This window comes from [Clostridium] aerotolerans DSM 5434, assembly GCF_000687555.1.
Taxonomy (GTDB): domain Bacteria; phylum Bacillota; class Clostridia; order Lachnospirales; family Lachnospiraceae; genus Lacrimispora; species Lacrimispora aerotolerans.
The window spans coordinates 1-57,671 of sequence record NZ_JHWJ01000011.1 but is presented as its reverse complement, the minus strand read 5'-3'; the positions used below and the strand labels follow the sequence as shown (position 1 = coordinate 57,671).

At 44.4% G+C, this 57,671-nt stretch carries 53 protein-coding genes (1 of these 53 running past the window's edge); 39 read left to right on the top strand and 14 right to left on the bottom strand.

Going from position 1 to position 57,671, the window contains the following annotated elements; all coding sequences use genetic code 11:
• The 4 genes from T546_RS0114845 to T546_RS0114830 form a co-directional block, all read left to right on the top strand.
• On the top strand, window positions 1-347 hold the end of the coding sequence (locus T546_RS0114845) for an FAD-dependent oxidoreductase (protein WP_026892292.1). The gene continues 1,237 nt to the left of window position 1, outside the view; only the last 347 of its 1,584 coding nucleotides appear in the window; its start codon lies beyond the left edge, outside the window; the stop codon is at window positions 345-347.
• A complete protein-coding gene (locus T546_RS0114840) occupies window positions 344-670 on the top strand; it encodes a (2Fe-2S)-binding protein (RefSeq protein WP_026892291.1) in 327 nt (108 codons plus the stop codon). The genes T546_RS0114845 and T546_RS0114840 overlap by 4 nt, the downstream gene beginning before the upstream one ends.
• 4 nt (window positions 671-674) lie before the next feature.
• A complete protein-coding gene (locus tag T546_RS0114835) occupies window positions 675-1,802 on the top strand; it encodes an NAD(P)/FAD-dependent oxidoreductase (protein ID WP_026892290.1) in 1,128 nt (375 codons plus the stop codon).
• Window positions 1,803-1,897: 95 nt separating this feature from the next.
• Window positions 1,898-3,235 (top strand): APC family permease, encoded by a 1,338-nt coding sequence (locus tag T546_RS0114830; protein WP_026892289.1) that lies wholly within the window; start codon window positions 1,898-1,900, stop codon window positions 3,233-3,235.
• An 83-nt stretch (window positions 3,236-3,318) separates the two neighbouring features.
• Here the strand turns inward: T546_RS0114830 and T546_RS0114825 are convergent, their stop codons facing one another.
• Complete coding sequence (locus T546_RS0114825) at window positions 3,319-4,011, bottom strand: aspartate/glutamate racemase family protein (RefSeq protein ID WP_026892288.1); 693 nt, start codon at window positions 4,009-4,011, stop codon at window positions 3,319-3,321.
• A 174-nt stretch (window positions 4,012-4,185) separates the two neighbouring features.
• On the opposite strand from T546_RS0114825, the gene T546_RS0114820 reads away from it, so the two are divergent.
• The gene (locus T546_RS0114820; RefSeq protein WP_026892287.1) at window positions 4,186-5,625 is read left to right on the top strand and encodes a DUF1266 domain-containing protein; all 1,440 of its coding nucleotides are present in this window, start codon (window positions 4,186-4,188) and stop codon (window positions 5,623-5,625) included.
• Between the two features lie 3 nt (window positions 5,626-5,628).
• The gene (locus T546_RS23675) at window positions 5,629-6,486 is read left to right on the top strand and encodes a metallophosphoesterase family protein (RefSeq protein WP_051629873.1); all 858 of its coding nucleotides are present in this window, start codon (window positions 5,629-5,631) and stop codon (window positions 6,484-6,486) included.
• A 5-nt stretch (window positions 6,487-6,491) separates the two neighbouring features.
• Here T546_RS23675 and T546_RS0114810 read toward each other — a convergent pair whose 3' ends face one another.
• Window positions 6,492-7,613 (bottom strand): PucR family transcriptional regulator, encoded by a 1,122-nt coding sequence (locus T546_RS0114810; protein WP_026892286.1) that lies wholly within the window; start codon window positions 7,611-7,613, stop codon window positions 6,492-6,494.
• Window positions 7,614-7,772: 159 nt separating this feature from the next.
• Here T546_RS0114810 and T546_RS0114805 point away from each other — a divergent pair, with 159 nt between their 5' ends.
• The 6 genes from T546_RS0114805 (at window position 7,773) to T546_RS0114780 (ending at window position 13,420) form a co-directional block, all read left to right on the top strand.
• Window positions 7,773-8,381 (top strand): cytidylate kinase-like family protein, encoded by a 609-nt coding sequence (locus T546_RS0114805; RefSeq protein ID WP_026892285.1) that lies wholly within the window; start codon window positions 7,773-7,775, stop codon window positions 8,379-8,381.
• A gap of 116 nt (window positions 8,382-8,497) precedes the next feature.
• The gene (locus tag T546_RS0114800) at window positions 8,498-9,220 is read left to right on the top strand and encodes an amino acid ABC transporter ATP-binding protein (protein ID WP_026892284.1); all 723 of its coding nucleotides are present in this window, start codon (window positions 8,498-8,500) and stop codon (window positions 9,218-9,220) included.
• Window positions 9,221-9,232: 12 nt separating this feature from the next.
• Window positions 9,233-9,928, top strand: coding sequence for an amino acid ABC transporter permease (locus tag T546_RS0114795; RefSeq protein WP_026892283.1), 696 nt, complete (start codon window positions 9,233-9,235; stop codon window positions 9,926-9,928).
• A 29-nt stretch (window positions 9,929-9,957) separates the two neighbouring features.
• On the top strand, window positions 9,958-10,836 hold the full coding sequence (locus tag T546_RS0114790) for a substrate-binding periplasmic protein (protein WP_026892282.1): 879 nt from the start codon (window positions 9,958-9,960) through the stop codon (window positions 10,834-10,836).
• A 66-nt stretch (window positions 10,837-10,902) separates the two neighbouring features.
• Window positions 10,903-12,033: an iron-containing alcohol dehydrogenase gene (locus tag T546_RS0114785; RefSeq protein ID WP_026892281.1), complete on the top strand. Its 1,131-nt coding sequence runs from the start codon at window positions 10,903-10,905 to the stop codon at window positions 12,031-12,033.
• Window positions 12,034-12,070: 37 nt separating this feature from the next.
• Window positions 12,071-13,420, top strand: a complete 1,350-nt coding sequence (locus tag T546_RS0114780; RefSeq protein ID WP_026892280.1) for an aspartate aminotransferase family protein — start codon at window positions 12,071-12,073, stop codon at window positions 13,418-13,420.
• Window positions 13,421-13,686: 266 nt separating this feature from the next.
• Here T546_RS0114780 and T546_RS0114775 read toward each other — a convergent pair whose 3' ends face one another.
• Window positions 13,687-14,217: a MarR family winged helix-turn-helix transcriptional regulator gene (locus T546_RS0114775; protein ID WP_026892279.1), complete on the bottom strand. Its 531-nt coding sequence runs from the start codon at window positions 14,215-14,217 to the stop codon at window positions 13,687-13,689.
• A gap of 179 nt (window positions 14,218-14,396) precedes the next feature.
• On the opposite strand from T546_RS0114775, the gene T546_RS0114770 reads away from it, so the two are divergent.
• The gene (locus tag T546_RS0114770) at window positions 14,397-15,299 is read left to right on the top strand and encodes an EamA family transporter (RefSeq protein WP_026892278.1); all 903 of its coding nucleotides are present in this window, start codon (window positions 14,397-14,399) and stop codon (window positions 15,297-15,299) included.
• Between the two features lie 115 nt (window positions 15,300-15,414).
• On the opposite strand, the gene T546_RS0114765 is transcribed toward T546_RS0114770, so the two are convergent.
• Both T546_RS0114765 and T546_RS0114760 read right to left on the bottom strand, forming a co-directional pair.
• Window positions 15,415-17,214 carry an ABC transporter ATP-binding protein gene (locus T546_RS0114765; protein ID WP_034599462.1) on the bottom strand — a complete coding sequence of 600 codons (1,800 nt, stop codon included), beginning with the start codon at window positions 17,212-17,214 and terminating at the stop codon, window positions 15,415-15,417.
• Entirely contained in the window at window positions 17,207-18,958 is a 1,752-nt protein-coding gene (locus T546_RS0114760; RefSeq protein ID WP_026892276.1) for an ABC transporter ATP-binding protein, read from the bottom strand. Before T546_RS0114760 ends, T546_RS0114765 begins: the two co-directional genes overlap by 8 nt.
• A 157-nt stretch (window positions 18,959-19,115) precedes the next feature.
• Here T546_RS0114760 and T546_RS0114755 point away from each other — a divergent pair, with 157 nt between their 5' ends.
• The 5 genes from T546_RS0114755 (at window position 19,116) to T546_RS0114730 (ending at window position 23,679) form a co-directional block, all read left to right on the top strand.
• The gene (locus T546_RS0114755; protein WP_026892275.1) at window positions 19,116-19,943 is read left to right on the top strand and encodes a MerR family transcriptional regulator; all 828 of its coding nucleotides are present in this window, start codon (window positions 19,116-19,118) and stop codon (window positions 19,941-19,943) included.
• Window positions 19,944-20,013: 70 nt separating this feature from the next.
• Window positions 20,014-20,625, top strand: a complete 612-nt coding sequence (locus tag T546_RS0114750) for an NUDIX hydrolase (RefSeq protein ID WP_026892274.1) — start codon at window positions 20,014-20,016, stop codon at window positions 20,623-20,625.
• A 39-nt stretch (window positions 20,626-20,664) separates the two neighbouring features.
• Complete coding sequence (locus tag T546_RS0114745) at window positions 20,665-21,510, top strand: MBL fold metallo-hydrolase (protein ID WP_026892273.1); 846 nt, start codon at window positions 20,665-20,667, stop codon at window positions 21,508-21,510.
• A gap of 20 nt (window positions 21,511-21,530) precedes the next feature.
• Window positions 21,531-22,580, top strand: coding sequence for a [FeFe] hydrogenase H-cluster radical SAM maturase HydE (gene hydE, locus T546_RS0114740; protein ID WP_026892272.1), 1,050 nt, complete (start codon window positions 21,531-21,533; stop codon window positions 22,578-22,580).
• A gap of 274 nt (window positions 22,581-22,854) precedes the next feature.
• Complete coding sequence (locus T546_RS0114730; protein WP_026892271.1) at window positions 22,855-23,679, top strand: YitT family protein; 825 nt, start codon at window positions 22,855-22,857, stop codon at window positions 23,677-23,679.
• Between the two features lie 157 nt (window positions 23,680-23,836).
• Here the strand turns inward: T546_RS0114730 and T546_RS0114725 are convergent, their stop codons facing one another.
• Window positions 23,837-24,439: a hypothetical protein gene (locus T546_RS0114725; RefSeq protein ID WP_026892270.1), complete on the bottom strand. Its 603-nt coding sequence runs from the start codon at window positions 24,437-24,439 to the stop codon at window positions 23,837-23,839.
• Between the two features lie 88 nt (window positions 24,440-24,527).
• On the opposite strand from T546_RS0114725, the gene T546_RS0114720 reads away from it, so the two are divergent.
• Both T546_RS0114720 and T546_RS0114715 read left to right on the top strand, forming a co-directional pair.
• Window positions 24,528-25,394 (top strand): EFR1 family ferrodoxin, encoded by an 867-nt coding sequence (locus T546_RS0114720; protein ID WP_026892269.1) that lies wholly within the window; start codon window positions 24,528-24,530, stop codon window positions 25,392-25,394.
• 20 nt (window positions 25,395-25,414) lie between these two features.
• Window positions 25,415-25,942 carry a nitroreductase family protein gene (locus T546_RS0114715; RefSeq protein ID WP_242842243.1) on the top strand — a complete coding sequence of 176 codons (528 nt, stop codon included), beginning with the start codon at window positions 25,415-25,417 and terminating at the stop codon, window positions 25,940-25,942.
• Here T546_RS0114715 and T546_RS0114710 read toward each other — a convergent pair.
• The 3 genes from T546_RS0114710 to T546_RS0114700 are packed head-to-tail and all read right to left on the bottom strand — an operon-like array spanning window position 25,939 to window position 29,246.
• Entirely contained in the window at window positions 25,939-27,306 is a 1,368-nt protein-coding gene (locus T546_RS0114710) for a sensor histidine kinase (RefSeq protein WP_026892267.1), read from the bottom strand. The two genes, T546_RS0114715 and T546_RS0114710, sit on opposite strands and share 4 nt — an antisense overlap.
• A gap of 4 nt (window positions 27,307-27,310) precedes the next feature.
• Window positions 27,311-27,997 (bottom strand): response regulator transcription factor, encoded by a 687-nt coding sequence (locus T546_RS0114705; RefSeq protein WP_026892266.1) that lies wholly within the window; start codon window positions 27,995-27,997, stop codon window positions 27,311-27,313.
• Window positions 27,998-28,007: 10 nt separating this feature from the next.
• A complete protein-coding gene (locus T546_RS0114700) occupies window positions 28,008-29,246 on the bottom strand; it encodes a hypothetical protein (protein ID WP_026892265.1) in 1,239 nt (412 codons plus the stop codon).
• A 329-nt stretch (window positions 29,247-29,575) separates the two neighbouring features.
• On the opposite strand from T546_RS0114700, the gene T546_RS0114695 reads away from it, so the two are divergent.
• Window positions 29,576-31,489 carry a BglG family transcription antiterminator gene (locus T546_RS0114695; protein ID WP_026892264.1) on the top strand — a complete coding sequence of 638 codons (1,914 nt, stop codon included), beginning with the start codon at window positions 29,576-29,578 and terminating at the stop codon, window positions 31,487-31,489.
• A gap of 1 nt (window position 31,490) precedes the next feature.
• Here T546_RS0114695 and T546_RS0114690 read toward each other — a convergent pair whose 3' ends face one another.
• Window positions 31,491-32,960: a family 1 glycosylhydrolase gene (locus T546_RS0114690; RefSeq protein ID WP_026892263.1), complete on the bottom strand. Its 1,470-nt coding sequence runs from the start codon at window positions 32,958-32,960 to the stop codon at window positions 31,491-31,493.
• A 28-nt stretch (window positions 32,961-32,988) separates the two neighbouring features.
• Here T546_RS0114690 and T546_RS25575 point away from each other — a divergent pair, with 28 nt between their 5' ends.
• From T546_RS25575 to T546_RS0114630, 13 genes are all read left to right on the top strand, one after another.
• Entirely contained in the window at window positions 32,989-33,294 is a 306-nt protein-coding gene (locus tag T546_RS25575) for a hypothetical protein (RefSeq protein ID WP_166429823.1), read from the top strand.
• Complete coding sequence (locus tag T546_RS0114685; protein WP_026892262.1) at window positions 33,218-34,528, top strand: PTS sugar transporter subunit IIC; 1,311 nt, start codon at window positions 33,218-33,220, stop codon at window positions 34,526-34,528. The genes T546_RS25575 and T546_RS0114685 overlap by 77 nt, the downstream gene beginning before the upstream one ends.
• Window positions 34,529-34,557: 29 nt before the next feature.
• Entirely contained in the window at window positions 34,558-34,743 is a 186-nt protein-coding gene (locus T546_RS0114680; RefSeq protein ID WP_156951346.1) for a hypothetical protein, read from the top strand.
• 19 nt (window positions 34,744-34,762) lie between these two features.
• Complete coding sequence (locus T546_RS0114675; protein ID WP_026892260.1) at window positions 34,763-35,071, top strand: PTS lactose/cellobiose transporter subunit IIA; 309 nt, start codon at window positions 34,763-34,765, stop codon at window positions 35,069-35,071.
• Window positions 35,072-35,088: 17 nt separating this feature from the next.
• Window positions 35,089-35,391: a PTS sugar transporter subunit IIB gene (locus T546_RS0114670; protein ID WP_026892259.1), complete on the top strand. Its 303-nt coding sequence runs from the start codon at window positions 35,089-35,091 to the stop codon at window positions 35,389-35,391.
• 33 nt (window positions 35,392-35,424) lie between these two features.
• Window positions 35,425-36,354: an AEC family transporter gene (locus tag T546_RS0114665; RefSeq protein WP_026892258.1), complete on the top strand. Its 930-nt coding sequence runs from the start codon at window positions 35,425-35,427 to the stop codon at window positions 36,352-36,354.
• A 10-nt stretch (window positions 36,355-36,364) separates the two neighbouring features.
• Window positions 36,365-36,571 carry a hypothetical protein gene (locus T546_RS0114660; RefSeq protein WP_026892257.1) on the top strand — a complete coding sequence of 69 codons (207 nt, stop codon included), beginning with the start codon at window positions 36,365-36,367 and terminating at the stop codon, window positions 36,569-36,571.
• A 220-nt stretch (window positions 36,572-36,791) separates the two neighbouring features.
• Window positions 36,792-38,258 (top strand): sensor domain-containing diguanylate cyclase, encoded by a 1,467-nt coding sequence (locus tag T546_RS0114655; protein ID WP_084326431.1) that lies wholly within the window; start codon window positions 36,792-36,794, stop codon window positions 38,256-38,258.
• A 47-nt stretch (window positions 38,259-38,305) separates the two neighbouring features.
• A complete protein-coding gene (locus T546_RS0114650; protein WP_026892255.1) occupies window positions 38,306-38,857 on the top strand; it encodes a GNAT family N-acetyltransferase in 552 nt (183 codons plus the stop codon).
• Between the two features lie 16 nt (window positions 38,858-38,873).
• A complete protein-coding gene (locus T546_RS0114645; RefSeq protein WP_026892254.1) occupies window positions 38,874-40,040 on the top strand; it encodes a GGDEF domain-containing protein in 1,167 nt (388 codons plus the stop codon).
• A gap of 195 nt (window positions 40,041-40,235) precedes the next feature.
• On the top strand, window positions 40,236-40,811 hold the full coding sequence (locus T546_RS0114640; RefSeq protein ID WP_026892253.1) for an ArsR/SmtB family transcription factor: 576 nt from the start codon (window positions 40,236-40,238) through the stop codon (window positions 40,809-40,811).
• A complete protein-coding gene (locus T546_RS0114635; RefSeq protein ID WP_026892252.1) occupies window positions 40,804-42,021 on the top strand; it encodes an MFS transporter in 1,218 nt (405 codons plus the stop codon). The genes T546_RS0114640 and T546_RS0114635 overlap by 8 nt, the downstream gene beginning before the upstream one ends.
• A gap of 87 nt (window positions 42,022-42,108) precedes the next feature.
• Window positions 42,109-42,873 carry a DODA-type extradiol aromatic ring-opening family dioxygenase gene (locus T546_RS0114630; protein WP_026892251.1) on the top strand — a complete coding sequence of 255 codons (765 nt, stop codon included), beginning with the start codon at window positions 42,109-42,111 and terminating at the stop codon, window positions 42,871-42,873.
• An 83-nt stretch (window positions 42,874-42,956) separates the two neighbouring features.
• Here the strand turns inward: T546_RS0114630 and T546_RS0114625 are convergent, their stop codons facing one another.
• On the bottom strand, window positions 42,957-43,616 hold the full coding sequence (locus T546_RS0114625) for a LysE family translocator (RefSeq protein WP_034599456.1): 660 nt from the start codon (window positions 43,614-43,616) through the stop codon (window positions 42,957-42,959).
• Between the two features lie 92 nt (window positions 43,617-43,708).
• On the bottom strand, window positions 43,709-44,839 hold the full coding sequence (locus T546_RS0114620; protein WP_026892249.1) for a tyrosine-type recombinase/integrase: 1,131 nt from the start codon (window positions 44,837-44,839) through the stop codon (window positions 43,709-43,711).
• Window positions 44,840-45,215: 376 nt separating this feature from the next.
• Between T546_RS0114620 and mgtA the strand changes: the two genes are divergently transcribed.
• The 5 genes from mgtA (at window position 45,216) to T546_RS0114590 (ending at window position 56,479) form a co-directional block, all read left to right on the top strand.
• Window positions 45,216-47,861, top strand: a complete 2,646-nt coding sequence (gene mgtA / locus T546_RS0114610) for a magnesium-translocating P-type ATPase (RefSeq protein ID WP_026892248.1) — start codon at window positions 45,216-45,218, stop codon at window positions 47,859-47,861.
• 68 nt (window positions 47,862-47,929) lie between these two features.
• Complete coding sequence (locus tag T546_RS0114605; protein WP_026892247.1) at window positions 47,930-48,154, top strand: FeoA family protein; 225 nt, start codon at window positions 47,930-47,932, stop codon at window positions 48,152-48,154.
• 79 nt (window positions 48,155-48,233) lie between these two features.
• Complete coding sequence (locus tag T546_RS0114600; RefSeq protein WP_024837421.1) at window positions 48,234-48,509, top strand: metal-sensing transcriptional repressor; 276 nt, start codon at window positions 48,234-48,236, stop codon at window positions 48,507-48,509.
• 630 nt (window positions 48,510-49,139) lie between these two features.
• A complete protein-coding gene (locus T546_RS24695; RefSeq protein ID WP_026892246.1) occupies window positions 49,140-54,434 on the top strand; it encodes an S-layer homology domain-containing protein in 5,295 nt (1,764 codons plus the stop codon).
• Between the two features lie 173 nt (window positions 54,435-54,607).
• The gene (locus T546_RS0114590; RefSeq protein WP_026892245.1) at window positions 54,608-56,479 is read left to right on the top strand and encodes a heavy metal translocating P-type ATPase; all 1,872 of its coding nucleotides are present in this window, start codon (window positions 54,608-54,610) and stop codon (window positions 56,477-56,479) included.
• 44 nt (window positions 56,480-56,523) lie between these two features.
• Here the strand turns inward: T546_RS0114590 and T546_RS0114585 are convergent, their stop codons facing one another.
• Entirely contained in the window at window positions 56,524-56,919 is a 396-nt protein-coding gene (locus T546_RS0114585) for a metal-dependent transcriptional regulator (protein WP_034599454.1), read from the bottom strand.
• A 37-nt stretch (window positions 56,920-56,956) separates the two neighbouring features.
• Complete coding sequence (locus tag T546_RS0114580; protein WP_026892243.1) at window positions 56,957-57,574, bottom strand: recombinase family protein; 618 nt, start codon at window positions 57,572-57,574, stop codon at window positions 56,957-56,959.
• Window positions 57,575-57,671: the final 97 nt, after the last annotated feature.

The window sequence follows — 57,671 nt, the reverse complement described above, 5'->3', positions numbered from 1 at the left end:
TGGTGGGCAATAAAATCACAGCTCTTCCAATCTTTCAGGAAGAAAAAGGCTGTACCGGCTGTGGCTTATGCGTTTCCTCCTGCTCCGGTCAGGCCATATTTTTAATCAATGAGGAATTGGAGCCTGGCTTTGCCTCCATCACCATGCCTTATGAATTTCTTCCTCTTCCAGAGCCGGGAGATATGGGAGCTGGCCTTGACCGAAGCGGAGCGGAGGTTTGCGAGGCAGTGGTCATCGAGGTGAAATCGAAAAAAGCCTATGACCGTACCTCTTTGCTTACCATCAAGGTACCCGTAGATATGGCAATGAAAGCCAGATTCTTTCGCAGACAGGAGGTAGAGGCATGAGTAAGAGAAATGACCGGTCCAGGGAATTAAAAGAATTTATGCAGGAGCCGGATGATGGTCTTATCATCTGCCGCTGTGAGGAGGTCACCAAGGGAGAAATTAGGAAGGCCGTTCACGAGGGAATGTTCACCTTAACGGAAATCAGGCGCTTTCTCCGTTCCGGCATGGGGCTTTGCCAGGGGCAGACCTGCGGGAATCTTGTAAAGAGAATCGTGGCCAAAGAACTGGGGGTATCCCCTCTTGAGCTGGAGCCAGCTCCCTCAAGAGCCCCCATGAGACCCATTGAGATGAAGGTACTTGGAAACGAACGAAGGGAGGAGTAGGAGCATGTCAAAGTGTGCGGATATCATTATTATCGGCGGAGGAATCATAGGAAATGCCACTGCCTATTATCTGGCGAAAAAGGGCTGTTCCGTCATCGTCCTGGAAAAAAGTGACCATATGGGAAATGGCGGGTCCAGCAGAAATGGTGGCGGTGTGAGGCAATCAGGCCGTGACAAACGGGAATTGCCTCTCGCCATGTACGGGATCAAACATCTATGGCCCCATCTGTCAGAAGAGCTTGGCATGGATGTGGAATATTATCAGCACGGCAATCTCCGCCTGGGAAAAACGGAGGACCATCTAAACATACTGAGAAAACTGGCAGACAATGCGTCCTCCTTAGGACTTGACGTCCAGATGGTAGATGGAAAAGAAGCAAAAAGCATCTGTCCTTATCTTTCCGACGAGGTGGTGGGAGCAAGCTGGTGTAAGACTGACGGCCACGCAAACCCCATGCTTGCAACTCTGGCCTACTATCGAAGCGCAAGAGCCCTTGGCGTTCGGTTCATCACAGGAGAAGAAGTGGTGAGCATCCGAAAAATCAAGGGGAAAGCAAGGCAGGTCATTACCTCAGAAGGCAGTTATGAGGCAGAGACAATCATACTGAGTGCAGGCTATGACAGCAGAAAGCTGGCAGCTACGGTCGGAATTGACATTCCTGTGAATCAGGCGCTGTTAGAGGTTCTGGTCACAGAGGCACAGCCACCCATGTTTTATCAGATGCTTGGAACGGCCATGGCAGATTTCTACGGGCACCAGAGCACCCACGGGTCATTTGTATTCGGAGGTGCCTCCGGATACGAGGGGGTCAATAAAGACGACGGGACTCCGGTGACCAGCAGCCTGACCGCTTCCTGTATATGCAGAGGAATCATGAAATACTTCCCCTGTCTTTCCGAGGCAAAGATCGTCAGGACCTGGGCCGGCTGGATCGATGCCTGTGCAGACCACGTTCCGGTTATCAGCCGGGTGGAAGAGGTTCCAGGACTGATCCTGGGATGCGGCTTCTCAGGTCATGGATTTGGAATCGCTCCCACGGCTGGAACATTACTTTCCCAGATCGCGGTAGGAGAAGATCCCGTCCTCGATGTAAGCGCATTTCGCTACGATCGATTCAAGGCAAAAATATAACAAGGCAATGGAGCTTAAAAACCTTAGGTGACAAAGGCGTCTACGTACTGTAGACGCTTTTTGTGTTCCTATAAGCATTTAAAGGAGGAGCGGCAATGGAAAATAACACAACACTGAAACGAACGCTGAAAACGAAAGATCTGATTATCTACGGCCTTATCTTTATGATTCCTTTGGCCCCGGCCGCCATGTACGGCACCTTTTTAGCCCCCTCCGGGGGTATGGTTGCCTTATGTTACCTGATTGGTATGGTGGCGATGTTCTTTACCGGACTCAGCTATAAGCTGATGTCCCAGAAATACCCCTTATCAGGGTCTGTCTATGTCTATGTTCAAAAGGGAATCAACCCTGCCTTTGGCTTTCTCACCGGCTGGTCCATTCTTCTTGATTACATCCTGCTTCCGGCCACGGTCGTAATCATTGGAAGCTCCTTTGCCAATGCCATGTTTCCAGGGGTACCGGTCTGGATCTGGGCCATCGGTTTTATTCTATTCAGCACCGTGACTAATATCATTGGCGTGGATATTATGTCAAAATGCAGCTGGATCTTATTTGCCTTACAGATTGCAGTGATACTTGCCTTTATTATCTGTACCCTTCGGTTGCTTTTTAATGGTACCATTCATTTTAATACCATATCCTTTTATAATCCGGAACAGTTCGATCTATCCGGCATCTTAAGGGCAACGGGAATCGTAATCTTAAGCTACCTTGGATTTGATGCTATCAGCACTCTGGCAGAAGAGACGCTTAACCCGGAAAAGGCGGTTGGAAGGGCCATTATTTTAGCAATCCTGGTCATTGGGGTGATTTTTATTGTCATTACCTTTTTCGCAGGAATGGTCTATCCCAACTATGAGGAGCTGAATGTAGATACTGCCTTTATTGATGTAGTAAGCTTTGTAGGGGGCAAATGGCTGACAGCCATCACTTCCTTCACCCTTGTCTTATCCTTTGGCGTAGCAACCACCCAGGCGTCTCATACGGCGGTTTCCAGAGTCCTCTTTGCCATGAGCAGAGACGGCGTGCTGCCAAAGCAATTGTCCTATATCAGCAAAAAGTACCATACTCCCTTTGTGGCAATCATATTTGTAGGCATTCTCATTACTCCTGTGGCCCTTTTCTGTTCCCTGGAGGTCATAACCACCATGGTAAGCTTTGGCGCACTCTTTGGGTTCATCCTATTAAACTGTGCGGTCATCATTAAGTTCTACCTTCAAAATGAAGAAGCCAGAAAGGGACTTAAGGGAAAAGAATTCTTTTCCTATCTGGTATGTCCCTTCATCGGCCTTGTAGTTGATGCATGGATATTTATCAATCTTGGATTCAATGCACATACCGTAGGCTTCTTATGGCTGTTTTCCGGCTTCTTATACCTGGTCTGGGTGACCCGGTTCTTTAAAAGTCCGGTTCCTCAGCTTGACATGACCTGATAATAACTGTGAACCCGGAATCAGAACAATAAAAAGGAAGAGAAAATGGCTTTGAACATAAAAGCCTTTTTCTCTTCCTTCATTTATGAATTACAGGCATGCCTTGCAGTTTTCTCTGCATGAATCCTTGCGGTATCAAACACGGGAAGTGAGGTGTCTTCCTGCTTGATCATAAGTCCGATTTCCGTACATCCAAGAATTACGCTCTGTGCTCCCTGAGTCTCAAGCTGCCCGATGATCCGCAGATATTCCTTTTTTGAGTCCGGAGATACGATTCCCAGACACAGCTCTTCAAAGATGACCCGGTTGATGATTTCGATATCCTGAGGGTCTGGAATCAGGATTTCAATTCCGGCTTCCTCAAGCTTTTCAATATAAAAGGTCTCTGTCAAGGTATACTTTGTTCCAAGAAGTGCCGCCTTTGTAATCCCGTTCTGTTTTAATTCCTGGGAAACAGCATCTGCAATATGAAGAATGGGGATGGCAATTTTTTCCTGAATCTGAGGCACCACCTTATGCATGGTATTGGTACAGATCACGATAAAATCCGCGCCAGCAGCTTCTAAAGATCTGGCGGCATCAATCATCATGGTGGCACAGATATCCCATTCGCCCCTGGACTGATGTTTTTCAATTTCATAGAAATCTACACTGTTTAAGAGAATCTTTCCAGAGTGCAGGCCTCCAAGCATTTCTTTCACTGTTGTATTGATGATCTGATAATATGTCATGGTGCTTTCCCAGCTCATTCCGCCGATTAATCCGATGGTCTTCAATGTCTTTGCCTCCGCTCTCAAGTTTTATGTTCCTATCCTATCACAAGTAAAAGCGGTTTTCCACGTTTTTTATAATTCCTGCATTTACTTGATAGGAAAAATATAATAAAATGTATTAGAATTATGGAAACATGTATTACTTTTGATAGTTACCTGAAAGACGAGGATCATTGAGTGAAGAACAAATACCTGATATTAGCCGCCATGTACCGTTATGGAATTCTTCCTATGGAAGATAAGCCATCAATGGGTCAGATAAAAGATATATTGACTACGGTCAATCCACATACTGCATTTCCGTACAGCAAGCTCATTGTAAAGAAGGCCTTAAACGATAATTACGGAATTACAAAGCCCCAGGAAGTAGAACCTGTGCTGAAAGAGCTTCTTCATTATGCCGTAACAGACGGGATCATCTACAGCGCCCTCATTGAGATATACCTTCATGCTCCGGAACAGTTTGCTGCCATGTCCCGGGAAAAGGCAGCCGTCTATTTCTCCGCGGGTGAGAGGATCAAACGATACATAAAGCCCTTTGCCCCCGTGTGGGAGCAGTTTCATCTCATGGAACGTTTAAACGAAAGTAAGGAAAAGATCCGTTCCTCTATCCTGGAGTTTTTCCGCCGGGAAAATGACGGAGAGCGTGAAAGCTTATCCATGCTCTTTAAGAAAAATAAATGCTGGCTTTCTTTGACTGGAGGGCGTTCCATGGCTGGCTTTAACTTATCAAGAATCATTTCCATTGTCTCTGATGCAAGTATGGTCGGTTTTATGACAGAGAAGGAAACGGAAGATTTGTTAAACCATTACGGGAAAGTGACCGAAGCTCTCTTTAGCAGCTGGCAGACTTACTTATCCAGTGCCGTGTTTGGAAAACAGTTAATGTCAGCGGTCAGCGGCACCTTTATTCTGGATTCCTCAGGCTACGTGGAGAACTGCTATAAGCTGGCCGCCCACAAGGGGAAGCTTTTAGAAGTATCCGGCCTTTGGACCGGAAGTGATATGACAGAGTTTTGCAGATATATTTCCGAAGGGTACGGAATCGGGCTACATGAGTCAGAATCCCATACCGGAATATCAGAACCACGTTTTGCCTTTTCCCGTTCCAGGGTATTTCCCATTTTTCATAAATACGGAGTCGGTTATCTGCTGGACCAGGAAATTTGTGAGCCTTCCTATACAGTTCCTGTTTCTGATACGAACTCAGAGTGGTTCTCAGATATGGAAGCGCTGGTAAAGAAAAAGAAATTCAAACGCTGCCCGGATGAGATTCCTTTTATGGCCAATTCAAATCTTTTGATTACAGACAGCTATATCCGTCTGTTGGAAAAAAAGCTGTTCGGTTCCAGACTTCATGTGATTCCCTGGAGCCAGAAGCTACATTTTTCCTATGAGTTTACAAAGCATGATTTGATTGCTTTTAAGGTAAATGGCATGACCATGTTCCATTTGCCCCGGAATTATAAAAAGGCAGGAATCAGCAAAAAGGATGATGTAAGACTTCATAAAGATAAAGTGATTTCCTACTATTCAGAGGATATTAAGAATGCCGTACTGGCGTTTTCCGAGCTGAACCAGATTCTTGGGAAAAATCGTGTACATAAGGAGAGATAAGGGATGAACATAGGGGTAATCAGTGATATTCACAGCAATTATCATGGGTTAAAGGCCTGTGTGGACCATGCCATTCTTAAGGGAGCAGACCGGTTCCTATTCCTGGGGGATTATGTCAGTGACTGCGCCTTTCCCCAAAAGACCATGAAGCTTCTATATGAGCTGAAGGACAGCTATGAATGCAGCTTTATAAAAGGAAACCGGGAAGAGTATATGTTAGATTACAGGGCTGGTAAAGGGGAGGGCTGGGTAATGCCATCGTCTGCCACCGGAAGCCTATTATACACCTATGAGAACCTGACAGAACGTGATCTGGACTTTTTTGAAAGTCTAAGCATATCCGGGCGCATGATCGTGAAAGGATACCCGGATGTGCTTTACTGCCATGGTTCTATGGAACACACCAAAGGAGTTTTAAGGCTGGGCACCAAAGAAACAGAAGAGACATTAAAGTCCATGGATGCAGGGGTCCTCTTATGCGGTCACACCCACATACAGGGAGCCCAGGAATATGAAGGGAAAAAACTGATTAACGTTGGATCGGCAGGAGTGCCCTTCTATTACCAGGGAAATGCCCAGTATGGGATTCTTCATGGGCATAAGGGGACATGGGAGGAAGAACTGCTTCAGATTGATTATGATAAGAATCAAGCGGCTTTGGAGCTTCATGAAAGCGGTCTGTTTGAGAGCGCCAACATATGGGCCAGAATCGTGGAAATCTGCTTGCTTACAGGAGTGGACCACTCCAAGGAATGCTTGGAACTTGCCCTTCATAAATACAGGGAGAGAGAAGGCAAAAAGGAATGGACCACACTCCCGGAGGTCTACTGGCAGGAGGCAGCAATGGAGCTGGGAATTTAAGCATATCATTCAATCAGAAAATATTCCCGGATATAAAAGGCCATCAACAATTCAAATTTAATCTTGGAGTCATTCAGCTCCGTATGCAACAATTCTTTTATCTTTTTCAGACGGTAAACAATGGTATTTCGATGGGTATGCATGCTGGAGGCAGTCTCCAGCAGATTGCAGTCCGAAAGAAGAAAGGTTCTTAAGGTATCCACATAGTCTGAATCATGAGAAACATCGAACTCTTCCAAGACTCCCAGGCTTTTTTGACTGATTCCCTTTAACATTTCCGGGTCTGAGGAGGAAAAAAGAATCTGAAAAATCCCCAGCTCTTCAAAATATACAGAAGGAATACTCCAAAAGGAAGCCGCCGCCAGGGCAAACCTTGCCCGCTTATAGCAGAGTCCAAAGTCCATAAGGGACGAAAAGGAATTGCTGATTCCAAGGGTTATGCTGTCACAAAAGAGAAGAATATCAAGGAGCTCGCCAAGGGGAATATCAGGCTGAGACATGAGAACAATCAGGATCTGAAGATGATCATGTTCAAATAAGTGGTATTTTAATTGTCTGTGGTTTAGGGAAAAGGTGATTCTTGTTGTGGTCTGTAGGTTCGAGATGACAAAGATACGGTATTCGGCCTTTGTAGGAAAGCCGTGCTGATTTAAGGTGAGAAGTGTGCTTTCATGAAGGGGAGACTGATAGATGGCCCCGAGAAAGGCGGCGTTAATCAGGTCTGCATTTCTGGTGCTTAATAAAAGAGTTCGGCAATAATCCTGCATAATGTCCACCAGATGAATCTTCCAGGGCATGGTGATTAAGGGGAAGTCACTGTTCTTGCAAAACTCCTTAATATCTTCGGTGATATCTCCTTCGTGGATATACTGCCCTACATTGATTAAGATTCCGCTGCAGCTTCTTGTTACAAGGGCGCAGATGAATTCAGAAAGCGTGATTCCGCTCTGCATAAAAAGTCCGGTGGTGATCACAAGCTCTCCCCCCTTTAAAAATGGCATGTTCTGAAAATCCTCGGCCAGATATACCCAGGAGATTGAGTTGGTAAGTCCTGCTTCGCCGCTTAAAAGCTTTAAGCTGTATTTTTCCTTCGTGGTGTGGTAAAGATCCAAAACCTGAGTTCTCATAGGCGGGTCCTCCTGATGATATGATGGTACAGTATAACATGCTTTGTACCCGGAGTACAACAATAACCGAAAAATTTGGAGGATACACCTATTGAAGCAGGAGAGTCCACAGCGTATAATATCAAAATAATACAGAACCTGAGGAAAGAGGTGTTCCATGTGAGGGAAACATTTGTTGTTACCATTACGAGACAATTTGGCAGCCTGGGAAGACCCATTGCACGGCTGGTCAGTGAGAAGCTGGGAATTGAATACTATGACAGGGACATTGTTGAAATGACTTCAAAGGATTTAAAGCTTCCCGTTTCAGCCATCAGCGATGTAGAAGAAAGTGCGAAAACAGCATTCTTTAACATGAATTATCCACTTGGCATGGGAACCACAGCCATTCAGGATTCCGTCTTTTCTACCCAGAAAAAGATTATCGTAGACTTAGCAGAACGGGAATCCTGCATTATCGTAGGGAGATGTGCGGATCACATTTTAAGGGACCATAAAAATATCATCCATATTTTTATCTACGCTCCTTATGAAGCAAGGCTTTCCAACTGCATCGAAAGGCTGAATATGAAGCCGGATGAAGCAAAGAAGATGATCGCCTCCGTAGATAAGGCCAGAGAATCCTACCACAGACATTACTGCGGATACTTGATGTCCGATAAGGACTATAAGAATGTGATGATCGATTCCAGCTTACTTGGAGTGGAAGGAACCTGTGATATCTTAACAGAGCTTATCCGTAAAAAATTTCCCAGCCTTGTTTCTTAACAGGGAAGACAATTAAATATCAGATACGTCCAGGGCAATGGAGCTTTTGTAAAAAAGACATTGCTCTTTTTTGTTCCAAAAAATAAAAGAAACCAGGAGAGAGGAGGACTAAGGTCATGCTGCAAATAAAAAATTTATCAAAATGTTTCGAGGATCTGGAGGTTTTGCGGGATGTGAATATGACCGTCAGTAAGGGAGAGGTCGTTGTTATTATCGGTCCCTCCGGTTCTGGAAAAAGCACATTTTTACGGTGCATTAACCTGTTAGAAAAGCCTACCGGAGGAGAGATTTTGTATCTGGGAGACAACATAGTCCATTTAGGGAAGAAGGTAACGGATTACCGAAAGCAGGTGGGAATGGTATTTCAGAGGTTCCATCTCTTTCCCCTGATGAGCACACTTGAAAATGTAATGTATGCGCCCATGAAGCTTAATAAGGTGCCTCAAAAGGAAGCCAGGGAGGAGGCACTAAAGCTCCTTGAAAAAGTAGGGCTTTCCCACAAGGCGGATTCCTATCCCTCGTCCTTATCCGGAGGGCAGCAGCAAAGGGTTGCCATTGCAAGAGCCCTTGCCATGAAGCCGGAAATCCTTCTCTTTGATGAACCCACCTCCGCTCTTGATCCTGAGCTGGTAGGAGATGTTCTGGAGGTCATGAAGCAGCTGGCTGGAGAAGGAATGACTATGATCGTAGTGACCCATGAAATGGGGTTTGCCAAAGATGTGGCGGACCGGGTCATCTTTATGGACGGCGGCTACATCGTTGAAGAAGGACCGCCGGATGAAATATTTACCCAGCCGAAAAATGAAAGAACAAAGGCATTCTTATCCAGAGTGCTTTAGGGAGGTGACACCATGGAACTTAATTTTGCAAAAGCATTCGGAACCTTACTGCCCAGTCTTTTAGGAGGCGTGGGAATCGTCCTTTATATCACGCTGGCAGGCTTTTCCCTGGCTTTAATCGCAGCCTTACTCATAGCCATCGGAAGACTTTCAAAGCATAGGCTACTCAGCCGGTTTCTTGGAATCATCATTGAACTGGTCCGGGGAACGCCCCTTTTGGTTCAGCTGTTTTATATCTACTATGTAGTCCCGACCTTAATCAACGGAGTGCTGCTGGCTTTTGGATATGAAGCCAATGTCCAGCTAAAGGCATCTACCTGCGGTATCATCGGTTTTGCAGTCAATTACGGCTGCTATATGTCAGAGGTCATACGGTCAGCCATACTTGCAATTGATCCTGGTCAGAGGGAGGCCGGCCTGGCCCTTGGCTTTAGCGAGAAAAAGGTGCTTTTTCACTTTATCATACCGCCGGCTTTGCGAAATTCCGTACCCGTTTTTGGAAATTATCTGGTCATGTTAATCAAAGACACATCCCTTCTTGCCATGATTTCGGTTCAGGAGCTTCTCCTTCGGACGAAAACCTATGCCTCCCAGACATTTCTTACGGTGGAGGCTTACACCATACTGGCATTGGTATATCTGATGCTAAGTCTTCCTCTTTCCCAACTTGGCGGGATACTGGAGAGAAGGCTGAAAAGGACCCCATAACAAGCATAATAAAGAAAGGAAACAGGAGTATGAAGAACAGAACAAGAAGAAATGGAATCCTATGGCTCATGGTATTTGCGCTTACAGCGGTGTCACTTATGGGCTGTCAGGGAAAGAAATCAGAAACAAAGACAGTAGCAGGAGAATCCGCCATGCTGACAAAAGCAAAGGAAAAAGGCTATCTCCTCATTGGCTCCTCAAACGACGCCCCATTTTCTTATACGGATGTGGAGTCTAAAAAGTTAAAGGGACTTGATATTGAAATCTTAAAGGAGATCTGCAAGCGTTTGGGAATCGGCGATATCCAGATGAAGGTCACAGACTTTTCCAATCTATTGGTAGAGCTTAATAACAAGAACGTAGATATGGTGGCAGATGCCATGTATGTAAAAGACGAACGTCTTCAGATTGCTGCTTTTACGGATAAATGGTATCAGGAAGGCGAGGCAGTGGTAATCCCAGAAAGCTCCTCCATAAAGACCAAGGAAGATTTAAAGGATAAAAAAGTAGGAGCCCAGCCAGGAACCACCTTTTATGAGACTGCACAAAAATGGCTGGATGAAGGAAAAATCGGCGGACTGGAAGCGTATGACAATCAGGCGACCTTAATGACTGCTGTCAATACCGGGAAAGTGGATGCCGTAGTAACCGACGGAATCGTTGCAGGCTATACCCTTTCTTCTGACAGCTCCTTAAAGCTTAAGCTTCTTTCCCCATATGAAGCAGAGGCAAGCGGACAGATCGGTGCTGCGGTACGCTTTGAAGACAAAGAGTTTCTGGCAGAAATTAACAAGGCGCTGAATGAAATGAAAGCAGATGGAACGCTGTTAAAGATATTAAAGGATTACGGCCTGACAGAGGATTATTTTGTAGGCGTAGAAGAAGGAAAGACAACAAATGTAAAATAGCAGTATGCAGACCCGCTTTCAACAAGCGCCGGTCAGCCTACAGTTTGACAGGAAAGAGGATTTTACATGGAATTTCAATATTATTTACCGGTCAACCTGGTGTTCGGACGCGGGAAGGCAGATGTCATTGGGGAAAGGGCAGCCGCTCTTGGGACCCGGGCCTTGATTGTTACGGGCGGAACCAGCACCAGGAAATCAGGACTCTTAGACAGAGCCATAAAGCAGTTAGAGGACCATGGAGTTTCCTATGTATTGTTTGACAAAGCAGAGCCAAACCCCCTGACCACCACCGTAAGCAAAGGGGCCGAAATTGCCCGAAGGGAAGGGTGCGACTTCATCCTTTCCATAGGAGGCGGAAGCAGCCTGGATACGGGAAAGGGGATTGCCTTTCAGGCGGTAAATGAAGGGGATATCAGTGATTATATTTATGGAAAGAAGAATAGCGATAAGGCTCTTCCTGTTCTGGCAGTGCCAACCACCTGCGGAACAGGAAGCGAGGGAAATGGCTTTGCCGTCATGACTAATCCAGAGACCCTGGATAAGAAATCCCTGCGGTGCAGTGCCATCGTTCCGGCTTGCTCCATTGTAGACCCTCAGTTGATGATGACAATGCCAGGAAACATACTTGCTTCCGTTGGCTTTGATGCCCTTTGTCACAACATAGATGCTTACCTTTCTGCCACATCCCAGCCTCTTACGGAGCTTATGGCCTTAGAAGGAGTAAGACTTGCAGCAGAAAGTCTTGTAAGCCTTTACGAGGGTACAGAGGATTTAAACCATTGGGACCAGCTCTCACTTGCCAGCACTCTTGGCGGTATGGTAATCAATACCGCTGGGGTCACGGCTCTTCACGGAATGGAGCATCCGGTCAGCGGTTTAAAGGACGCCGTTCACGGAAGAGGACTTGCCGCTCTGGCGCCCTATGTATTTGAAGCCTCCATAAAGGGGGCACCCCATAAGTTTGCTACACTTTCTAAGCTTCTCGGAGGAGAGGGAGAATGGGATTTTACAGATCAGATCAGAAACCTTATCACTCGTTTGGGCCTTACGGAAGGTCTTAAGGATATGGGAGTTGAAGAGAGTGATTTAAATTGGCTGACAGAGAACTGCTTTAAGGTTTCTGCCCCCAGTATGGCAAACCACCCGGTGGTGTTTACCCCGGAAGAAGTTAAGGAAATCTATAGAAAATCACTGTAAGACGTTGTGCAAACGCAGCGCAGAATGGGAGGATATTATGTTAAAGGATTCGCTGCCGGAAATAAAGACACCTTTGCCAGGACCAAAGGCTGATGCTATCTTAAAGAGAAGAATGGAAGCAGTACCCAATGCCATAAAGTCGGTCTATCCCTGTGTCATCAAACGTGGAGAAGGGGCTATGCTTGAGGATGTGGACGGAAACCGTTTCCTTGACTGGGTGGGAGGCGTTGGCGTATTGAATATCGGATACAGCCGCCCGGAACTGGTAGAAGCAGTCAAAGAGCAGTCAGAGCAGTATTTCCATGCCATGATGAATATTGTGACTCATGAGGGATACATAAGCCTGGCGGAAAAAATGAATGAAATTGTTCCCTTAAAGGCAGAAACGAAAAAGACCATGTTTGCCAATTCGGGAGCTGAGGCCATAGAAAATGCGGTAAAGATAGCAAGATCCTATTCCGGCAGACCCAATATTATTGTCTTTTCCGGTGCCTTTCATGGAAGAACTCTTCTTGCAGCCTCTATGACGGCAAAGAAGTCTTATGCCGCCGGGATTGGACCATTCCCTGACGGCATTTACCGGGCAGAATTTCCTTATCTCTACCGTGGGCCTAAAGGGTATGGGGAGGAAATGGCTATTGAGTATTACGTGGAACGGCTTCATAAGGTCTTTGAGGAGGCATCACCAGCCGAATACGTGGCAGCAATCGTAGTGGAGCCTGTCCAGGGAGAGGGCGGTTTTATTCCGGCTCCTTTGGAGTGGGTGAAGGCGCTTAGAAAAATCTGTGATGAATATGGAATCTTACTCATCGCCGATGAGGTTCAGACCGGCTTTGCAAGGTCTGGCAGGCTCTTTGTATCCCATTACTGGAAAGAGGCAGGCTGCCCTCCGGATATCCTGGTTTCTGCAAAGTCCATAGCAGGAGGTCTTCCCTTAAGTGCAGTCACAGCAGCCAAAGAGGTTTTTGACGGGGTAAGAGGTGGTGTCATCGGAGGAACCTTCGGGGGTAATGCCCTAGCCTGTGCTTCCGCCCTTAAGACCATTGAAATCATTGAAAAAGAAGACTTATGCGCCAGAGCCCTTAAGATAGCTGAAAAATGCCGGAAGGAATTTGAAAGCTGGAAGATAGAATTTGAGGAAGTGGGCGATGTGAGAGGCATTGGAAGCATGATGGGGATCGAATTTGTGAAAGACAAAGAGAGCAAGATTCCCAACGGAACGCTGGTATCCGCCATCGTAGCCCACTGCGTGCAGAAAGGCCTGATTGTAGAGAGCGCTGGCTCCGGGTCCAATGTAATACGATTCTTATGTCCTCTTGTGGTCACAGATGAGCAGCTTGACAGCGGACTTTCCATCTTAAAATCAGCGATAGAAGCTTGCAGATAATCGATCACACATAAACAATCATAGGAATATCAATCATGTTAATATCAAACATATAAAAAATAGGCTGTCGCAAAAATGAACCTGTGATAGCAATTTGTATAAAAATCCTTTTAGCAGAACAAAAAATGCGCCTTGAAACAGCTTTTAAAGCTTAGGGTGTGTCTGGAAACGAGCAGTTTTCAGACACACCCTAGTCAAGACGCATTTATTGTGCCATATTTTTCAGTAAGTCTATTTTGCCATAGTCCCTGGATTTTGTTTACCCATCACACATCTGGGGTATCATACTCCTGTGGTTCCTCTTCTAAAGAAAAGAGCAGTTTTTTAAGTAACTGGTTAAATAGAGCAGTCTCTTCCTGCGACAATTCTTTTAATATAGAATCTTCGGTTTCCGTATGGGTAACAATAGCCTGGTTGATGAGATCCAGGCCTTTCTTCGTCAGTTCTACGCAGATGGCTCTCCGGTCAGTTTCGTCATGGGTCCGTGAAACAAGCCCCTTTTTTTCCAGAGTATCGATCCGGTTCGTCATGGCACCTGAGGTGATCATAAGGGACTGGTAAAGCTCCGTTGGTTTCAGGCGGTAACCATTACCACCAGTACCGGAACGCCGAAGGGTAGCAAGTACATCGAATTCTCCGCTGTTAAGGTTGTACGTTGAAAAATTCTTCCCTAACCTCTTTTCTATATGTTTTGCGACTCGGTTCAGCCGTCCCAAAACAGCCATGGATTCTGTAGCAAGCTCCGGCAGCTCCTGGTTCCATTGTTCCATAAAAGTATCCACTTTATCTTTCTTCATAGAATCAGTGTAACATCAGTAAAATAAAAAAACAAGAAAAACATTAAGGTTAACTATCTTAACGTTAAGATACTTGACAAGAAAACAAGACAGGCATATAATTCAGTTATCTTAATATTAAAATACTTTTGATTAAGATAAAACACACCCTAAGAAAAACAAATAGAAAGGACAACGGTATGAAAGATTTTAAAGATACTCTCTTAACCATGCTTACTCCCATACTGTGGGGTTCTACCTATATGATTACAGCCGTATGGATTCCCATAGACAGACCCATCTTTGTTGCTTTGATGAGGGGACTGCCCATCGGACTTATACTTTTATTGTGTTACCGCACCTTCCCAAAGGGAATTTGGCTGTTTCGTTCCATTTTACTTGGAAGCTTAAATATCGGTATTTTTTTCCTGCTCTTATTTATAGCAGCTTACCGGCTTCCCGGCGGGATTGCCTCCATTATTGGCAGTGTGCAGCCCGTTTTTATTATTCTTTTAAGCTGGCTCATCTTAAAGGAAAAGCCAACCACCAAATCCTATCTCGCCATAGGAATGATTATGGTGGGAGTGTTCCTGTTATTCTTTAAGCAGCAGGCAGTCATTGATCCCATTGGCGTCCTGGCGGCATTAACAGGTTCAGCCCTCATGTCCCTGGGCGTTGTGCTTACCAAGCACTGGGGAAAGCCGGAAGGCGTAAGCCAGATGGCCTTTACCTCCTGGCAGTTATTTTTCGGAAGCCTGATCCTTATTCCAGCCTTTTTGTTATTCGAAGGCCCGGTACCGCCGCTGTCTGGGGCAAATATTATGGGAATCGCCTTTATCGCCATATTCAACACGGGACTTGCTTATTTCCTCTGGTTTCGGGGAATTGAGAAAATCGGTCCGGCGAAAGCTTCCTTTTTAAATCCCTTAAATCCTTTGACTGCCTTTTTCCTTGGATACCTCATGCTGGGACAGACCATTAATTTCCTTCAGGTACTTGGAGTAATCATCATCATTTCCAGTGTCTTTGTATCTCAAAGCAAGGGTAAGGTAAAAAAGACAGCTGCCGCAGACAATGGGCAGCCACTAAACAGCTTTCAATAAACAAAATAGAAAAGTGGTACCCTTCCTCACGCTTAATCGCCAGAGGAAAGGTACCACTTTTTTATATCATAATAGACTGCAAGCTGCTGCGAAGTACCACCGCACACAGTTAGAATTATGCCGTTTGCTGACCGTCAGAATCAGCGTCTGCGAACTGACTGTTATATAGCTTTTCATAGAAGCCCTGTTTTTTAAGAAGCTCTTCATGGGTTCCCTGCTCAATGATGGTGCCGTGGTCCATGACCAGAATCAGGTCTGCATCCCGAATGGTAGACAGCTTATGGGCGATGATAAAGCTGGTGCGCCCCTTCATTAAGTTGTTCATGGCCTTTTGAATCTCGGCCTCTGTTCTGGTATCAACACTGGAGGTGGCTTCATCAAGAATTAGTATTGCTGGATCAGCCAGGATAGCTCTGGCTATGGTCAACAACTGCTTCTGTCCCTGTGATACATTGGAACCGTCCTCCGTTAACAGCGTCTGGTAACCTTCCGGCAGAGTGCGGATAAAATGATCTGCTCTGGCGGATTTGGCAGCCGCTATGATCGCTTCATCCTGGGCCTCAAAGTTACTGTAAGCGATGTTATCTCTGATGGAACCGCCAAAGAGCCAGGTATCCTGAAGAACCATGCCGAACTTGCTTCGAAGCTCTGCTCTTGACATGGATTTAATATCCACGTCGTCGATCTTAATGGCACCTCCCTGAATCTCATAGAACCGCATAAGAAGGTTTACCAGAGTTGTCTTTCCAGCACCGGTCGGCCCGACGATGGCAATTCTGTCACCGGTCTTTACATCAATGCTTATGTCCTTCATCAGAATGTGGTCATCAGAGTATCCAAAGCGGACATGCTCAAAGCTCACATCCCCCTTTGTTTCCGGAAGAACCTCTGTAGAGATATGATCCGGAACCTCATCAAGCTCATCCATAATTTCAAAGTAACGGATGGAAGCTGCAAATGCGGACTGCATGGAGCTGATGATCTGGGAAAGCTCAATGACCGGTTCAGAGGCTTTATCCGAATACTGAATAAACGCCTGAACGATACCAATGGTCATTCTGCCCTGGATAATGGCAATAACACTTAAAACTGCAACAATGGTATAGCCGAAGTTATTAATGAGCCTCACGCAGGGAGCGACGATGAACTGGGCGATCTGAGAGGAACTGCTGTGTTTATAAAGCTCCTGATTGATCTCCCTGAATTTCTTTAAGGAAGCATCTTCCTGATTAAAGGCCTTAATGACCAGCTGTCCGGTAAATGTTTCTTCCACCGCTGCATTTAACTCACCCATGGAGGTCTGATATTTTAAAAAGTATCTTCTGGACTTACCGGCAATGCAGATGGTCAGGACCGTAGCAGTACCAATGGTAAGAAATGCAACCACAGATAAGGCAGGGCTGATGACAAGCATCATAATAACGGCTCCGATGATGGAGATGATACAGCCAATCAAACGGTTAAAGCCTTCTCTTAAGGTATCCGCTACCTTTTCCACGTCATTGGTGGCCCGGCTTAAAATATCTCCTCGCTCAGTCGCATCATAAAAACGCAGAGGCAGGCGGTTTAATTTATCCATTAAGGCGCCTCTCATATTAAGAGTCACTGTTTCGGTCACAGCCGCCATCATGTAATTCGCCAGGTAATTGGTAATAAAGCTTAAAACATAAAGCGTGAGGAGAATGGCAAAAATATTCCCCATGGTATTCCAGTTCACCTGGAACCTGGTACCGTTCGCTAAGGAGGACTTAATCCCCTCGGCAAGCTGATCCAGTGCCTTTCCCAAAAAGATAGGAGAAGCGATGAAAAGAGCGGCGCTCAATATGGATGAAGTGATGATAGCCGCCATCTTAAGCTCCAGGCCCTTAAAATAAGTAACAAGTCTTAAGACCGTTCCCTTTTTCCGATTATTCATGATTGTGGTCCTCCTTTCTTTTCAATTCTTTTTCACTTAACTGGGTCGCTGCAATCTGCTGGTAGACTTTACAGCTTTCCATAAGCTCCTCATGACGCCCAACGCCCACTAACTTACCGTCGTCCAGTACAAGAATCTGGTCCGCATCCATAATGGTACTGATTCTCTGGGCTACGATGATCAGAGAAGATTCCTTTACCTGAGACTTTAACGCCTTTCTTAACATGGAATCCGTTTTAAAATCCAGGGCAGAGAAGCTGTCATCAAAGACGTAGACCTCCGGTTTTTTTACAAGGGCTCTGGCAATGGCGACCCGCTGCTTCTGTCCGCCAGAAAGGTTGGAGCCAGCCTGAGCCACATAGGATTGATACCCGTCCTCTAAGCCTTCGATAAAATCATGGGCCTGAGCCACCTTTGCAGATGCAATGATTTCCTCCATCGTTGCATCTTCTTTTCCAAAGCGGATATTGCTTTCAATGGTTCCCCGGAAAAGGAATGCCTTCTGGGGAATAAAACCGATTTTATCCCTTAATGTTTTCTGGGGATATTTCCGGATGTCAATGCCATTTAAGAGAATTTCCCCTTCCTGAAACTGATAAAAATAAGGAATGAGGTTTGCAATGGTGGATTTCCCTGAGCCGGTTCCCCCGATGATGGCAGTAGTCTGACCTGGCTTTGAGGTAAAGGAAATATGGCTTAAGACAGGTTCCTCTGCATTTGCATACATAAAGGAAACATTTTTAAATTCTAAAGTCCCTCTAAGCTCACTTTGTGGCAGGGCAACGGTTTCATCATTGATTTCAGGGGTCAGGTTTAATATCTCATTGATTCGGCTTACGCTGCTTAAGGCACGGGGGATTTCCATAAATCCCATAACAGCCATAACACAGCAAAAGAGAATAATAGTCAGGTACTCAATGAGGGCAAAGATGCTTCCAAGTTCCATGGAGCCGTTGGTAACCTGAATTCCGCCAAACCAGATGACAGAAGCTACGCTTAAATCAAGAATCAGGAACAGAAATGGAAGGAGAATGGCAAAGACTCTTCCGGTTTTAATAGCGACCTCACGGTAATCATCGCAGGCCTCCACAAACCGGTTCTTCTCAAACTCTTCCCGGTTAAAAGCTCGGATGACCCGGACTCCGGTAATTCCTTCCCGGAGCACATAGGTGAGCCGGTCCATCTTTCTCTGGATCATCTGAAACAGCGGTATGGCCTTTTTTCCAATTAAATAAGCCATGATTCCGAAAAATACAATAACTGCAATAAAGAAACAGGCCATCTGCACATTGGTTCTAAATGCCAGGGTAAGGCCTACGATGGTCATAATAGGTGCAGGCAGAAGGATTCTTAAAAACATCATGCCAGACCTCTGAATGATATTGATATCATTGGTGCAGCGTGTAATCATGGATGCAGTTCCAACGGTTTTAAAATCAGTGAGGGAATAGGTCTGCGCTTTGGCAAACACAGCTTCCCTTAAATCTCTGGCAACCCCAGCCGATGCCTTTGACGCCATGATCGCAGAAATAATCGAACTGATTCCACCCAGTACGGCAACCGTAAGCATTAGCCCACAGGTCTGATAGATAAATGTCATATCCCGATTGGCGACACCCACGTTTATTAACCGGGCGGTCAGGGTCGGAATGAACATGGCAGTAAAGTTATTAAAAAATAAAAATATAATGGCACCTGCCAGAAGCCTTTTATGGGGCTTTATGTAAGGCAGTAAATATCTCATTTTAGTCCTCCTGTAAAGTCTTAGTTTAGAAATAATTTGTTGACGGATGTTAGCAGCTATGTCATTATAAAGTATAGGGTAACCCTAAAGTCAAGATTTTTTACCCAACTGTAAAAAACAAGAAATAGGACAAATGCAAAGCAGGAAAGGGAAGCAGATGTCAGGAAATAACAAGCAGTATATGACGACCAAAGAATTCGCCCACCTTTGCGGAGTGAGCAAACATACCTTATTCCATTATGATGAAGTGGGAATCTTAAAGCCGGAGATCGTTAAGGAAAACGGCTACCGCTATTATTCCATAAAACAGTTTTTCACTTATGATATCATTCATATTTTAAAGCAGGCTGGTTCCTCCCTAGAAGAAATCAAGGATTATATGAATAATTATAACCCTGATATGTTTCTTTCTATCCTAAGGCAGAAGGAAAAGCAGCTGGAGGAAGAGATGAAAAAGATGAATCTCATGAGAAATAAAATTCTTGCCACCATAGATACCACGGAAGAGGCCCTTCGCTCGGTCTATGGAGTCCCTTTTTTAGAGGAGTGCAAGGAAGAGTATTATATTGTAGTCAATCTGACAAATGCAATGTCAGCAAAAGAAGAACTGGAAAAGCTGAGAGATCATTTTCAGTATTGCGAAGATATTAATGGAGAAACCGAGCTTCTCCTTGGTGTAATCATGAAAAAGGAGAACATTCTCGCCGGAGAATATATGAAGGTCACCTGCTACAGCAGCAAGATCAAATCTTACATTGACAGTGAACGTGTCCATGTTAAAAAGGCTGGTCTATATGCCGTGGTGATTCATAAGGGGGCATATACAGACACGAAAAAGTCTTATGAAAAACTGAAATCGTTTATTAAAAAGAACCATCTTGACATCAGTGGAGATACGTATGAGGACGATATGATCAGTCATCTGGCGGGTATGAATGATGACGAATACGTGATTAAGATACAGATTCCGGTAATTCCCAGATAAGGCCATTGTGTAATACCACAATGTGCGGTAAAATTTAATCAGGAATATGGAAGAACAGGAGGAGTTTGCTTTGAAGAAGAAAGGTATTTCCGTCAGGAGACCAGGCATCATAGGAGAGGAAGCCTTCCGTAAGTATGCAGTCCTGATTCCTTTAATTGAGGTTTCAGGAATTCCTCATTTACTATTTGAAAAAAGATCAGGAAAGCTAAAGCACCAGCCTGGAGAAATCTGTTTTCCGGGAGGAAAACTGGAACAGGGAGAATCCTTAAAGGCGTGTGCCGTCAGAGAGACCATGGAAGAGCTTCTTGTGCAGCGGAAACAGATTAAAGTATTGGGACCTGGGGATATCTATCTGTCTCCCTTTAATCTGATGATTCAGCCCTTTATCGGCACCATAAAGGATTATAAGGATACCTTTAGTACGGATGAGGTACAGACAGTCATAAAAGTGCCCCTTGATTTTTTTCGGTCCAATCCGCCAAAGACCTACACCAGTCAGTTGATTCAGGAGCCTCCAGAGGATTTTCCTTACGAATGGATTCCAGGCGGCATGGAATACCCCTGGGTCAAGGGAAACCATGCCATATCATTTTATCAGTATGAGGACACCACCATATGGGGCATGACAGCCCAGATGGCAACCTCCGCGGTCCGGCTCATGGAAAAATACCACATAATATAGAAGAAGTATTTAGACGAAAGATTAGATGGGAGAGGGTATATGAAATTTAACATCATCGGTTCCGGAGGCTGCGTAAGTATACCAAGGCCCTTATGCAAATGCCGGGTCTGCAGAGAGGCCAGAGTAAAAGGAGTGCCCTATGCAAGATGCGGCTGCAGCCTCTATGCAGAGGATATTCATGTTCTGGTAGATACCCCGGAGGATATCGTCCAGGCGTTGAACCGTGGGAATGTGGAGTCCATAGATTATATTCTATATAGCCACATCGACCCGGATCATACCATGGGAATGCGGGTCATGGAACAGCTTCGCCTTGACTGGCTGGCTGCCTCAATGGGGGAAGGCTGTAAAAATCCCATTGTGGTAGGGGCTCTGCCTAAGGTGCTTAAAGATTTAGAAAGCCAGAGGACTGCATATGGTTCCATGCTTTCCTATTATAAGTCCTTAAATCTCATAACGGAGCAGCCGCTTCATGAACTTAATATAAACGGCATTCATGTAGATTTAGTACCAGTGGATGATAAGGGAGATGTAACTGTTTTTGTTTTTACAGAGGGGGATAAAAAGTTAATCTACGCTCCCTGTGATGTAAAGCCATTTCCAGAGTCTGAAAGCTTTTATGAGGCGGATTGCCTTATAATTGGAAACACCATAATAGGGGACGTGTTAAAGGACGGCTTTGTCCTGGAGGAGAGTAACAGCCTTCGAACGGAACTTTTTGTTATGGAAGAGATTATAGCCATTCAGGAAAAATATAAGATCAAACGGGTCATCATCACTCATCTGGAAGAAGACTGGGGCAAAAGCTACGACGATTATAAGTGCCTGGAGAAAAAGTATGAGGCCATAGAATTTGCTTATGACGGCATGAAGATTGAAATCTAGAATGATAAGGAGTAAGGAATATGAAACACTTAATCGATAAACTGTATGAGACACACAACCTTACCAAGGAAGAGTTTGTTTATTTGCTGGAGAATCACGACCAGGAGACAAGCGATTACCTGTTTTCCCTTGCAAGAACCTACAGCCAGAAATATTTTGACAAGGAAGTTTATATTCGTGGACTGATCGAATTCACCAATTACTGTAAAAATGACTGCTTTTACTGCGGTATCCGAAGAGGAAACGGCAATGCGGACCGTTACCGCTTAAGTAAGGAAGAGATTCTTTCCTGCTGTAAAACAGGACATGAGTTAGGCTTTCGTACCTTTGTGCTTCAGGGAGGAGAAGACCCCTACTATACCGATGAAATTATGGTAGATATTATAAAATCCATCCGGGAAGGTTACCCTGACTGCGCCATTACCCTTTCCATCGGAGAAAAAACGTATGACCAGTACTTAAAGTATCATGAAGCCGGGGCTGACCGCTACCTTCTCCGCCACGAGACGGCTGACGAAGAGCATTATAAAAAGCTGCATCCAGAGTCCCTTTCTCTGGAAAACAGAAAGGAATGCCTACGTAACTTAAAACGAATTGGCTATCAGGTGGGAACCGGTTTTATGGTAGGCTCTCCCTACCAGACGACCGAATGCCTGGCAAAGGATCTTGCCTTTATTAAAGAGTTATCCCCTCAGATGGTAGGAATCGGCCCCTTTATCCCCCATAAAGATACACAGTTTGGAGATTTCCCGGCAGGAAGCGTGGATCTGACCTTGTTTCTCATCGGAATCTTAAGGCTTATGCTTCCAAATGCACTTCTTCCGTCCACCACGGCTCTTGGGACTCTTGATAAAAAGGGAAGAGAAAAAGGAATTTTATCCGGGTCTAACGTACTGATGCCCAATCTTTCCCCCATTGGAGTCCGGAAAAAATACGATCTCTATGACAATAAGATCTGTACCGGGGAAGAGGCCGCAGAATGTAACATGTGCTTAAGAAACCGTGTCTCCTCCATTGGTTATGAAATCGTGGAAAAACGAGGAGATTTTGTAGAAGATACCATCGGTTAATTATTTAACAATACTTACAAACTTTTTTACTATCTGCTCCGGTTTTTTAGATTTTATAACCATAGCCATCTCCTGATTTGTAAACATCGATCCGATGGAATTGTCAATATTTAGAAAATACAACATGGTTTCACCTATAAATTGAAAATGGTTCAAAATAGGTCAAATAAATGTAGTTGCGAAACGGGTATGAACTCTATATAATAATGGTCGATGTGATGCTAGAAAATACAGAACAAGAAAAGGGTTTTTGTACTTTGTGAGGAGAAAAGCAATGAAAAAAAAGCTATTTTGGATTGCAGTGGGGCAGTTTATTTCAGCATGTGCGTATTGTCAGATACTCAATGCCAATGATTTGGTAGCGACCGGAATCGGAGGGCTGGCAGCAGTGATCAACCGTTTGACCGGAGCTGATGTTCAGATGCTTCTTATATTTATGGCTCTGCCGATCTTTATCTGGTCGTTTTTCAGCTATAATAAGAAACAGATATTTTATGCCGGATTCAGTTATCTCATGTTTACCTTTTATGTAGGCATTGTAAACCGCTATCTTCCACCCCTTCTGACCGACCCCATCGCAGCAGCCGTCAGCGGCGGCCTGGTAGGCGGTATTGCAGGCGGAATCATTATGAAGCAGAGAGTAGCCAATGGCCCGGAATCCATCGTAGCTCTTTACTTAAAAGAGAAAAAAGGAATTTCAATAGGAACCTATTATCTCATTCTCAATACGGTAGTTATTTGTTCCTCTATCATATACGGAAATGTGACCATGATCATTTACTCCCTGATCTGTACCTTTGTACAGAGTGCGGTAACAGATAAGCTGATCATCGGCTTTGAGAAATACTATAATGTGAGCATTATGTCAGACCAGTATTTAGAGATCACTCAGTTTATCCAGGATGAGTTAAAGCGCGGTGCTACATTTATACAGGGAATGGATACCTCCAATGTAAAAAAGAAGATGCTGATTCAGTCCGTGTTAAATCAGCAGGAGCTGATTGCCATAAGAGATTATGTGAAATCCTTTCATGATGACAGCTTTATCTGCGCCAGCAGAAGCAACAGCATCATTGGAAGAGGCTTTGATGTAGAATAAGATATATTATCAGATATAAAAAACCTGCCGGTTAATACCCGTCTCCTTTTTGTAGGAAATGTGGTATTTTTCCGGCAGGTTGTTTTTATATTGAATTAAGATCACGAGTCTCTTATAATGAGTATAAACGGGTCAAGCGCCTGCCACTCATCCAGCGTCAGTATGTAACCATCTTGATTAAAAAAGCTGGTGTCTGGGGAGGAATACTGGCGGTCTCGAAATCTCCGTATTCCACGCGGATCATTTGACCGGGCTGCAGTATATTAAGAGGAATGGGATTGTTATTCTGATCCAGGATCTGGGTCATGTTGGAGATGATGAACCGAATCTGGTCCGCCATATTGTTCGGGTTTCCTACATAAAGAAATCCATTTTGGGCATCTATGGAAGCAATCCGATCCACGAGAACGCGGACATTAGGGGCCGGAAGAAATGCCACAACCCGATAGGCATTGGACTGGGGAGGGTTGGAATCCGTAAAGTCAGGGGAGAACCAGGCGTTGATGGTCATTCCCTTTAAAATCCTGCATAGGCTGATGGATTCATTATATTGATTGATCAAAATGGTGTTCCAGTTTACATTTAATTGTAGCAGATTGGTAAATACCATCTCCCGTTCTCCTGGAAACGAATAGGAAATTCTCACGTATCCGGTTCTGCTGTCTGGGGTATAGACTTCTTCCACCAGTGCATTCTGGATCTGCATGACATTTCCATTTTGGGATAAGGTGCTGTTAGCACCGCCGGTTAAGTCACTCATAATAGGCTCCTGCTGTTAAGAAATTTATTACTAATGTATGCGGTCACAATTAAAATTATATGATAGGGATTCAACATGGAGGAGAAAGATGGAATATAACACGGTAACCATTGCCTGCTTCTCAGGAACAGGCGGTACAGAGCTTGCGGCGGAGTATCTGGAACGCCAGCTTACTGAAAAAGGAGTTAAAGTACAAAAAAAGAATATAGCCAAGGTATCTCCTCTTAAAATCGAGGAATCGGATCTGCTTCTTATCATGTCTCCTGTTTATGCCTTTCGTCTGGCAGAACTAACAGAGCGATGGATCAATAAGCTTCCCAATGGAAATCACAGGCATGCGGCTGTTATTTCCGTTTCCGGAGGAGGGGAAGTATCCCCCAATACGGCCTGCCGTGTCCCTGCCAAAAAGTACTTAACGCGGAGGGGCTATGAGGTTGTCTATGAAAACATGCTGATGATGCCATCAAACTTCCAGACTCAGGTAGAGCCGCCCCTAAACCTGGCTCTCTTAACTGTTCTTCCCCATAAGATCGAGACAATAAGCAATGATCTTCTGGAAGGAAAGAAGCGGCTTACGGTGCCAAAGACGAAAGATAAGTTCATCACTGCCTTTGGGGTAATGGAGCATCTGGGAGGGAGGTTATTTGGGAAGAAGCTATACGCAACCAGTGACTGCAACCAATGCGGCTTGTGCGTAAAGAACTGCCCCAAAAAGAATATTCGTATGGAAAACGGGAGACCGAAATTTGGCTGGCGGTGTATGTGGTGCTTAAAATGTGTCTATGCCTGCCACCGAAAGGCCATACTTCCTGGTATCATGAAATCCATAATTCTAAAGGACGGCTATGATATCAAGAAGATGAACCGCCTGGCGTTAAAGGAACCCAGAAAAAAACAATATACATCAGATTCCAAGGATGTTTGGGAAGGTGTTATAGAGTACTTAAATAATTAAGAAAAGGAAGGAGAAGTCATATGTCTGCTGAAATGCTTGAAATAATCAAAAAGAGAAGATCCATTAGAAAATTTAAGGAGGAAGAGGTATCAGACCAAAACCTTGATGAGATATTAAAAGCAGGACTCTTTGCCCCATCGTCAAAGAATAAGAAGCCTGTGGAATTCATTGTAGTCAAAGACCCGGAAACTATAAAGAAATTAAAGGAATGCAAGAATATGGGAACCATTGGCCTTGCTACGGCTCCTGTTGTCATTGCCGTGATTGCTGACAGTGAAAAGAGTGATGTATGGGCAGAGGACGCTTCCATCGCTGCCACCATGATGCAGCTGGTGGCAGAAAACCTGTCACTTGGCTCTGTATGGATCCAGATGAGATGCCGCCAGAGCGCCAACGGAGATTCGGAAGCAGCGGTAAGAGAGGTCCTTAACATCCCTGAGAAATACGGCGTTTCCTGTCTTCTTGCCATTGGACATAAGGCAGAGGAACGGGCTCCCTATGAAGATGAGGATGCAGATTTTAATCGAGTTCACAAGGAAACATATTAATCCTTTATAAGTGGAAGCTTCATGGTGACTGAGGTGCCCTTTCCATATTCACTTTCAATGGAAAGGCTGCCTCCGTGAAGCACCATGATTTTCTGAGAGATAGCAAGCCCAAGTCCTTCCCCCGGCGACCGTTTATCCGCCTTAAAAAAGGAATGGGTAATGTATTTTAAATGTTCTTTTCTAACCCCGATTCCGGTATCCCGGATTACCAGACTCACCCAGTCGTCTGAGGCTGTCATAGTGATGTAAATCTCACCTTTCTGTTCTGAAAACTTGATTCCATTGTCTAAAACATTGATGACCACCTGTTTTAATTTATCCCAGTCCCCCTGTATCCTTGCAGGCGTTAACTCTATGATCAGGCGGATGCCCTTTTTCTCCGCTTTCTTACTAAGCTCCATAGAAACCTTTTCAACCAACTGGTCAAAAGACAGCGGGGAAAGAGATAACACCATGCGGTCAGACTGGTATCTGGAAAAGTCAAGGAGGCTTTCCACCATACGGATGAGACGCTCTGTTTCCTCCTCTATAATTTTAAGTCCGAACTTCATCTCTTCTTCTGTAACTCCATCCGGATCCTTTATGGTCTCCGCCCAGCCCTTGATTCCTGTAAGGGGAGTTCTTAACTCATGGGATATGGAGGAGATAAAATCATTTTTCATCCGGTCTGATTTTGTAATCTCATCTGCCATATAGTTAAGCATCTGCACCAGCTCCCCGGCTTCATAAGGGTATTCTTCCTGAATCTTTTCCTCATAATTACCTTCTGCCATCCGCTTTGTCAGCTTGATAATGTTTTTTAAAGGCAATACAATGGAATTTCCAAGACGAAGGCTTACCAGAAATGCAACAAAAGCCACCATGAGACAGGCAGCAAGGCCCCAGGATAACAGGGTGAAGATTCTTTCATCGGTCTTTGCCAGAGATATTTCATACTTTAAGACCCCTACCGTTTGCCCGTGGTATAGAAGAGGGGTATATACCGCCATGGTTCTTTTTCCCAAGGGTTCTTGTATTTTGTATACTGTTTCAAAGGATAAGACTCTGGAATCTATGGAGACCTTATGATCTTCCAGATAGCCGGTGGTGGATTGAATGGGGTCACCTTTTCTCGTAAGAAGAGTAAGACTGGTTCCTTCCATCTGGTACGCCTTTATCACCTCATCACTTTTTCTGATTAAATCCTCACTGGTAAACTCCCCAAGCTCGGCCCATACAAAAGGAACCGCTTCCGTATGGCTCGTTACGCTGTTAGAAAGCTCCTGATAAAAATACCGCCTCATACCAAACCCAAAACACACCATAACAAGAGTCAGGGTCAAAATGGTCAAAAGCATGAAATAAGAGACTACCTTACGCTTCATGGGCTTACTCCTTCCACAAATATCCGTAGCCCCATTCCGTACATAAATACCTGGGGTTTTTCGGGTCCGGTTCTATCTTTCTGCGGATTCTCCGTATGTTTACATCCACCACCTTGGGGTCACCCAAATAGTTGGTGCCCCAGACCTGGTCGAGAATCTCATCTCTGGTAAATCCTTTGTTTTTATTGGAGATTAAAAACTGCAAAAGACAGGCTTCGGTAGGTGTAATCCTGATTTCAGTTCCTGAATGAGTTAACTTATTCCGAAGGCTGTCAAGAGAAAAGGAGCCGGAAACCATGACCCCGGATGTCTCTTTTTCCAACCCATGGGATAAGCGCCGTAAGAGAGAAAGAATCCTTGCCTCCAGCTCGCTCATCTGAAAGGGCTTTGTCAGGTAATCATCGGCGCCCAGAAGCAGCCCCTTCACCTTATCTTCATCCTGGGAGCGGGCGGTGAGCATGATAATTCCTGCGGTGGGATTTAGACTTCTCATCTCGTCACAGACAGTAAAGCCATCTATGCCAGGAAGCATAATGTCTAAGATCACCACATGAATGGTCTGGTCCTGAAATAGAACCAGGGCATCTTCCCCGGTTTCTGCTTCAAAGACCTGATATCCTTTTTTTCTTAGATTCAGGCAGACAAAGCTGCGAATGGACAGCTCATCCTCCACCACCAGTATTGTTTTCATATATTTAACCTCAGTTTAATTCTTCCTCCATCAGATGGAATGCACTTGCTGGTATTTTTGTTTCTGTCTTTGATTCTGTATAGAAGGCGGTATCCTTTGTGCTGCCAAGTAAAATAGCGCCAGCAGGAACTGCTTCCTTTGAAGCCCATTTTACTTCGAATAACAAGGCATCTCCCTGGGTGGAAAGAAGTTCCACTCCGTTCTCCAGTCGTTTTACCGTTACTCCCTCATAAAGTTCCTTGGGGAAGGAAATATAAAAATGCTGTCCGTAATCCGCATACCGTTCTTCCACCACCTGAAAGCTTCCGTCAAGCTTATAGTCCTGATACGTATAAATAAAGGGAATCTCAGCCATGGCAGCGTCCTCATAGCCCTTTGGAATGTACATTCCTCCAACCTCTATAATACCATCCCCGTTCAAGTCCCTGCTGTAAAGAGGATACGGCTTTAAAAGTACGCTGTCGGAAGAATCTCCTACCTTTGAAAGAGTTCCGTTGTTGTAAACAATGATTTCTGTCAGCATGGAATGGGCACCAAGGCCGCTGTCTGCAAACAGAGCTTTTTTTCCGTCTGCTAACGTTCCAAATGCTGCATGCTCGAACATGCCCTGAGGGTCTAAATCAATCTGAGAGATCAAGGTAAGTTCACCAGCTTTATAAGAATACAGTCCAACTGCCCTTGTTTCATCCTGCTTTTTCGTTATAGCCATAAGATCAGGAAGCTTATCGTCAGTATAATCCTCAATGGAAAGGGCGTCGTAGCTTAATTCTCCAGCCTTTTTAAGCCCATCCTTTTCAAGCTTATAGATTACAAGCTGGTTGTCGTGCCCTGATTCTGAGATGGCCCCGCCAACGATAGCTTCCTTCGCTCCATCTCCGTCAAGATCAATAAGCTCAAAGGTATCAAAGCCTAAGAGTCCTGTTTCAATGTCCTCTTTTTTCTGCCAGTTGTCCTTATCCTTTGTAAGGTAGAGAAGATGGGCCTGACGGTTGTCTGATGGATTCCGGTATAAAAGAAACGCCTCTTTATTTTCACCGCCTGCCTGTGCATTCAGATAGATGCTCTGTTTTTTTCCTGCTTTTTGCGGAACTAAAAGCTCTGAGCCGGAAGGAAGAAATCCTCCAACAGAAGCCGCGTCATCCTTTGGCTGATTCTTTGTGGTATTTGGGTTTTCTGCTTTGCCGCAGCCCGTAAGGAGAACGGCTCCGGTCAGCAAAAGAGGAATAAGCTTTTTAACATTATGTTTCATATCACTGCTCCTTTTCATTTACTTTCATTTGTAGCTTGCTTCTTACGTAGTATAGCTCATGGACAGGCTTAAGGGGTTACAAAAAAGTTACAGCAACCAAATGGAAAAGTTTACCACTATGAAAATGGAAAAAAGATTCATTTAGTTGCTATTTAAACTATGTTATTATGTGAATATGCATAAAAATAATAATATTTAAATAAAAAATAAGTAAGAAATAAACAAAAAACTTGGGCGATTTATGGGTGATCCATCCGATTATAATATACCCTGTCCCAAGATACCACTAAAAAGCGCAAGCTGGCATGAATCGATAGGAGTGAACATATATGGATAGGCGAAAGAGACAGATCCTTGATATTTTGTCAGACAAAGAATACGTTACCGCACAGAATCTTGCACAGCAGATTCATGTGGGAACGAAGACCATAAGAAACTTATTAAAGGAAATGAACCGTGAGATGGAAGCTTGTGGTGGTGCCATTCTTTCTAAGTATGGGGTTGGCTATTATTTAAATATTACCGATAAAGAAAAGTTTGAATCGTTTCAAAAGAAATTATACTCCCGCCTTTCCGATGAATATCTGCCTGGAACCTCGGAAGAACGGATTCAGTATCTATTGGAGTATTTATTTAACAGCCCCTCCTATGTAAAGCTTGATGAGTTAAGCGAAAGCCTGTTTATTTCAAAACGTACCTTAACCGCAGATTTAAAAGAAGTGGAACAGTACATCAACCAGTTTAATATCAAAGTGATTCGAAAGCCCAATTACGGAATTAAGCTGGAAGGAGGAGAATTCGATGCCAGGCTGTGCATTGCTTCCTTTTCCGGAAAACGGCTTCATAAAGGGAATCAAAGCATGGACGAAATTGCAGCCTGTGTATCCTCCGTCTTAAAGAGCAATGATTTTACCATTACCGGCGCCTCCTATCAAAACCTGGTGGTACATCTTTATATTGCCATCAGCCGTATCATGGAATGCCATTATGTGCCTCTGCCAAAGGAGTATATGGAGCAAAAGGATGACAGTCTGGAATACCAGATAGCAACGGAGATTGCAAAGAGCCTTCAGACCACCTTTCATATTACATTTCCAGAGACAGAGATTTTTTATATTGCCATCCATCTGGCAGGAAAGAAAATTATTTATCCAAGAGATGAGGCAGAACAAAATATGATCATCACTCAGGAAATCAATGATCTGGTAACTGCCATGCTGGAACGGGTCTATGATCTGTTTAAATTTGATTTCCGAAATGACTTGGAGCTTCGTATGATATTGTGCCAGCATCTGGTCCCCTTAAGCGTCCGAATCAAATACGATATGAACTTAAAAAATCCCCTCCTTCGTGATGTGAAGGAGAAATTCTGCCTTTCCTACACCATGGCAAGCAATGGGGTCACAGTCATCAATGAACACTTTCATGTGCTTTTATCCGAGGATGAAATCGCATATTTTGCCTTTGCCTTTGCTCTTGCCCTGGAGAGAAAGAAGTCTGAGATTCAGAAGAAAAATATACTCCTTGTCTGTTCCTCTGGCCGGGGAAGCGCAAAATTACTCCAGTACAAATACCAGAGTTACTTTAAGGATTACATAAACAACATTACAGCCTGTGACCTTGGCAGTCTGTATAAATTGGATTTTGCAGATTATGATTATATCTTTACCACGGTTCCCATTACGGTTCCGGTTCCGCTTCCCATCCTGGAGGTTCAGTATTTCCTCGACGATAACGACATCGTCAATGTGAAAAAGGTCCTTCGCTCGGAAAAGACCTCTTCTGTGATGAATTACTATGAGAAAGAGATGTTTCTCCCTCATCTGAAATTACGGACAAAGGAAGAGGTGCTTCGCTGCATGTGTCATTTTGTCATGGAGAAAAAGAATCTGCCCCAGGAATTTTATGAATCGGTCTTAAAGCGAGAGAGGCTTGCAAAGACGGCCTTTGGCAATATGGTTGCCATGCCCCACGTTTATAAGGCCATCAGCCAGGAGACCTTTGTCTGTGTTGGTATCCTTGATGAGCCTGTGGACTGGGGAGGACAAAAGGTGCGGGCTGTGTTTCTGGTATCCATCGCCAATAAGGACCATACCAGCGTTGAGCTGCAGCGTTTCTACCAGATGACTGCCGCATTTTTACTAAGCCAGAAGGAGATTCAGGAACTGGTTAAAAAGCAGGATTATGATGCCTTTATAGAGGCAATGACATGGATAGAAAAACAGCTCCCGAAGGAGCTGTAATCTATTCCTCATATAAGCTTAATCCATTGGTCTCAATGACCTTCTTATACCAGTAAAAGGACTTTTTCTTAAGCCGTTCATAAGTGCCCTTTCCATAGTCGTCGCAGTCCACATAGATGAAGCCGTAGCGCTTTGACATCTGCTTGGTGGATTCGGAAACAAGATCAATGCAGCCCCAGGAGGTATATCCAAGACATTCAACTCCGTCGATTTGGATTGCTTCCGAGACTGCCTTTAGGTGCTCTCTAAAGTAATCAATCCGGTAGGTGTCATCTATGGTGCCGTCCTCCTTTATTACGTCCGCTGCACCCAGACCGTTTTCTACAATAAACAGAGGCTTCCGGTAACGGTCATAAAGGTCTACCATGGAGATGCGAAGCCCAGTCGGATCAATCTGCCAGCCCCAGTCGGAAGCCTTCAAATAGGGGTTTTTAATGGCGTTGATGGTGTTTCCAGGGGTCAGGCTAAGCGCACTGGTATCCTCAGCAGAGCAGGAAGAATTATAGTAGGAAAAGGATACGAAATCAACGGGATAAGCCTTCATGATCTCATCGTCCCCCATTTCCTTGCGGATATGAATGCCCTCATTCTGAAACCGGGAAAGGAGGTAGGCCGGGTATTCTCCAAATACCTGGGTATCGCTGTAGCAGTAAGTGCCTCTCATGGTCTGCTGTGCCTTTAAGACATCCTCAGGCTTGCAGGTATAAGGGTAATAGGTGAGCTTCGTCAGCATACATCCAACGAGAGAGTTTGGTATGGTCTCATGGCAGATTTTTGTTGCATAGGCGGAAGCCACGAACTGGTGATGCATGGCCTGGAAGATGACCTCCTCAAAATTCTGTCCGGGAAAGCGGTCCTCAATTAAGGCACCGGTGGTAAATGGGTGGCGGATCATGGAATCCACCTCATTAAAGGTGAGCCAGTATCTTACCTTATCCTTATAGCGGGTGCAGATGGTTTTAACGAACCGGATAAAGAATCCCACCGTCTCCCTGGAGTACCAGCCCTTGTAATTTAAGATCAGGTTGATGGGCGGCTCATAATGGGACATGGTGACCAGAGGCTCGATGCCATACCTTAAAAGCTCGTCAAAGACATTGTCATAGAACTTAAGTCCCTCTTCATTGGGCGTTAAATCATCCCCATTTGGAAAGATTCTGGACCATGCGATGGACATTCGGTAAACCTTAAATCCCATCTCGGCAAACAGCTTGATATCCTCTTTATAGTGATGATAGAAATCAGAGCCATGGCGCTTGGGATAGGATACCGTATCCTCGCTTTTCAGTGCTTCTTCGATATCCTTAGAAGTGACGGTGTTATGGGCCTTATAATTGGTAACGTCTGTTCCAAAATGAACTTTCGCGCAGTCGGAAACAGAGATTCCCTTTCCCCCTTCTAGGTATCCGCCCTCCACCTGATTGGCTGCGGTCGCCCCTCCCCAGAGAAAACCAGCTGGAAATGCTTTTATTTGCTTCATAAATACCCCTCCTCTTAAAATGATTTTAATAAAGATAAACCCATTATATCAGAGCCTTAAAACAATCTCCAAGCACAGTTTTTCCACTTTCCTGGTGGTGTTCCTTTCCCAGAAAAAGGAAGCAAAAGTTGCCATTATGAAAATGGAAAAAGACCACATGGAGTTTCGTGTTACAGTATGCTACCATGTGATTACAAATAAAGAACCGGTTACGATTACCGCCAAAAGCGGTGGATATGGAGGAAGAGATGAAAGAAAAGATTATGAACGGTCTGCTTTCGGCAGCAGGAGTCATGCAGACACAACGTCATCTGGCAGCCATTAAGAATGCATTTATGAGCCTGCTGCCAATCATTATCATTGGCTCATTCTGTACCCTGTTTTCCAATGTCATCTGCAGTACCACCCCAGGCTTTTTAAGCCTAGCCAATGTTCCGGGACTTGGCTTTTTAGGAAAGCTCAATCCCATGTTCGTGGCTGCCAACTATGGAACCATGAACTTTATTGCCATTGGCTGTGTAATCCTCATTGCCATGGAGCTTGGAGAGTATTACGGGATTAAGGATAAGGCACTTCCCGTAGTGGCACTTGGCGCTTATATTTCTCTCTGTGCCTTCAGCGCATCTGGTAAGGCTGTAGATGGAAGTGAGGTGGTGGTGGCCAATGTACTGGCCAGAATGTACACCAATGCCCAGGGCTTATTCGTAGGCATGTTTGCTTCCGTGGGAGCCACAGAAGTTTACTGCAGACTGGTTAAAAGCGGTAAGTTCGAGATCCATATGCCGGACAGCGTTCCTTCCAATGTGGCCCGCTCCTTTACCATTTTGTTTCCGTCCCTGATTACCATTCTTATTGTTTCAGGAATCGGCATGGTATTTGAGATGGTAACAGGCATGTCTCTTTTTAACGCCATCATTGCATTTATCCAAAGACCATTGTCCAATATCCTCACAAGCTTTCCCGGATACATAACCCTTATCTTTATTACAACTTTACTATGGACCTTTGGAATTCATGGAACCCAGGTAACAAAAGCAGTGTACGAACCCATTCTGTTAGCAGCCTTTGCAGAAAATGAAGCAGCCTACGCCGCCGGTGCTCCCATACCCAATATCATCAATACCCCGTTCATGTCCTGTTTTTCAACGGTTACGGGAGCTGGCATCACAGGCGGCCTGATCATTGCCATTATGATCTTCTCAAAACGGGACGATTTTAAGGCAATTGCAAAGCTTGCCATACCATGTGCCCTGTTTAACATCAATGAGCCAATCATCTTCGGTCTTCCGGTGGTCATGAACCCCATTATGGCAATTCCCTTTATGATTGCCCCGGCAGTATCCGCGACCTTTGCCTATCTCATGACCAATCTTGGCTTTGCAGGCAGAATGGTCGTCAATGCCCCCTGGACCACACCTCCGGGACTTATGGCATTCCTTTGTTCGGGAGGCAACATTGGAGCGGCAGTAACCCAGATTCTTTGTATCCTCCTTGCCTTTGTCGTATACATTCCATTTGTGCTTGCATCCAACCGGCAGAGGATTGAAACCGAAGAATAAAAAGAATACAATATGAGCATGAGGTGATTGTGATGGAAGAAGTCTTTACCAGAGAAAGGATTAAAACGTATTTCTGGCTTATCTTTGTTCCCCCCTTTGGATTATACCGTGTCTTAAGCAGAAAGTCAGAATTCCGGAGATCGGAACAATGGGTTTGGACCATGATTGTTTTAATTACCCTTGTTACCTACGTGAAACTCATAATCACAGGTTAAGAGAGAGAGGCTCGTTGATATGGATATGGAAATGATTGTGATGAAGCTTGTAGTCAGTGCGGGAAATGCCAGAAGCACTGCCATTGAAGGGCTTCGTGCTGCAAAAAACGGAGAGTTTAAACTGGCAGAGGCGCGATTAGAGGAAGCGGATAAATTAATCCTGGAAGCTCATGAGATTCAGACGGAGATGATTCAGAATGAACTGAATGGTAAAAAGGTGGAAGTCGGTCTTTTAATGGTTCATGCCCAGGATCATCTGATGAATGCCATGACGGTCATGGATCTCTGTAAGGAAATGATTGATATCTTAAAAATAAATATGAAGTAATAGAAAGGAAGTCATTTATGAGAAACATTGTACTATTTTGTGCGGCAGGAATGTCAACCAGTCTTCTGGTAAATAAGATGAAAGAGGCAGCAGCAAAAGATAATTATGAATGTATCATCAATGCATATGCTCTTGCAAGCACCAGAGAAAAAGGCTCTGATGCAGATATTATATTATTAGGGCCTCAGGTCCGCTTTAGTAAATCAAAGGTGGAAAAGGACTGCCCCGGTAAGATCATTGAATGCATCGATATGCAGGCTTACGGCACCATGAATGGAGCAAAGGTCATTGCACAGGTGAAAAAGGCATTGGGAGACTGAGAAAGGAAAGTCAGGGGCACAGGTTAAACGCATATGGATCTGGCATTGTTAACAGCAAAGAAAATTGTGGAGATGTTTTTCATCCTGCTGATTGGAGCAGGTGCTTTAAAGGCAGGGGCGGCAGACAGCACCACTGGAAGTCGTATGACCTCCGTACTCTTATATGTTGTGTCTCCCTGTGTGATTCTTATGTCATATCAGATGGAGTTTGATAAACTTAAGCTGATGGGACTTCTTATCACCGCCGGCCTGTCTCTGGCAAGCTTTTTAGGGGCCATTGCCATATCTAAGCTGGTGGTCCCGGCCAGAACGGGGGCGGATATGGCTGTAGAGAGAATGTCAATTGTTTATTCCAACTGCGGGTTCATCGGCATTCCCCTGATTCATGGGCTTTTAGGCTCAGAGGGCGTATTTTATATGACCTCATATATAACCGTGTTCAACCTGTTTGTATGGTCCCATGGAATCATATTAATGAAGGGAAAGTCAGAGAATATAAAGGCTGCGGTCAAGAATTTTATTCAGCCCTCCAATGCTGCAATTTTAATTGGCCTGCTTTTTTACATAACAGGAATCCGGTTTCCAACTGTAATTTCAGCTCCACTGGAGATGATCGGGAACATGAATACGCCCATGGCAATGCTGATATCCGGTATGAATCTGGCAGAAAGTGATCTGATATCCTCTTTAAAAATGCCAAGGACGTATCTCTTAAGTGCAGCCAGACTGATTTTCGTCCCCCTTGTGACCTTAGGAATTCTCCTTCTTTTCCATGGAGACCGTTTGATCGCCATTACGGTTCTTGCAGCCGCGGCCTGCCCCAGCGGGGCCATGGGAACCATGTTCGCTCTGCAGTATCATAAGAACAGCCAGTATGCTTCAAAGCTGCTTACCATTACCACATGCCTGTCCCTGTTTACCATCCCGGTCATTATGCTGGCCGCAGGCAGAATCTTTTCGTAAAGGAGATATTATGATTGTGATCAATACACCACTTCGGGCAGAGCTGTTTCAACAGGCAGCAGAAGACGAGGGCCTTGTTTTTGTTAAAAAAACCGGTATGAAGCTTCTGTTTGAGAATCCTCACGGTGAGGATGGAAAGATGGCGGAATTGTTAAAGAAAAAATGTAAGGGAAAAAAAGAGCTGGCGGCAATTTACTTTCAGGTCCTTCCCTTATAGCAGGATAAAAGAGGGCTGATTGCCCTCTTTTTATTTTCAGTATAATTTTACCATATAAAATAAGACAATTTTTCGTCCATGTGTTATACTATCCCTATTCGATCCCGTTTGGATTTTATTTTTTTAGATATTCGATTAAATCAATGGGAAGGGGGAATTTGTTATTCGGCGTAAATATGCAATATTTTTAACCATAATCAGCAGTATTATCTGTACGGTTATGGTATGTTTTTATTTGTTTTCCATTGATAAGATCGGTCAGATCTATCTCGGAAGTTCAAGGGATGTGATCTGCAGCATAAAAAAGGATTTTTTAAAGGATACAGTCAATAACCTTGTTACTGAAATCGACTTGAAACGGACTGCCAAGTCCAAAAACGTGGAAAAGTACGTTGCAAGGACCTTTGATATCATCGACGTGAAGATGGATATTACAGATGAGGAATTTCATGACTTTTTCATCCATTTCTTTCAAAATAATCCGGATTATAAAAATGTTATGGTGGTATTGTGGGATGGCTCGGCTCAGAAAGCCGTTTATGATCCTTACGGTCTTTCTCATGAGACCTGGGTGGACACGGTTTATAACAATGCAGGGACCTTTACCGCATATCGGGTAGCCATGCATGGAAAATACCGCTACTTTTTAGGGGTTACCAAGGAGTACACAGAATCTTTGGTAAAAACAGATATTTTAAGCACCATCCGCGGAGTACAGTTTGCTGGAAACTCCTTTATCCGTGTCAATGAAATTATGAATGACAAGGGTGGGGAAAACTATGCTGTGTGCAGAATCTATCCCGATATGCCGGAGCTTGAGGGAAGTTACTTATCCACGGATACCCCTGATAGCAAAGGTGATTATCCAAACAAGAAAGAACTGGATGGAATCAATAAGAAAGGGGAGATTTTTTACAGCTATTACGTGGAACGGAGGAATAGTAAAGAAGCTGCTAAAACACTGGTCTATTCCAAGCGGTATCAGAACTATAATTGGGTTATCAGCATGGGGATTTACCTTGATGACCTAAATCCTTATTTAAATCAGATTGACCGGGAGAGCAACCAGATGGTATCAAGGCTTACCTATGCGCTGGTGCTTTTATTTGCCCTCATACTGGCTGTCAGCCTAAGCTCTATTTCTCTCATTGAAAATCTGTATCACAGGAATTCCAGAAAGCAGATGGAATCAGAGATGAATCTGGATTCCTTAACTGGTGCAGCCACTCGAAGGAATGGAGTAAAGGAACTGACAAGAGCCTTTCATAAATTCAAGCAAATGGGAACAGGCCCTGGCATTATGATGTGTGACCTGGACCATTTTAAGAGCATTAATGACAAGTACGGCCATTCCGCCGGAGATCGGGTACTTTCCTTGTTCGTGTCGGAAATGAAGTTGTTTTTAAGAAGCTCAGATATGGTGATCCGCTGGGGCGGGGACGAATTTGTCTTTCTTCTCCAGGGCTTAAGGGAAGAGGCAGCCATGGATTTTTGCCGGAAATTCATTCTTAAGGTATCTGAATTAAGGATAGGAGATATCAAAGAAGAGCTGTCCATTACAGTCTCTGTCGGCATCACCTTTTTTAAGGATACGGATGAGGATTATGCGCAGGCAGTCAACCGGGCAGACGAAGGGCTTTATCAGTCAAAGGGAAAAGGACGCAACAGTGCCAGCGTCATACTATAAACATTAGAAACAGACCGGAAATATCACCGGCCGGAAAGAGGAAGAGTATGAAACTAGAAAAACAGGAATATTGTATCAAAGGATTAAAATATACCATCCGTTCCGCCGAAGAATCCGATGCAGCGGTGTTAGCAAAGCTTAGGGTTTTAATTGATGGAGAAACGGAACATATGGACCGGGAAGCAGGGGAAGGTCTTCTGGATGAAAATGATTTTAAGCAGCTCATTATGGAGGATACCAGAGAGAACAATCATTTGTTTCTGGTAGCTCTTGTCAATGAAACTCCCATAGGGTTTTCCAGATGCGTAGGAAGTCCGCTTAAGCGAATGGCTCATAAGGCGATGTTTGGTGTCTGTGTACAGAAAAAATACTGGGGACACCAGATCGGAAGAAACCTTCTTTCCCGTTCTATGAACTGGGCAGACGCAAGTGGGATAAAAAAAGTGGAGCTGGGCGTGTTAGAGACCAACCGGAGAGGAATTCTCCTGTATATGGATCATGGGTTTAAGGTAGAAGGAGTATTAAGACAGGATAAGCTTCTATCAGACGGACATTATTATGACACCATAATCATGGGCAGAATTCCTTCCTTAAAATAAATTAAGGAATAATCTTATGGAAAAAGAAGATTTGAATACCGTCCATCTGGCGGAGATGGAAAGGGAGCATGCTCAGATTTACAAAAACTGGCTTATTCTGCATTATAAGATCACCATTGGAGTGGTTATATTTGCTCTCCTGGTAGAATGCATGATGAGCCTATTATTTCTGAATTCTGATGTGATCACCATCCCTCTAGGGCGGTACTTTTTTAAGTATATCATCGTGCCCAGTGGATTAAACGTTATATGCGTTTTTCTGGAATTCATGGCACTGAAAATGGATTTTTTGTCTCTGGATCAGAAGATTTATCTGGTATCACTGACCTTTGTGTTTATCTGCTTTGTTATATTCTGTGTTCACAGTGCCCTGACATCCACCTACTACATATTCACCGGAGCAGTAATGCTGACCATCATTTATGCCAATTACCGCCTGACCACCATCACAGCCTTTCTAAGCATCGTCTCCATCGTTGTTTCAGAGCTGGTGGTAAAATGGGATGGAGATAAGCCCTATGTCCTTGATAATATGATGTTATTTGGAGATTTTCTTGTTTCCATCATCGTTTTATTCGCATTTTCTGCCGCATGTATGGTAGTGATTCGCTTTGAACGAAAGAAAAACAAGGCTATCCTGAAAAAGGATATTGAACGGTATGAGCTGAGACAAAGTCTGCAAAAGGATGAGCTGACGGGAATCTTTAACCGAAAGGCGCTTCAGGAAGCTCTTTATAACATGGAAACACAGGAAAGCCACAAAAAATGGGTGCTGGCAACGGTTGATATCGATCATTTTAAAGGAATCAATGACAACTGGGGCCATTCCATGGGAGACCAGTGCTTACGGGAATTTGCCAGGATACTAAAGGAAAATGAAGGGAAGTACATACCTTTTCGCTATGGAGGAGATGAATTTTGCCTTTTATTTCCGGATTCAGTGGTGGAAGAAGCCGTGGCTTTGTGCCAACGGATTCGAAAGCAGGTGGAATCCGTTCGATTTGAGGAGGGCCCAAAGCTTCACTTAACAGCCAGCTTCGGTCTGGCAGTTTACTCTTCCAACATAGATGCAACCCGTTTGTTCGTCCACTCGGATCATGCTCTATATGAAGCAAAAAAATGCAGAAATGCTATCTTTGTCTACGATGAAACAGGGATGGCGACCAAGCCAATGAGGAGATGATCCTGTTGGCTTTTTTTATTGTAGTTTGTCACTAACGTGACAGTACTTAAGCGCTAAAATCTGGCGAACCGGACACCTTTAGCAATCATAAATAAAGCCTGGGATCAGGAGTAGAGAATTATTTACATTTACATTGACATTACATATTATGTAATGTTATAATTCGTGTAATGAAAAAACGAAAGGATAACAGGTATGGAAAAAATCATTTTATCTACGAAAAAAGAATTGGAAATCTATATGAATCCAGTAAGGCAGCAGCTACTCCGTATTCTGGAATTATCAAAAGAGCCCATGACACCGAAGATGCTCTCTGACAAGATGGGAATTTCTGCCTCCAGTATCCAGCATCATATAGGAAAGCTCATGTCCTTAGGACTTTTAGAGCTTGACCATACCAGACAAATTAACGGGATTACAGCAAAGTTTTATAAATCAGCCTATGCAATGGTACAAATTGGGCTTGAACATAATGACCAGTGGACTTCTCAAAGAGAGGTTTTTCTACAGGAAAAGGTGGCACAGGCTTATGAAGGCTTCATTTCACATAAGAGAAAAGTCTTAGACAGTAACCAGGAAGTGCGCCCGGAAATGGTTCACCAGTTTGGAGACATCATAACAGGAGTGATGCACCTTACAGAGGAAGAATCCAAAGAACTTTTCCAGATGATTTCCCAATATTTAAAAGCTCATGATAAACCATCTGAGGAGAAGTCTCCCTGGGAGTACGCGTTGATTCTATACCAGGCGAAGGAGGAACTGGATGAATAAGACCCAGCAGTCGGTCATTTTTATCAACTATTTCTCCATGGGGATTTTAATGCCTGTACTGAACCTTATTTTACTGGAGAGGGGAGCAGATTTAAAGACACTTCCCCTATTAATCGGCCTTTACGCCCTGTCAGCTCTGGTTTTTGAGCTTCCAAGCGGAATCTGTGGGGATTTGTTGGGAAGAAAGACTGCTTTTTTATTATCTGCAGTCATGAAATTATTTTCACTTACCCTATTAATTGCGGCTGATGATATCACCCTTTTAATTCCTTGTGTTATCCTTAACGGTATGAGCCGTGCTTTTTCCTCTGGAAGCCTTGATGCTCTGTTCATTGAGCAGGCAGTGGAAACTCATGGGCAGGAGTGTATTCCAACGGTTTCCTCCCGTTTGTCCATCCTGGAGGCAGCAGGATTTGCAGCAGGCAGTATATTAGGGGGATTTATCTCCTATGTGGGAGGGACAGAGGGAGTAATTCTGGTCCAGGGAGGCCTTACCATTGCTGTATTTATGTTATGTGCAGCTGGTATAAGGGAAAAGAAGGAAAAGAAGGAGAGAAAAGAAAACGAAAAAAGAGTATCTCTTGGGGCTCATTTAAGAATGGGAAAGGAAGCTGTCATATCCTCCGGAGGTTTAAAATACGTTCTTTTAGGCATGTTCTTTACCGGACTTTTGATCTCGTCCATTGAGACCTACTGGCAGCCTGTATATTTGGAGGTATCTGTTCTGAAAAATGCGACTTGGACACTGGGGCTGGTATCATTTATGGGATTCTTCCTGTCTGCCATGGGGAATGCAGCCAGCGAAAAGCTGCTCATTAAGTACCCCTTTGGTCAGTGGAAAATATATGGAATCTGCAGGCTGAGTTTTAGTCTTATTCTGGTGATTCTGTCCTTACAGACCAACACTCCGGGGTTTCTTCTGGGGTATGCAGGATTTTACCTTTTTCATGGTATGGGAAATGTAGCAGAGAACACGCTCATCAACCAGTATACTCCCAATCATATCAGGGCAAGCATATTATCCTTAAGCTCCTTTGTGTTCCAGCTGGGGTGTTTATCCGCTTCCCTGGCAAGCAGCTTTTTGGCAGCCAGAATCCCTATTCAGGGCATCTGGAAGTTATCTGGTAACTTATGTTTTGTATTCCTAATTATTCTGCTTGTCCAGGTGGCTAAAAGAAATAAAACGATAATTGACCCAAAAACTCCATAATGTGGTTGAAATATAAGCGAAATCCTGATATAAATAAAGTACAACACATCAGATGTGCTGGATGATATGGATGAAAGGAGATTGCTTATGATACATCCAATGTTTTTATGCCATGGTGCGCCAGACCTCGTACTGGAGGATAATGAATATATTAGATTATTAAGAGAGCTTGGGAAAAGCTTAAAGCCAAAGGCAGTTGTGCTGTTTACGGCACACTGGGAAACAGAGGTCACAGCCATTTCATCGGTGGAAGGAACCTATGATATGATTTATGACTTTTACGGATTCCCAGCAGAGCTTTACCGCATAAAATATCCGGCAAAAGGCTCTCCTCAGCTGGCAGAAAAGGTAAAGAATCTTTTAAAAGAGAATCAGATAGAATCCAATCTGGACCATACCAGGGGAATAGATCATGGAACATGGTCCTTACTTTACATCATGTTCCCAGAGGCAGATATTCCGGTGGTTCAGGTCTCGATTAACCCATTCCGCTCCAAAGAGGAGCAGCTTAAAATTGGAGAGGCCCTAAAGCCTCTGGCAGAAGAGGACATATTAATCCTTGGAAGCGGTTCTACGGTACACAATCTGGGCGCTTTGTATGGAAATGCCACAAAGCCGGTAGCCTGGGCGGTAGAGTTTGATGACTGGATGATAAAAAAGGTGGAAGAGTTGAATTACAAAGATCTTATTCAGTATCAGTCCCTGGCTCCTAATGCCAGATTGGCTGTTCCAAGAGAGGAACATATTATGCCTCTTTTTACAGCAATGGGAAGCGGCGGAGATAGAACTCCAAAGCTTTTGCACCGAAGCTATGCCTACGGAACCTTTACTTATCTTGGTTTTGAGTTCTGATTATAAAATAAAAAAGATGGACTGCGAGAATATGCGGTCCATCTTTTTTCGTAATAGGAAATCACCTCAGCCTGTTTATTTATCTAAGCCATTTCCTCTACCTCTCTGGCATTGTCCTTTTTCACAAGCAGTTTTATCCCAAACCCAATTAATACAAAGCCTACGACCGCGTTCAGCACTTGTATCAGAACAGCAGGTAAAAATCCGCTTGCTATACTTCCAATAAAAGAGACACCTGTTAAAAATCCTATGGTGGCTAAGACACAGCCAGCAGCAAAGAAGAAAAGCTGTTCTTTCTTCCAGTTGTTCTCAATCATCTGAGTGGAGAACATACCGCTCCAGAAAATAATGGTAAGAGGATTAGAGGCGGTCAGAACCAGCCCCTTCATAAACAGGCTTCCCCCTGTAACGTCAGGGAATAAAGCGATGTCTGGCAGGAGATTACGATGAAAGGCACCAAAAATCGTATTTACTCCAAAGAAAACCAGGACAATACACCCTATGAGCTTAACTGTTTTTTGAACGCCAGGCCGATTCATGACAGCAGCAGCTCCCACGCAGGAAAGTGCGATGTATAACGCGTCAACCAGTGCAATGGCAAACACTACAGACAGGCCCTTAAAAAATCCGTAGGCCGTGGCTGTCTGAAAGACGATCAGGCACATGGGGCCAACGGCAAATTGTAGTAGTAATCCAAATCGGAACCCTTTTAAAATCACAATGCTGAAATTCTTACCCTTCATAATGTTCCAGACATCCTTTCATTTTGGGTAATTCTACCAGATTGCTTCAGTTAAGTAAAGCATTTTCCCCCAATCCCTTGGAAAATAAAGTGTTACAATAAAGGCTGATTTTTTGCATTGAACTCATAAAGGTCGTTGAATTTTTCAATGGCTGCTTTTTTCTGTTCCATCAGAGAATGGGCATAGATATTTAAGGTGATGGAAACACTGGAATGCCCCAGCAGCTCACTGATGGTCTTAATATCAACCCCAAGCTCTAAGGCACGGGTAGCAAAGGTGTGACGGATGGCATGGAACTTCCGGTCTGTGACCCCTGCCTGATTTAAGATTCTTTTATAAAGCTTTTGGAAACGGCGGGGGTCATAAGGCTGTTGATTTCCAGAATAAATATAATCCTCCTCATCAAATTTGCCCCTTTTTTCTTTCAGACGCTGTAATAAAAAATCGGGAAGAGGGATTTTCCTTAATGATTTACGGCTTTTTGGAGAACCTACAAATAGCATGGTCTTTTCTTCTCCATCTTCCAGGTTGCGAACTCTGGAAACAGTCCGGTTTATTGACAGAGTGCCGGATTCTAAATCCAGGTCCTTCCATTTGAGGGCACATAGTTCACCCAGACGGATTCCGGTATAAAAGCACATGACTATGCCAATGGCTCGTTTATCCTCATGATGAAGGGCGGCCTGCTCAATGAGGCGCTGATCCTTCATGGAAAACACTTCCACCTCTTTTTCCCCTCCCTTTGGCGGCTTGATCTGTTCCAGGATGGCAATATACTCCGGGGAGCCTTTTAGAATTTCTCTTAAAGCAATTTTAAGGATCGCCAGAATCTTTCTCCGGGATGAATCTGCAAGATCTGTTTCCTCTTTTATCAGCTTGGTAAAGCGAAGGACAGATTCTTCTGTGATCCTGGAATACCTGTTATTTTCATAAAATGGAATTATGTATTTGTTCATACAGCGGTAATAGCTGTCATAGGTAGATGGCTTCACCCTTTGAGCCGTATCCTCTAACCATGCTTCCAATAAACCGGCTGCATCTTTTGCGGGGGTAGCGTCCTGTTTCTTTTTGGACTTTTTAGCTTCAGGAGATAGTTTCATTTTTTCTTTCACGCCCTTATAGCTGGAATCGTAAAAATACTGATATTTTCCATCTTTTTTTAACAGCCGTCCTTCCCATCTGCCATCCTTACGCTTATAAATATTTTCACCTCGTCTTGGCATGGTAAAACTCCTTTGCTTATAATCATCCATTATAAGGTGTTTGTGGTGGAAGGACATAATCCAAATATTACCACATTTTTTAGATTGGGATCTTAAGGTTGACATTTGATAGCAGGTGGTCTACACTTAATATGAAATACTATGAAAAAAAGGAGTGAAGACATGGACAGTTGCCCTCGAAGTCAGATGTACGGCTTCAAGCCCCAATATGAATATAAAACCCAATATATGGAAGTTATGACCGGGAAGATGTCCTATGTCTTTTGATACATAAGGGCTTTATTTTCCTGTTGATTTCTGCCGTCTGTTGGGACGGCTATTTTTATGCCTTTTTTTATTTTCATTGGGGACTCTAAAAAAGAAAGGAATGAGACCAATGAGATTATTAACAGGAAAATTAAAGGATACCCAGCAAAAGAAGAACCGTCTTTTTAAGGAACAAGAGATCAGAAATCTTGCATTTCTTAAGGAAGAAGAGCTTTTTAAGCTTCTCTCAGCAAAAAAGACCGGCCTTACAGAGAGTGAGGCAGAAGAGAGGCTGCAGGAATTTGGCCCTAACGTAATTACAGCAGGAAAAAAGGATACGGCGCTTCACCGTTTGAGAGAGGCAGTCATCAATCCCTTTAACGTGATTCTATTAATCATAGCTGCTGTTACTTATTTTACAGATGTTATCGCATCATCAAAACCAGATTATCTGACCGTAGGAATTATCGTAGGACTTGTGGTGCTGTCAAGCCTGGTAGCATTTATCCAGTCCCAGCGTTCCAATGCAGCCGCGGAGCAGCTAACCCAGATGATATCCAATAAAGCAGATGTATGGAGAGACGGCGTACTTACGGAAATCCCCATGAGTGAGGTGGTTCCGGGAGATGTGGTTCAGCTATCCGCCGGCCACATGCTGCCTGCGGATGTCCGCTTTTTAACCACAAAAGACACCTTTCTGGCCCAGGCGGCACTTACAGGAGAATCAGCTCCGGTGGAAAAATTCAGCGATGGGGACAACAGCCCAAAGGACGCACTGACCGATCTTAAGAACATAGGCTTTATGGGTTCCAATGTGGTCAGCGGAAGTGCATTAGCCATCGTCTTAATGACAGGAAACAGCACATTCTTTGGCTCCATGGCACAGTCTCTTTCCGGTGATCGGGCAAAGACCAGCTTTGAGCGCGGTGTGGATTCCGTCAGCGGACTTTTGGTGCGGATGATGCTTATCATGGTTCCCATTGTATTTTTAATCAATGGAGTTGCCAAGGGAGACTGGTCAGGCGCTCTTTTGTTCTCCTTTAGCATTGCGGTTGGTCTGACTCCGGAGATGCTTCCCATGATCATGACCTCCACCCTTGCAAAAGGAGCCGTTTCCATGTCAAAGCACAAGGTCATCGTCCGAACTCTGGGAGCGATTCAGACCTTTGGGGAAATGGATATTTTGTGCACCGATAAAACCGGTACCTTGACAGAGGATAAGGTGGTACTGGAAAAATACATGGATATCAGGGGCGTGGATGATACCAGAATTTTACGTCATTCATTTTTAAACAGCTATTTCCAGACCGGACTTAAGAACTTAATTGACCTTGCCATTATAAACCGTGCCGAACAAAATGGCCTCAATGATATATTGGAATCCTACCACCGGGTAGATGAGATTCCCTTTGATTTTGCCAGAAGAAGAATGAGCGTGGTTTTATCGGACCGCTTAGGAAAGCTTCAGCTGATCACCAAGGGTGCCGTGGAGGAAATGCTGGAAGCCTGTAGCTTTATGGAAATGAACGGAGAGGTTCTTCCCATGGATGAGGAGACCAGAAACATTGCCATGGCTACCTACAATAAATACAATGCAGAAGGCCTGCGCATGATTGCTGTGGCTCAGAAAAATGAGGTGCCTGGAGTTGGTACATTCGGCGTGGCAGATGAACAGGACATGGTACTCATTGGATTTGTAGGCTTTCTCGATCCGCCAAAGGAGAGTGCAGGAGCCGCAGTTTCCGCCCTTTTAGAACACGGAGTTCGAACTGTAGTTCTTACCGGGGACAGCGAAGGAGTGGCAGCCAAGGTCTGTAAAAAGGTAGGGGTCGATGTAGATCATATCTTAACCGGACGCGATGTGGAGGCCATGACAGATGAGGCGCTTTTTGAGGCCGTGAAAACCTGTAATCTCTTTGCCAAGCTGTCACCCTCCCAGAAAGAGCGGGTAGTAAAAACCTTCCAGAGCGCAGGCCATACCGTAGGCTATATGGGAGATGGCATCAACGATGCACCGGCTCTTCATCAGGCCGACGTTGGAATCTCTGTTGAAAGTGCGGTTGACATTGCAAAGGAAACCGCGGATATTATCTTGCTGGAAAAGGATTTGATGGTGCTGGAGGAAGGCGTCATAGAAGGACGCCGTACCTTTGGAAACATTATTAAATACATTAAGATGGCTGCAAGCGGAAACTTTGGCAACATGATTTCCGTCATCCTTGCCAGCCTGTTCCTTCCGTTTCTTCCTATGCTTCCGGTACAGATCTTAACCCAGAACCTGCTTTGTGATTTTTCCCAGATGGGAATTCCATTTGACCGCGTAGACAAGGAATATTTAAAGAAGCCCCACAAATGGGAGACGAAATCCATTAAGACCTTTATGGGCTTCTTCGGTCCCTTAAGCTCCATCTTTGACCTGTTATGCTTTGGCGTTATGTGGTGGGCAGTGGGAGCCAACAAGCAGGAGCTTTCTCCCCTGTTCCAGTGCGGCTGGTTCGTATTTGGTACCGTATCACAGGTACTTGTTATCCACATGATCCGTACAGAAAAGCTGCCTTTTATACAAAGTATACCGTCTCTTCCCCTTCTGGTATCCACCTGTATTGTTGCCGCCTTGGCACTGGGAATCGGATTTTCAGGCTTTGGTGTGGGATTTGATATGAGACCTCTGCCTCTTGTATTTATTCCCTGGCTGGTGGCACTGCTTGCAGGATACTTAATCTGTGTACAGATTTGGAAAAAGGTATATATCAAACGCTATAAAGAATGGATGTAAGCCCTGCGTATGTCCCGGACCGGATTGGTTAGAATAACTCTCAACGTAAGCGATTAGGGAGGATTCTAATGGAATCATTAAATGATGTAAAAATCGGTGGGACCTATACCATTCAGTGGATGATGTGCAGTCCTCATACCATGGAGATGATGAAAAGCCATGAATTAGAAGAAGGCATGACCGTCCGTGTGGTAGGAGAATTTTATGGGAGCGTGATTCTGGGCGTGGGCGATAAGCGGCTTGCCATTGGAAAGGATGCGGCGAAAGATATTAAGGTGTCCAGCTTTTCTTAAGGTGATGACAGAGTATTGACAAGCCATGGATTTTGACCCATAATGTCCATATACCCCTGGTGGTATATGGAGGTGTGACATGAAACAATGTATGGATGCTGATAATCTGCATCGGCGCTTAAAGAAAATCATCGGACAGGTCCAGGCCATTGACCGCATGGTGGAAGAAGATGTTCCCTGCGAAGATGTTCTCGCCCAGATCAACGCAGCCAAATCTGCCCTTCACAGGGTAGGTCAGGTAGTTTTGGAAGGCCATATTAATCACTGCGTCAGAGATGGAATTGAACATGGAGATGCAGAAAAGACCATTGAAAGCTTTACAAAGGCAGTAGAACGATTTGCCAATATGACTTAAAGCCTGTGTAAAGGGTATCGCAATATCACAAGACATGATGTGATAGAGCGGTACCCTTATTTTTGTGCCAAAATCTATATTTCAACTATTACGAGTTGTGATAATGGCCTTAATGGAAGAAAATTCGAAAAATATCATGGTTACAAAACAGTATTTTATTTTTGTAAATTTCTAATATTTGTAATTATTATGCTTGTATATTTGTTAAATATATATTTAATTTCAAAAGGTACTGAAACATAAAAAATATATCTGTTATTTTTGAAAAACATATGATATACTACAAAAAAATGCCGAATATAGTAAAAGTTTGTCAAATTATCAGAGATTCCCAGAAGTGTATTTAAGTTGGAAACGCTGATTTTTTTAATTGAATAAAGGAATCGTGATCCATAACGCTATCTGCGTTCCTTATAAAATAGCGGCTTTGCCATTCTGCTGTGGCAGGTATGTGAAATCTTTCTGAAAGGGGTTGAAGATCAAGAGAAGGTACAGAATTTAGCTACATATCAAAGACATTGCGGCCACACCTAACAAATAGGAATCATTTTGTGTTTTCCTTAAAAGCGGTGAAATAGGAAAAGCAGATGATTTCCCAATCTCTGAATACTAGAAATGGGGAGAAAACAAATGAAAAAGAGAATTGTCAGCATATTTCTTATTATATGCATGGTCGTGGGTCTGATGCCGATTTCGGTCGCGGCAGAGGAAGGAACTCCTGGCTTTGGCTTGGAAAGTTTCACCACACAAACGGAAGAGAACGAAACAGCGACACCCTCTGAGGCAACAAAAGAACCAGAGGTAATAGAGGAAGAACCGGCAGTGGTCATAGAAGAGCCGGTGAATGAAGTGCCTGAGGTAAGCCCGATGGAGCTGGCAACGCCAGTTCAGGCTCTACTTGCGGAACCGGCTGTTGATATTGAGATCAGAGCGGCTCCCTTATATACCTTCAATGCAGCAGAAGAAGGCTACGGGGCCCGTCCACCTTATTACGTCAGTATTGTAAATAATGGTACAGTATCTTCGGGAGATCTGAGTATTGAGCTTAGCGAAGATAATGATAACTGCTTTCTCTTATCCCAAAACGTAGTTTCAAGCATTGGAGTGGGCGCAACAGATGGTTTTTCCATAGCTCCCATAACAGGATTGACAACAGGTACTTATTCCGCCACAATAACCGTATCCGGCAGTAAGATAGACGACCAAAGCTTTGATGTAAGCTTTACCGTTGTCCCGGCTGGAACCTTGTACAGCGTAAAAATTAGTACTTATTTTGACAATGTACCTACGGATATGGAGGGAGAAGTAGAATTAAGGACTTACACTTCCTCCATTCAAGTACCCTGGGTGAGCACGGGATATTACGAGACCGAGGTAGCAAACGGTACTTATGATGTCTATATTAACGGTGAGGAAACCAACAGGATCATCTCCGTCAGCAATAACGTAAGCTATGTATATATCGATTATTATACGGTAAACTTTTCAGCAGCTCATAGCGGAACCGCAACCGGAAGCACCATTACGGCAACAGCTGGGGGCAAGAAAATCCAAAGCGGAGCAAAGGTTGTCAGGGGAACTTCATTAATCATAACCGCCTCTGGTTCCGGCGCAGGAAGCTATACTTACTTATGGAGCGGAAGCGGTACCAGTGGTCAGACCACAGATGCACTGACCATTACGAACCTGACTGATACCATAAATGCAGTATGCGATGTAGTGGGAATCGGATTGATGCCTGATGATCCAGACTATGAAATCGGGGATAACCGGTATCTATGGACGGGTACGGATCAAACCATCATTCTTTCCGGAAGCAGTGAGACTCTCACCATCCATAAATCTCCGTCAGCAGTCATTAAAATTGAGGTGCAGTCAGACGATGGCTCCACAGTGACCATTGAGGGGAATTCGGTTTCCTGTGAAAGTACATACATCGAAGTTATCAATGATATCACTCTGAATTTAGAAGATCTTGATATCACCGCACCGGCAAAAACGGGTCTGGAAAATAACGGACTGCTGCTAAGTAAAAATGATAAAGAAGCAGACCAGATGGTAATCAATATTAGTGGTACCTGCAATATTGCCGGCTTTGGCAGCGGTAGCGCCATAAGGTCCATACATGATCAGAATCTTCTTATCACCGGCAGCGGAACACTGAATGTATACGGCGGAAGTCCCACGGCATACAGCTATGAAGGCGGCTCTGGTATTTACATGGAAGCCTACACCTATGCAGACAATCAGGGAGCCATGCTCACCATTGATGGGGGAGTCACAGTCAATGCTGAGGGTGGGGCAAACCCGGAAAATGACGGGGGAGCCGGAATTAAGGTGACCTGGGGAGATATTTTCATTGGTGATGCAGAGGTTAACGCAATTGGCGGAGAATCCGGGCTTATTTATGGAACGGGCGGTTTTGCTATCCAGGCATCCTACCCAAGCGTGGATCATACAAAGGGGGGGAACATCACCATTGAAGATGGGTCCATAACGGCAACGGGAGGAGATTCTCATAGAGCATACGGAGGCAGAGGTCTGGATGCATTTAATAAGCTCACCATAACGGGAGGAACCGTTGTTACAACTGGTGGAAACAGTGAAAACGGTGTAGGAGGAACGGCAGCCTACGGTTTTGAAGAGGGGATAAACATCACCGGAGGCAATGTCACCGCTACGGGAGGTAATGGAAACACCAACAGTTCCCTGGGGCTTTACAGCTTAACTGGTGATATTAATCTGGCTGGTGGAACTATAAATGTGACCGGCGGAGACGGAGAAGTAAACGGCTCCCATGCAGTCTATGCCCACAGCGGCTCCATCATTATTGAAAATGGTGCCAATGTCACTGCTACCGGAGGAAACGGAACCACTGGCGTAGGCGGTGTGGGACTGCGGGCGTATGGAGATTCTTCAGGAGCAGGAATGGTCAATATAGCTGCTGATGCAGGAGATGTTTTCATCCGCGGAGGAAAAGGCGCAGCTGCTGAACGTGATTCTGTTATGGGAAAGAAAGTTTACGCTTCCACAGGAAATATAAAAACCATTTTAATGGAGACAGGCTCCACAAATACCATTAAGAATGAAGCTGGTGGTGATGATGTATACTGGGTTAAGGCAACCGCAGATCCGGCAGCGGAAGTAGTTATAACATCAGAGGTTAATGGAAGCCTTGGCAGCTATACCTACCGAGCAGTGACTAAAGAAGACGGAGTGGCATATATGTGGTTGCCAAAAGGCTCCAGAACACTGTCATCAGCAGGTTATGAAACGAAAACCATACCTTTGTCCGGAGATAATAATTTAACGGAAGTAACCCTTCAAAAACCAATCTCCACTAAGGTTCCAGGTGCCCCTCAGAATGTAACAGCAGTGCCAGGAGATGGAAAAGCAGTGGTTAGCTTTTCTCCTCCAGTTGACAATGGAGGAAGCTCGAATCTTATTTATGTGGTAACTACCAATCCAGGAGGCAGAACATTTACCGGAACCGGCAGTCCCATTACGGTAACAGGGCTTACCAATGGCGTATCCTATACCTTTACAGTCACAGCTTCGAATGAAGTAGGAACAGGACCGGCCTCAGCACCGTCTGCGCCAGTAACACCAAAGGCAGCCATTACCGGAACTTATACAGTCTCCGGCAGGGTGGAGGAAGAGAGCAGTACCAATCCGGTCGCTGACGCAAATGTTGTTGTGAAAAAGGGAAGACGCCAGATGGGAAGCGGAGCTACCGATGAAGCTGGTAATTTTGTTATTCCTGGCATACCAAATGGCACCTATAACCTGATTGTGACCAAAGGAGGCAAAGTAGTTACCCTTCTTATCATCGTGGACAATGAAAATTTCGTATTTGGAGATGCAATCAAGCTGCCTGAGGGAATTACCAACAGCCTTGTAGATGTACAGGCAGGTGCACCTGATATTGTAGTAGGAAATCTGGAAGACCAGTTCACCCAGGAAGATAAGGAGTTTGCACAAATTCCTGGCAATAAGGTGGAATTAAAGCTGGTGGCAGGTTTAAGAAACGGACAGGAGATTAAGGAAGATGCTGACAAGATTAAAAGTTTTGCTTCCGGTAAAACCATTGGACTTTATCTTGACCTTTCTGTATTTAAGACACAGACCCAGAATAACCTTCCGGGCACACCTCAAAGAATCTCTATATTGCCGGATATTATTGAAATAGTATTACCTCTCCCGGAAAACCTCCAGGGGAAATCAGGACTTTCTGTACACCGGGTTCATAATGATACCGTACAGACTCTTAAAAATGGGGCTGGGGATGAAAACGGTGAGTATTTTATAGAAGGAACCGATACCATTACCATCTATACAAAAAGCTTTTCTACCTATGCAATCAGCTATACCGGCAGCAATACGGACGGTGGAAGTAGCAGCGGCGGAAGCTCTGAAAACGGACAGGCTGTTTGCAGCAGATGGACCGGTCAGCCTGTTATGGGCAGAGAGGAACTATCAGCCAGTGAATCTCAAAATGGAAAAGCAACCATAAATATAACAGAAAAAGCAGTGTTAGATGCCATGACCAGAGCATGGGAGGAAGCAAAGGCTAAGGGTAAGACAGCCAACGGAATAGGCGTTTCTCTTTTGGCAAAGGATATTGCCAAAGAGCAGAATCCTGAATTTGTTCTGCCCCAGCATGTAATGAAAATACTGACTGAAAAGAATGTAAGACAATTTGAATTAAAGAGTAGTCAGGGATCCATAAATTTTGACATAAATTCCATAAGGGATATCCGCAGGCAAAGCACAGGAGATGTTAGCATCACCATGTCTGCAAAATCAAATCTTTCTGAACAGGGAAAGACCATGAGTAAGAACCGTCCAACCTACGGAGTAACTGCCAGGTTTGAAAGGGATGGAAATTCCATAGCAATCACCACTCTTGGAGGTGGAACGGCAATTTACGGGATTCCTTATATTCCGGCTGAGAAAGAAGACAACGGCTATCTTTACGGAGTGCATGTAGATGAGCAGGGACAAGAAACCCGAATCCCAGGCTCTGCCTATGATGATAACACAAAGAGTGTAATTCTCTCTTCCAACCAATTTCAGACCGTTGGTGTAGGGTATACAGCTCCAGCCACTGGATTTACTGACATATCCGGTCATTGGGCAAAAGAGGCTATGGAATATGTTTCAGGTAGAGGTCTGATGAGCGGAACCTCAGACATTTTATTTTCCCCGGATGCCCCGGTGACCCGTGGAATGCTGGCAATCGCTCTTGGCAGGCTGGCTCATGCAGATACCGGCAATTTTGCGGTCAACAGCTTTATTGATGTAGCCCCTGATAGTGTTCTGGCACCTTATGCCGACTGGGCAAATAAAAAAGGCATTCTTAAGGCAACGGGAAATAAACAGTTCTCCCCGGATCAGAAAGTAACCAGGGAAGAGATGGCGTCTGTGCTAAACGCTTATAGAAAGAATGAATTTGGCTGCCTACCGCCTGTTACCAGGGAACTTGTGAATTATGATGACAGCAGCAACATTGACAGGGCTTATACATCTGCTGTTTATGAAATGCAGCAGGCTGGCATTGTCATGGCAGAAGAAGACCATAACTTCCACCCGAAAAACCAAGTTACACGGGCCCAGGCCAGCATGATGCTTCATCGGCTGGTAAAGGTATCCATTGATCCTAAAGCGGCCATGGGTTGGGCCATGAATGACAGCGGACAGCTTATGTACTACAAGGATGAAAAAGCATATACCGGCTGGCTGAATGCCGATGGAAACGGCAGCAGCAAATATTATTATTTTACCGTAAATGGTATGATGGTATCCGGTAAATGGTTGAAGATCAAAGAGAAATGGTATTACTTCTACACCGATGGAACCCTTGCAGTCAGCACAAGAATAGACGGTTACGATATCGATGAAACTGGTGCAATGAAATCAGAATAAAAGAGTAATATAAGTTTTCACCATAAGAGAAGTTCCTTGATTCCAGTGTTCTGCATTTTTGCAGAAGCAATGGATTAGGGAACTTTTCTTTTTTTATCTTGACAACCCATACCCCCATTGGTATATTAAGGATGTACATATACCCCTATAGGTATAAAAGACGGGAGGAAGTCATGGAAAAATTAGAAGAATTAATGGATTGGGGCGGTAGTAAAAAGGATATCACATTACTTGTAATATCCGGTGTGTTTCTGATAAACAGTCTTTTCCATCTGGTGCCCCTTCCCTTTGACGGGGCTTGGGTAGCCATACTTTTATGCGGGATTCCCATTATCCTGGAGGCAGTCATTGGCCTTGTGACAGAATTTGATATTAAGGCCGATGTCCTGGTCTCCATTGCTTTGATTGCGTCTGTTATCATTGGAGAGCACTTTGCTGCCGGAGAAATAGCTTTTATCATGCAGCTTGGAGCCTTGTTAGAAGACCTGACTGTAGAAAAAGCAAGAGCTGGAATCGAGAAGCTGGTACATTTAACCCCACGCACTGGCAGAAGGCTTGTATCTAATAAGGAAGAGATTATCCCAGCAGAGCAGATCAAGGCAGGAGATATCTTAAGAGTACTGCCAGGAGAGACCATCCCTGTAGACGGCGTGATACTAACTGGTCAGACCTCCATGAATCAGGCAGTGATGACGGGAGAATCCATGCCAGTGGATAAGAAAGAAGGGGATGAGGTCTTAAGCGGATCGGTCAACCAATTTGGCTCCTTTGATATGAAAGCTATAAAGGTAGGAGAAGACAGCTCCATACAGCGGATGATCCGTCTGGTCCAATCCGCAGATGCTGGTAAAGCTAAGATCGTAGGCATTGCCGACCGGTGGGCCACCTGGATTGTAATAACAGCGGTTCTCTCCGCGGCACTTACCTGGTTTTTCACCGGTGAGATTTTAAGGGCAGTAACCATTCTGGTAGTGTTTTGTCCCTGTGCCCTTGTCCTTGCCACCCCCACCGCCATTATGGCTGCCATTGGAAATGCAACGAAGCACGGATTTCTGGTAAGAGAGGGAGATGCCCTGGAGCGTCTGGCAGCTGTTAAAAAGGTTACCTTTGATAAAACAGGAACCCTCACCTACGGGACTCCTGGAGTCTCTAAGGTATCCAGCTTTTTAACAGAGTTGACTAAGGAAGAAGTATTTGAAATGGCAGCTGGAGCGGAAGCACGTTCTGAGCACCCATTGGGAAAGGCCATTGCTCTTTCCTACCGGGAAACCACAAAAAAAGAAGCACCTGATGGGGAAGAATTCGTTATGCTGCCTGGCAGAGGTGTTAAGGCGAGGGTGAAGGGGAAGGAGGTCATGGTAGGAAGTCCTGAACTTCTCCTGACAAAGGATATTACCCTTTTGCCACAGCAGATTGAAGAAGGGGAAGAGTACAGGAAAACGGGCTGCACCGTTGTATATGTTTCCGTGGATGAAAGGGCAGCAGGACTTGTGGCCTTATCAGATACCATGCGGGAGGAAGCGGCTTTCGTGGTTTCCAAGGTGAAGGAAGCCGGAATCACTCCAGTGCTTCTTACAGGAGATCACAGGAACGGGGCAAGACAGATCGGAGCGCAGCTGGGAATCGGGGAGGTTCATGCCAGTTGTCTTCCAGAAGACAAGATGAGCTTTATAGAATCCTGGCAGAAGGAAAAAGAGTATGTCTGTATGATTGGGGATGGAGTCAATGACGCGCCGGCCCTTAAAAAGGCGTATGTAGGAATTGCAATGGGAGGCATAGGAAGCGACATTGCAGTCGACGCTGCTGATATCACTCTGGTGAGTGATGAGATCAAGGAGCTGCCTCATTTGCTTCGAATGTCAAAGAAGATGATGAGAACCATAAAGTACAATCTGGCATTTTCCATGATTTTAAATTTTATTGCCATCGTTCTTGCTATGACAGGTGTATTAAATCCGGTCTTAGGTGCCCTGGTACATAATGCAGGTTCTATTCTTGTAATTATTAATTCTGCATTTCTCTTGACCTGGAGAGAAAAGGGATAAAAAAAGAAAGTGTGTAAGTATCGATATGACTTACACACTTTTCTTTATGGATTCTGATCCTTATTCACATGATCCTTAATCGCAGCAAAGCTTTCAGCGCTTATCACGTGTTCCACCCTGCAGGCATCTTCGATTGCGATCTTAGGAGTGACACCCAGAGAGATGAGCCAGTCAGACAGTAACGTGTGGCGCTCGTACATTCTTTCTGCAATTTCCTGTCCTTCTTCCAGCAGAGTGATGTAACCGTTTTCGTCCACCTCAATATACCCGTTCTCCCGGAGATTTTTCATGGCGACGCTGACGCTGGGCTTGGAGAATTCAAGCTCTCCTGCGATGTCAATGGACCGTACATTTCCATTTTTCTTATGAAGCATCAAAATGGTTTCCAAATAATTTTCAGCAGATTCCTGAATCTTCGTAATAACACCTTCTTTCTGCATAATCTCTTCTTATTCTATCACAGATTGCCCCTGGTTTTCAAGTCGGGTCTTCGTTTCCACTTCCTTTATGCTTCTTTATCATGGTCCGAAACTGACTGATGGTAATTCCCAGAGCTTCACTTGCGGTTCTTAAGCTGTATTCCCTTCTTTCCCATTTTTCATAAACCGGGTAAAAGTCCTCTGGAAGAGGAGACGGAAACCGCCCTAAATGCCGGCCCTGAGCCTTTGCAATGGCAATTCCTTCTGCTTGTCTCTGCTTAATATTCTCACGTTCCGCCTGTGCTACATAAGAAAGCAGCTGAAGTACAATGTCTGATATCAAGGTACCAATTAAGTCCTTATTGGTACGTGTGTCAAGAATAGGCATGTCAATAATGACAATGTCTGCTTTTCTGATTTTGACAATTTCCCTCCATTCCCTTTGAATGTCTTCGTAATTTCTTCCCAGCCGGTCAATGCTTTTCACCACCAGGACATCTCCTTCTTTTAGTTTTCTCTTTAGCTTCTGGTATTGCGGCCTGTTAAAATCCTTACCGGATAATCTATCACAATATATATTCTTTTCCAATACTCCCCATTTGTTAAGTTCAACTAACTGCCGTTCCATATTTTGGTCGAGGGTTGATACTCTCACATAACCGTAGAAATTGTTCATACTATTTTAAAACCTCCTGTCGTTACTAGTATGGCAGAAAGTGCAGATTTTAAAATGAGACAAGCATACCATGTTGCTAAAAAGGTGTACCTTTTTG

What these genes read in the sequence shown, in the direction of transcription:
- T546_RS0114840 (WP_026892291.1), top strand. Translation starts at nt 344, where the DNA reads ATGAGTAAGAGAAATGACCGGTCCAGGGAATTAAAAGAATTTATGCAG.
- T546_RS0114835 (WP_026892290.1), top strand. Translation starts at nt 675, where the DNA reads ATGTCAAAGTGTGCGGATATCATTATTATCGGCGGAGGAATCATAGGA.
- T546_RS0114830 (WP_026892289.1), top strand. Translation starts at nt 1,898, where the DNA reads ATGGAAAATAACACAACACTGAAACGAACGCTGAAAACGAAAGATCTG.
- T546_RS23675 (WP_051629873.1), top strand. Translation starts at nt 5,629, where the DNA reads ATGAACATAGGGGTAATCAGTGATATTCACAGCAATTATCATGGGTTA.
- T546_RS0114810 (WP_026892286.1), bottom strand. Translation starts at nt 7,613, where the DNA reads ATGAGAACTCAGGTTTTGGATCTTTACCACACCACGAAGGAAAAATAC.
- T546_RS0114800 (WP_026892284.1), top strand. Translation starts at nt 8,498, where the DNA reads ATGCTGCAAATAAAAAATTTATCAAAATGTTTCGAGGATCTGGAGGTT.
- T546_RS0114795 (WP_026892283.1), top strand. Translation starts at nt 9,233, where the DNA reads ATGGAACTTAATTTTGCAAAAGCATTCGGAACCTTACTGCCCAGTCTT.
- T546_RS0114790 (WP_026892282.1), top strand. Translation starts at nt 9,958, where the DNA reads ATGAAGAACAGAACAAGAAGAAATGGAATCCTATGGCTCATGGTATTT.
- T546_RS0114785 (WP_026892281.1), top strand. Translation starts at nt 10,903, where the DNA reads ATGGAATTTCAATATTATTTACCGGTCAACCTGGTGTTCGGACGCGGG.
- T546_RS0114780 (WP_026892280.1), top strand. Translation starts at nt 12,071, where the DNA reads ATGTTAAAGGATTCGCTGCCGGAAATAAAGACACCTTTGCCAGGACCA.
- T546_RS0114775 (WP_026892279.1), bottom strand. Translation starts at nt 14,217, where the DNA reads ATGAAGAAAGATAAAGTGGATACTTTTATGGAACAATGGAACCAGGAG.
- T546_RS0114770 (WP_026892278.1), top strand. Translation starts at nt 14,397, where the DNA reads ATGAAAGATTTTAAAGATACTCTCTTAACCATGCTTACTCCCATACTG.
- T546_RS0114765 (WP_034599462.1), bottom strand. Translation starts at nt 17,214, where the DNA reads ATGAATAATCGGAAAAAGGGAACGGTCTTAAGACTTGTTACTTATTTT.
- T546_RS0114760 (WP_026892276.1), bottom strand. Translation starts at nt 18,958, where the DNA reads ATGAGATATTTACTGCCTTACATAAAGCCCCATAAAAGGCTTCTGGCA.
- T546_RS0114755 (WP_026892275.1), top strand. Translation starts at nt 19,116, where the DNA reads ATGTCAGGAAATAACAAGCAGTATATGACGACCAAAGAATTCGCCCAC.
- T546_RS0114745 (WP_026892273.1), top strand. Translation starts at nt 20,665, where the DNA reads ATGAAATTTAACATCATCGGTTCCGGAGGCTGCGTAAGTATACCAAGG.
- hydE (WP_026892272.1), top strand. Translation starts at nt 21,531, where the DNA reads ATGAAACACTTAATCGATAAACTGTATGAGACACACAACCTTACCAAG.
- T546_RS0114730 (WP_026892271.1), top strand. Translation starts at nt 22,855, where the DNA reads ATGAAAAAAAAGCTATTTTGGATTGCAGTGGGGCAGTTTATTTCAGCA.
- T546_RS0114725 (WP_026892270.1), bottom strand. Translation starts at nt 24,439, where the DNA reads ATGAGTGACTTAACCGGCGGTGCTAACAGCACCTTATCCCAAAATGGA.
- T546_RS0114720 (WP_026892269.1), top strand. Translation starts at nt 24,528, where the DNA reads ATGGAATATAACACGGTAACCATTGCCTGCTTCTCAGGAACAGGCGGT.
- T546_RS0114715 (WP_242842243.1), top strand. Translation starts at nt 25,415, where the DNA reads ATGTCTGCTGAAATGCTTGAAATAATCAAAAAGAGAAGATCCATTAGA.
- T546_RS0114710 (WP_026892267.1), bottom strand. Translation starts at nt 27,306, where the DNA reads ATGAAGCGTAAGGTAGTCTCTTATTTCATGCTTTTGACCATTTTGACC.
- T546_RS0114705 (WP_026892266.1), bottom strand. Translation starts at nt 27,997, where the DNA reads ATGAAAACAATACTGGTGGTGGAGGATGAGCTGTCCATTCGCAGCTTT.
- T546_RS0114700 (WP_026892265.1), bottom strand. Translation starts at nt 29,246, where the DNA reads ATGAAACATAATGTTAAAAAGCTTATTCCTCTTTTGCTGACCGGAGCC.
- T546_RS0114695 (WP_026892264.1), top strand. Translation starts at nt 29,576, where the DNA reads ATGGATAGGCGAAAGAGACAGATCCTTGATATTTTGTCAGACAAAGAA.
- T546_RS25575 (WP_166429823.1), top strand. Translation starts at nt 32,989, where the DNA reads ATGATTTTAATAAAGATAAACCCATTATATCAGAGCCTTAAAACAATC.
- T546_RS0114685 (WP_026892262.1), top strand. Translation starts at nt 33,218, where the DNA reads ATGAAAGAAAAGATTATGAACGGTCTGCTTTCGGCAGCAGGAGTCATG.
- T546_RS0114675 (WP_026892260.1), top strand. Translation starts at nt 34,763, where the DNA reads ATGGATATGGAAATGATTGTGATGAAGCTTGTAGTCAGTGCGGGAAAT.
- T546_RS0114670 (WP_026892259.1), top strand. Translation starts at nt 35,089, where the DNA reads ATGAGAAACATTGTACTATTTTGTGCGGCAGGAATGTCAACCAGTCTT.
- T546_RS0114665 (WP_026892258.1), top strand. Translation starts at nt 35,425, where the DNA reads ATGGATCTGGCATTGTTAACAGCAAAGAAAATTGTGGAGATGTTTTTC.
- T546_RS0114660 (WP_026892257.1), top strand. Translation starts at nt 36,365, where the DNA reads ATGATTGTGATCAATACACCACTTCGGGCAGAGCTGTTTCAACAGGCA.
- T546_RS0114655 (WP_084326431.1), top strand. Translation starts at nt 36,792, where the DNA reads ATGGTATGTTTTTATTTGTTTTCCATTGATAAGATCGGTCAGATCTAT.
- T546_RS0114650 (WP_026892255.1), top strand. Translation starts at nt 38,306, where the DNA reads ATGAAACTAGAAAAACAGGAATATTGTATCAAAGGATTAAAATATACC.
- T546_RS0114645 (WP_026892254.1), top strand. Translation starts at nt 38,874, where the DNA reads ATGGAAAAAGAAGATTTGAATACCGTCCATCTGGCGGAGATGGAAAGG.
- T546_RS0114640 (WP_026892253.1), top strand. Translation starts at nt 40,236, where the DNA reads ATGGAAAAAATCATTTTATCTACGAAAAAAGAATTGGAAATCTATATG.
- T546_RS0114635 (WP_026892252.1), top strand. Translation starts at nt 40,804, where the DNA reads ATGAATAAGACCCAGCAGTCGGTCATTTTTATCAACTATTTCTCCATG.
- T546_RS0114630 (WP_026892251.1), top strand. Translation starts at nt 42,109, where the DNA reads ATGATACATCCAATGTTTTTATGCCATGGTGCGCCAGACCTCGTACTG.
- T546_RS0114625 (WP_034599456.1), bottom strand. Translation starts at nt 43,616, where the DNA reads ATGAAGGGTAAGAATTTCAGCATTGTGATTTTAAAAGGGTTCCGATTT.
- T546_RS0114620 (WP_026892249.1), bottom strand. Translation starts at nt 44,839, where the DNA reads ATGCCAAGACGAGGTGAAAATATTTATAAGCGTAAGGATGGCAGATGG.
- mgtA (WP_026892248.1), top strand. Translation starts at nt 45,216, where the DNA reads ATGAGATTATTAACAGGAAAATTAAAGGATACCCAGCAAAAGAAGAAC.
- T546_RS0114605 (WP_026892247.1), top strand. Translation starts at nt 47,930, where the DNA reads ATGGAATCATTAAATGATGTAAAAATCGGTGGGACCTATACCATTCAG.
- T546_RS0114600 (WP_024837421.1), top strand. Translation starts at nt 48,234, where the DNA reads ATGAAACAATGTATGGATGCTGATAATCTGCATCGGCGCTTAAAGAAA.
- T546_RS24695 (WP_026892246.1), top strand. Translation starts at nt 49,140, where the DNA reads ATGAAAAAGAGAATTGTCAGCATATTTCTTATTATATGCATGGTCGTG.
- T546_RS0114590 (WP_026892245.1), top strand. Translation starts at nt 54,608, where the DNA reads ATGGAAAAATTAGAAGAATTAATGGATTGGGGCGGTAGTAAAAAGGAT.
- T546_RS0114585 (WP_034599454.1), bottom strand. Translation starts at nt 56,919, where the DNA reads ATGCAGAAAGAAGGTGTTATTACGAAGATTCAGGAATCTGCTGAAAAT.
- T546_RS0114580 (WP_026892243.1), bottom strand. Translation starts at nt 57,574, where the DNA reads ATGAACAATTTCTACGGTTATGTGAGAGTATCAACCCTCGACCAAAAT.